At 57.1% G+C, this 57,671-nt stretch carries 46 protein-coding genes and 1 pseudogene (2 of these 47 cut by a window edge); 29 read left to right on the forward strand and 18 right to left on the reverse strand.

What is annotated here, in order from left to right; translation table 11 throughout:
• Positions 1-182, reverse strand: the 5' portion of a protein-coding gene (locus QLG07_RS02910; protein WP_048917567.1) for a quinone oxidoreductase. It extends 799 nt beyond the left edge of the window; only the first 182 of its 981 coding nucleotides appear in the window; its start codon is at positions 180-182; the stop codon falls past the left edge of the window.
• Positions 183-282: 100 nt separating this feature from the next.
• Between QLG07_RS02910 and dnaB the strand changes: the two genes are divergently transcribed.
• From dnaB to QLG07_RS02940, 6 genes are all read left to right on the forward strand, one after another.
• Positions 283-1,698: a replicative DNA helicase gene (gene dnaB, locus QLG07_RS02915; RefSeq protein WP_048917566.1), complete on the forward strand. Its 1,416-nt coding sequence runs from the start codon at positions 283-285 to the stop codon at positions 1,696-1,698.
• Between the two features lie 160 nt (positions 1,699-1,858).
• Positions 1,859-2,338 (forward strand): Lrp/AsnC family transcriptional regulator, encoded by a 480-nt coding sequence (locus QLG07_RS02920; RefSeq protein WP_282468435.1) that lies wholly within the window; start codon positions 1,859-1,861, stop codon positions 2,336-2,338.
• A gap of 276 nt (positions 2,339-2,614) precedes the next feature.
• Positions 2,615-3,229, forward strand: coding sequence for a YitT family protein (locus QLG07_RS02925; protein ID WP_048917564.1), 615 nt, complete (start codon positions 2,615-2,617; stop codon positions 3,227-3,229).
• 39 nt (positions 3,230-3,268) lie between these two features.
• Positions 3,269-4,462, forward strand: a complete 1,194-nt coding sequence (locus QLG07_RS02930) for an amino acid aminotransferase (RefSeq protein ID WP_282468436.1) — start codon at positions 3,269-3,271, stop codon at positions 4,460-4,462.
• 105 nt (positions 4,463-4,567) lie between these two features.
• Entirely contained in the window at positions 4,568-4,987 is a 420-nt protein-coding gene (locus QLG07_RS02935) for a secondary thiamine-phosphate synthase enzyme YjbQ (protein ID WP_048917562.1), read from the forward strand.
• A gap of 2 nt (positions 4,988-4,989) precedes the next feature.
• Positions 4,990-5,313: an MmcQ/YjbR family DNA-binding protein gene (locus QLG07_RS02940; protein ID WP_048917561.1), complete on the forward strand. Its 324-nt coding sequence runs from the start codon at positions 4,990-4,992 to the stop codon at positions 5,311-5,313.
• A gap of 54 nt (positions 5,314-5,367) precedes the next feature.
• On the opposite strand, the gene QLG07_RS02945 is transcribed toward QLG07_RS02940, so the two are convergent.
• On the reverse strand, positions 5,368-6,423 hold the full coding sequence (locus QLG07_RS02945; protein ID WP_282468437.1) for an NAD(P)-dependent alcohol dehydrogenase: 1,056 nt from the start codon (positions 6,421-6,423) through the stop codon (positions 5,368-5,370).
• Between the two features lie 300 nt (positions 6,424-6,723).
• On the reverse strand, positions 6,724-9,552 hold the full coding sequence (gene uvrA / locus QLG07_RS02950; RefSeq protein ID WP_048917559.1) for an excinuclease ABC subunit UvrA: 2,829 nt from the start codon (positions 9,550-9,552) through the stop codon (positions 6,724-6,726).
• Positions 9,553-9,803: 251 nt separating this feature from the next.
• Between uvrA and ssb1 the strand changes: the two genes are divergently transcribed.
• Positions 9,804-10,352, forward strand: a complete 549-nt coding sequence (gene ssb1 / locus QLG07_RS02955) for a single-stranded DNA-binding protein SSB1 (protein ID WP_048917558.1) — start codon at positions 9,804-9,806, stop codon at positions 10,350-10,352.
• Between the two features lie 109 nt (positions 10,353-10,461).
• Here ssb1 and QLG07_RS02960 read toward each other — a convergent pair.
• Both QLG07_RS02960 and QLG07_RS02965 read right to left on the reverse strand, forming a co-directional pair.
• A pseudogene (locus QLG07_RS02960) lies at positions 10,462-10,578 on the reverse strand (DUF2442 domain-containing protein); the annotation flags it as partial.
• Positions 10,579-10,622: 44 nt separating this feature from the next.
• Positions 10,623-11,537, reverse strand: coding sequence for a lipid kinase (locus QLG07_RS02965; RefSeq protein WP_282468438.1), 915 nt, complete (start codon positions 11,535-11,537; stop codon positions 10,623-10,625).
• A 396-nt stretch (positions 11,538-11,933) separates the two neighbouring features.
• Here QLG07_RS02965 and gdhA point away from each other — a divergent pair, with 396 nt between their 5' ends.
• Complete coding sequence (gene gdhA, locus QLG07_RS02970; RefSeq protein WP_048917556.1) at positions 11,934-13,277, forward strand: NADP-specific glutamate dehydrogenase; 1,344 nt, start codon at positions 11,934-11,936, stop codon at positions 13,275-13,277.
• Positions 13,278-13,332: 55 nt separating this feature from the next.
• Here the strand turns inward: gdhA and QLG07_RS02975 are convergent, their stop codons facing one another.
• On the reverse strand, positions 13,333-14,724 hold the full coding sequence (locus QLG07_RS02975) for an amino acid permease (protein ID WP_282468439.1): 1,392 nt from the start codon (positions 14,722-14,724) through the stop codon (positions 13,333-13,335).
• A 337-nt stretch (positions 14,725-15,061) separates the two neighbouring features.
• Here QLG07_RS02975 and dld point away from each other — a divergent pair, with 337 nt between their 5' ends.
• The 3 genes from dld to QLG07_RS02990 all read left to right on the forward strand — a co-directional run bounded on the left by dld (position 15,062) and on the right by QLG07_RS02990 (position 18,036).
• The gene (dld, locus tag QLG07_RS02980; RefSeq protein WP_282468440.1) at positions 15,062-16,753 is read left to right on the forward strand and encodes a D-lactate dehydrogenase; all 1,692 of its coding nucleotides are present in this window, start codon (positions 15,062-15,064) and stop codon (positions 16,751-16,753) included.
• Entirely contained in the window at positions 16,750-17,454 is a 705-nt protein-coding gene (locus QLG07_RS02985; RefSeq protein WP_282468441.1) for an alpha/beta hydrolase, read from the forward strand. The genes dld and QLG07_RS02985 overlap by 4 nt, the downstream gene beginning before the upstream one ends.
• Positions 17,455-17,589: 135 nt before the next feature.
• Positions 17,590-18,036, forward strand: a complete 447-nt coding sequence (locus QLG07_RS02990) for a DUF3828 domain-containing protein (RefSeq protein ID WP_048917552.1) — start codon at positions 17,590-17,592, stop codon at positions 18,034-18,036.
• A gap of 5 nt (positions 18,037-18,041) precedes the next feature.
• Here the strand turns inward: QLG07_RS02990 and QLG07_RS02995 are convergent, their stop codons facing one another.
• Positions 18,042-18,977 (reverse strand): VirK/YbjX family protein, encoded by a 936-nt coding sequence (locus tag QLG07_RS02995; protein WP_282468442.1) that lies wholly within the window; start codon positions 18,975-18,977, stop codon positions 18,042-18,044.
• Between the two features lie 212 nt (positions 18,978-19,189).
• Here QLG07_RS02995 and gstA point away from each other — a divergent pair, with 212 nt between their 5' ends.
• The 3 genes from gstA to QLG07_RS03010 all read left to right on the forward strand — a co-directional run bounded on the left by gstA (position 19,190) and on the right by QLG07_RS03010 (position 21,729).
• Complete coding sequence (gene gstA / locus QLG07_RS03000; RefSeq protein WP_048917550.1) at positions 19,190-19,795, forward strand: glutathione transferase GstA; 606 nt, start codon at positions 19,190-19,192, stop codon at positions 19,793-19,795.
• A gap of 67 nt (positions 19,796-19,862) precedes the next feature.
• The gene (locus QLG07_RS03005) at positions 19,863-20,696 is read left to right on the forward strand and encodes an AraC family transcriptional regulator (RefSeq protein WP_048917549.1); all 834 of its coding nucleotides are present in this window, start codon (positions 19,863-19,865) and stop codon (positions 20,694-20,696) included.
• Positions 20,697-20,766: 70 nt separating this feature from the next.
• Positions 20,767-21,729, forward strand: a complete 963-nt coding sequence (locus QLG07_RS03010) for a DMT family transporter (protein WP_048917548.1) — start codon at positions 20,767-20,769, stop codon at positions 21,727-21,729.
• 858 nt (positions 21,730-22,587) lie between these two features.
• Here QLG07_RS03010 and QLG07_RS03015 read toward each other — a convergent pair.
• Complete coding sequence (locus QLG07_RS03015) at positions 22,588-22,983, reverse strand: transposase (protein WP_048917547.1); 396 nt, start codon at positions 22,981-22,983, stop codon at positions 22,588-22,590.
• A 558-nt stretch (positions 22,984-23,541) separates the two neighbouring features.
• Between QLG07_RS03015 and QLG07_RS03020 the strand changes: the two genes are divergently transcribed.
• Entirely contained in the window at positions 23,542-24,798 is a 1,257-nt protein-coding gene (locus QLG07_RS03020) for a polysaccharide biosynthesis protein (protein WP_048917546.1), read from the forward strand.
• 8 nt (positions 24,799-24,806) lie between these two features.
• The gene (locus QLG07_RS03025) at positions 24,807-25,763 is read left to right on the forward strand and encodes an ATP-grasp fold amidoligase family protein (RefSeq protein ID WP_048917545.1); all 957 of its coding nucleotides are present in this window, start codon (positions 24,807-24,809) and stop codon (positions 25,761-25,763) included.
• A 58-nt stretch (positions 25,764-25,821) separates the two neighbouring features.
• On the opposite strand, the gene QLG07_RS03030 is transcribed toward QLG07_RS03025, so the two are convergent.
• Positions 25,822-26,103: a YjcB family protein gene (locus QLG07_RS03030; RefSeq protein WP_048917544.1), complete on the reverse strand. Its 282-nt coding sequence runs from the start codon at positions 26,101-26,103 to the stop codon at positions 25,822-25,824.
• A 441-nt stretch (positions 26,104-26,544) separates the two neighbouring features.
• Here QLG07_RS03030 and QLG07_RS03035 point away from each other — a divergent pair, with 441 nt between their 5' ends.
• Positions 26,545-27,873, forward strand: a complete 1,329-nt coding sequence (locus QLG07_RS03035; protein WP_282468443.1) for a diguanylate cyclase — start codon at positions 26,545-26,547, stop codon at positions 27,871-27,873.
• 1 nt (position 27,874) lies between these two features.
• On the opposite strand, the gene soxS is transcribed toward QLG07_RS03035, so the two are convergent.
• Positions 27,875-28,267 (reverse strand): superoxide response transcriptional regulator SoxS, encoded by a 393-nt coding sequence (gene soxS, locus QLG07_RS03040; RefSeq protein ID WP_099753706.1) that lies wholly within the window; start codon positions 28,265-28,267, stop codon positions 27,875-27,877.
• Between the two features lie 92 nt (positions 28,268-28,359).
• Here soxS and soxR point away from each other — a divergent pair, with 92 nt between their 5' ends.
• From soxR to QLG07_RS03060, 4 genes are all read left to right on the forward strand, one after another.
• Entirely contained in the window at positions 28,360-28,827 is a 468-nt protein-coding gene (gene soxR, locus QLG07_RS03045) for a redox-sensitive transcriptional activator SoxR (RefSeq protein ID WP_048917542.1), read from the forward strand.
• Positions 28,828-28,869: 42 nt separating this feature from the next.
• Positions 28,870-29,532 (forward strand): glutathione S-transferase, encoded by a 663-nt coding sequence (locus QLG07_RS03050; protein WP_048917541.1) that lies wholly within the window; start codon positions 28,870-28,872, stop codon positions 29,530-29,532.
• A gap of 352 nt (positions 29,533-29,884) precedes the next feature.
• Positions 29,885-31,234, forward strand: a complete 1,350-nt coding sequence (locus tag QLG07_RS03055) for an NCS2 family permease (protein ID WP_048917540.1) — start codon at positions 29,885-29,887, stop codon at positions 31,232-31,234.
• 178 nt (positions 31,235-31,412) lie between these two features.
• Positions 31,413-33,062 (forward strand): Na+/H+ antiporter, encoded by a 1,650-nt coding sequence (locus QLG07_RS03060; protein WP_048917539.1) that lies wholly within the window; start codon positions 31,413-31,415, stop codon positions 33,060-33,062.
• Between the two features lie 79 nt (positions 33,063-33,141).
• Here QLG07_RS03060 and QLG07_RS03065 read toward each other — a convergent pair whose 3' ends face one another.
• Positions 33,142-34,044 (reverse strand): LysR family transcriptional regulator, encoded by a 903-nt coding sequence (locus QLG07_RS03065; RefSeq protein ID WP_187497523.1) that lies wholly within the window; start codon positions 34,042-34,044, stop codon positions 33,142-33,144.
• Positions 34,045-34,152: 108 nt separating this feature from the next.
• Between QLG07_RS03065 and QLG07_RS03070 the strand changes: the two genes are divergently transcribed.
• From QLG07_RS03070 to QLG07_RS03080, 3 genes are all read left to right on the forward strand, one after another.
• Entirely contained in the window at positions 34,153-34,581 is a 429-nt protein-coding gene (locus QLG07_RS03070) for a CidA/LrgA family protein (protein ID WP_062818492.1), read from the forward strand.
• Positions 34,574-35,272: an LrgB family protein gene (locus QLG07_RS03075; protein WP_048917537.1), complete on the forward strand. Its 699-nt coding sequence runs from the start codon at positions 34,574-34,576 to the stop codon at positions 35,270-35,272. Before QLG07_RS03070 ends, QLG07_RS03075 begins: the two co-directional genes overlap by 8 nt.
• 140 nt (positions 35,273-35,412) lie before the next feature.
• Complete coding sequence (locus QLG07_RS03080; protein ID WP_048917536.1) at positions 35,413-35,958, forward strand: YfaZ family outer membrane protein; 546 nt, start codon at positions 35,413-35,415, stop codon at positions 35,956-35,958.
• A 229-nt stretch (positions 35,959-36,187) separates the two neighbouring features.
• Here QLG07_RS03080 and actP read toward each other — a convergent pair whose 3' ends face one another.
• From actP to acs, 3 genes are all read right to left on the reverse strand, one after another.
• Positions 36,188-37,846: a cation/acetate symporter ActP gene (actP, locus tag QLG07_RS03085; protein ID WP_062818491.1), complete on the reverse strand. Its 1,659-nt coding sequence runs from the start codon at positions 37,844-37,846 to the stop codon at positions 36,188-36,190.
• Positions 37,843-38,154 (reverse strand): DUF485 domain-containing protein, encoded by a 312-nt coding sequence (locus tag QLG07_RS03090; RefSeq protein ID WP_048917534.1) that lies wholly within the window; start codon positions 38,152-38,154, stop codon positions 37,843-37,845. Before QLG07_RS03090 ends, actP begins: the two co-directional genes overlap by 4 nt.
• Before the next feature lie 141 nt (positions 38,155-38,295).
• Entirely contained in the window at positions 38,296-40,251 is a 1,956-nt protein-coding gene (gene acs, locus QLG07_RS03095; protein ID WP_282468444.1) for an acetate--CoA ligase, read from the reverse strand.
• 520 nt (positions 40,252-40,771) lie between these two features.
• Between acs and gltP the strand changes: the two genes are divergently transcribed.
• The 4 genes from gltP to QLG07_RS03115 all read left to right on the forward strand — a co-directional run bounded on the left by gltP (position 40,772) and on the right by QLG07_RS03115 (position 52,781).
• A complete protein-coding gene (gene gltP / locus QLG07_RS03100; RefSeq protein WP_048917532.1) occupies positions 40,772-42,076 on the forward strand; it encodes a glutamate/aspartate:proton symporter GltP in 1,305 nt (434 codons plus the stop codon).
• A 541-nt stretch (positions 42,077-42,617) separates the two neighbouring features.
• Positions 42,618-48,692 carry an autotransporter outer membrane beta-barrel domain-containing protein gene (locus QLG07_RS03105; RefSeq protein WP_282468445.1) on the forward strand — a complete coding sequence of 2,025 codons (6,075 nt, stop codon included), beginning with the start codon at positions 42,618-42,620 and terminating at the stop codon, positions 48,690-48,692.
• 286 nt (positions 48,693-48,978) lie between these two features.
• Positions 48,979-50,523 carry a PAS domain-containing methyl-accepting chemotaxis protein gene (locus tag QLG07_RS03110; RefSeq protein ID WP_048917531.1) on the forward strand — a complete coding sequence of 515 codons (1,545 nt, stop codon included), beginning with the start codon at positions 48,979-48,981 and terminating at the stop codon, positions 50,521-50,523.
• Between the two features lie 611 nt (positions 50,524-51,134).
• Entirely contained in the window at positions 51,135-52,781 is a 1,647-nt protein-coding gene (locus tag QLG07_RS03115) for a dihydroxyacetone kinase subunit DhaK (protein ID WP_282468446.1), read from the forward strand.
• On the opposite strand, the gene QLG07_RS03120 is transcribed toward QLG07_RS03115, so the two are convergent.
• From QLG07_RS03120 to sbmA, 3 genes are all read right to left on the reverse strand, one after another.
• A complete protein-coding gene (locus tag QLG07_RS03120; RefSeq protein WP_282468447.1) occupies positions 52,778-53,317 on the reverse strand; it encodes a DNA-binding protein in 540 nt (179 codons plus the stop codon). The two genes, QLG07_RS03115 and QLG07_RS03120, sit on opposite strands and share 4 nt — an antisense overlap.
• A gap of 15 nt (positions 53,318-53,332) precedes the next feature.
• Positions 53,333-53,554, reverse strand: a complete 222-nt coding sequence (locus QLG07_RS03125) for a hypothetical protein (RefSeq protein ID WP_282468448.1) — start codon at positions 53,552-53,554, stop codon at positions 53,333-53,335.
• Positions 53,555-53,699: 145 nt separating this feature from the next.
• Positions 53,700-54,926 (reverse strand): peptide antibiotic transporter SbmA, encoded by a 1,227-nt coding sequence (sbmA, locus tag QLG07_RS03130; RefSeq protein WP_282468449.1) that lies wholly within the window; start codon positions 54,924-54,926, stop codon positions 53,700-53,702.
• A gap of 454 nt (positions 54,927-55,380) precedes the next feature.
• Between sbmA and QLG07_RS03135 the strand changes: the two genes are divergently transcribed.
• On the forward strand, positions 55,381-57,459 hold the full coding sequence (locus QLG07_RS03135) for an EAL domain-containing protein (RefSeq protein WP_282468450.1): 2,079 nt from the start codon (positions 55,381-55,383) through the stop codon (positions 57,457-57,459).
• An 87-nt stretch (positions 57,460-57,546) separates the two neighbouring features.
• On the opposite strand, the gene QLG07_RS03140 is transcribed toward QLG07_RS03135, so the two are convergent.
• Positions 57,547-57,671, reverse strand: partial view of an MFS transporter gene (locus QLG07_RS03140; RefSeq protein WP_282468501.1) — the 3' end only. Its footprint extends 1,267 nt past the window's final position; 125 of the gene's 1,392 nt are visible here — the last part of the coding sequence; its start codon lies beyond the right edge, outside the window — the gene reads right to left on this strand; it ends in the stop codon at positions 57,547-57,549.

Consider the following 57,671-nt stretch of genomic DNA (forward strand, 5'->3'; position numbering starts at 1 on the left):
CCTAAACCGGATGGCAGCGGGGCAGGATAAAGCCCGCTGCGCACGTAGGTATCGATATAGTTGATACCTATCGCTTTATTCTCAACCTGCACCTCTCCCGCAGCCGGATCGGCCGGGTCGAAGTCCACCAGTTGCATCACTTCGGGTGCGCCGTGCTGGCTGATTTGTATACGTTTTGCCATGATCACTCCTGTGGATTGCGCCGCGAATGGGGGAGGACGCAGGCTATGCAAACGAGTATACTTGCGCGTCCCCCCACAAGATTTTTGGTATTACATCACTATGGCAGGAAATAAACCCACCAACAAATCCTTCGAAAACCGTGAGCCGCGTGACCGTCAGATGGAAGGTCTGAAGCTGCCGCCGCACTCGCTGGAAGCAGAACAGTCGGTGTTGGGCGGTTTAATGCTGGATAACGAACGCTGGGATAATGTCTCCGAGCGCGTGGTGGCGAAGGACTTCTTCAGCCGACCGCACCGCATGATTTTCGCGGAAATGCAGCACCTGCTGGAACAGGGCAAGCCGATCGATCTGATCACGCTGTCCGAGTCGATGGAAACCAAGGGCGAGCTGAGCATGGTGGGTGGCTTTGCTTATCTGGCCGAGCTGTCGAAAAACACGCCAAGTGCGGCGAACATTGGCGCTTATGCCGATATCGTGCGCGAACGCGCGGTAGTACGTGAGATGATTGCGGTGGCGAATGAGATCGCCGACGCGGGTTACGATCCGCAGGGCCGTACCAGCGAGGATCTGCTCGATCTCGCTGAATCCCGCGTATTCCAGATCGCCGAAAGCCGCGCCAATAAAGATGACGGCCCGAAAAGCGTCGATCAGATCCTCGAAGCCACCATTGCGCGTATTGAATCGCTCTATCAGACGCCGCACGACGGGGTAACCGGCGTCGATACCGGCTATCACGACCTGAACAAGAAGACCGCGGGTCTGCAGCGCTCGGATCTGATTATCGTGGCGGCTCGTCCGGCAATGGGTAAAACCACCTTCGCCATGAACCTGTGTGAAAACGCCGCGATGCTGCAGGATAAACCGGTGCTGATCTTCAGCCTCGAGATGCCCGGCGAGCAGATCATGATGCGTATGCTGGCGTCGCTGTCGCGCGTGGACCAGACGCGCATTCGTACCGGCCAGCTGGATGATGAGGACTGGGCGCGTATCTCCAGCACCATGGGCATCCTGCTGGAGAAGAAGAACATGTTTATCGATGACTCTTCCGGGCTGACGCCAACCGAAGTCCGCTCGCGTGCGCGCCGTATCTTCCGCGAGCACGGCGGTCTGAGCATGATCATGATCGACTACCTGCAGCTGATGCGCGTGCCGTCACTGTCCGATAACCGTACGCTGGAGATCGCCGAGATCTCACGCTCGCTTAAGGCGCTGGCGAAAGAGCTGCAGGTGCCGGTGGTGGCGCTGTCGCAGCTTAACCGCTCCCTGGAGCAGCGTGCCGATAAGCGCCCGGTCAACTCCGACCTGCGTGAATCCGGCTCCATCGAGCAGGATGCCGACCTGATCATGTTTATCTACCGTGATGAGGTGTATCACGAAAACAGCGATCTGAAAGGGGTGGCGGAGATCATTCTGGGTAAGCAGCGTAACGGCCCCATCGGCACCGTGCGCCTGACCTTTAACGGCCAGTGGTCACGCTTCGATAACTACGCGGGCCCACAGTACGACGACGAATAATCACATCATTAACGGGCCGATCGAAAAAGAGGATCGGCCCCTACGGTTCACCCCAGCCTCGTTACCCTCTCCGGATCATTACAAAATAGTGTTGGACAACACTGCAAAAAATGCGGTTATCTGTCGGTAAGCAGTACCCAGCAACCGGCATGGACGAACGATGACCCAGATTGATGATTTCGACCTTAAGATACTGACTTTACTGGAAGCAAACGGCCGCCTGACCAATCAGGAACTGAGCGATATCGTCGGGCTTTCCGCCTCACAGTGTTCCCGCCGCCGCATTAACCTTGAGCAGGCGGGATTGATCCTCGGCTACCACGCCAGGCTGTCGCCGGATGCGGTGGGTTTAGGCATGATCGGCCTGATTGAGGTGCGTCTGATCAACCATACCGCGGAATACGTTGAGAGTTTTCACCGCATGGTGGCGGAGCAGGCGGGCATTGTTGATGCCTATAAAACCACCGGAGATGCCGATTACCTGTTAAAAGTCGCGGTTGCCGATCTCGCCGGGCTGAGTGCTTTAATCAGCCAGCTGGTCGCCGGGCATCAGAGCGTGGCGCATGTGAAAACCTCAGTGGTCCTCAACCGTCTGAAGGAGAATGGTTTGATGTCGGTAAGCGAGAATCTGCTGCGCTAGAATGGTGCGTGTTACGCACCGCAATTGTGCATAAAACTCCGGATGCATGCGGTATCCGTGCGGGAATACAGCTTTCAGTGCGTGAAATGACGTCGTATTAATCATTTCATGCACAAAATCGAGAAATAAAGCGCCTTGTATTCAATGGGTTAATTCGCTGGCACCATCCGGTGGTTTGAACCTCCACCGGATTGGTGCGATTTTTGCTAGGTTATTGCTAAAATTTGGCGGTCCCTCTGCCATATCCCTAGTCATAATCACCAGAGAATCAATCTGATGGACAACGTGGTACACCCTGTCAAAATCCCCCATACCCTGCTGGAAGATGTGCTGGCTATCGTGCTCGGCACTCTGATGGTCTCCTTTGGCGTTACCCTGTTAAAACAGGCCGGGGCGTTAACCGGCAGCACTGCAGGCATTGCCTTTCTCATCAGTTACCTGAGCAAAACCTCTTTTGGCCTCGCTTTCTTTCTGATTAACATCCCGTTCTACTGGCTGGCGGTCAGGCGCATGGGATGGGCATTCACTGTAAAAACCTTCTCAGCCGTGGCGCTGGTTTCGCTCTTCAGCCACCTGCACCCGTTATTTATCCATTTTTCCGCGCTGGATCCCTTTTATGCGACACTGTTCGGTAACGTGGTGATGGGAATTGGGTTTATAGTGTTATTTCGCCATAAGGCCAGCCTTGGCGGCATCAATATTCTGGCGCTGTGGCTGCAGGACCGTTACGGTATCCGTGCCGGAAAATTGCAGATGGTGGTCGATACCTGCGTGGTGCTGGCCTCGCTGTTTGTGGTCTCACGCGAGATGCTGGCAGCCTCAATTGCCGGAGCCGTGGTGCTCAACCTGATTATCGCCATGAACCATCGCCCTGGCCGCTATTTCGTCTGAGTCGCTGAATTTATTGATTATTTAATGGAGATTTGCACCGTGTTTCAAAACGTTGATGCCTACGCTGGCGACCCGATCCTCTCCCTGATGGAAACCTTCAAGCAGGATGCCCGCCCGCACAAGGTCAACCTGAGCATTGGTCTGTACTACAACGAGCAGGGTGTGATACCACAGATGCAGGCTGTTGCCGCCGCTGAAGAGCAGCTGCACGCCCAGCCGCAGGCCGCCTCGCTCTATCTGCCGATGGAAGGGCTGCCGCCTTACCGCAGCGCCATCGCACCTTTGCTGTTCGGCGCCGAGCACCCGGTACTGAAAGCGGGCCGCATCGCCACTATTCAGACGCTGGGCGGTTCCGGTGCGCTGAAAGTCGGTGCCGACTTCCTGAAGTTCTACTTCCCGAATTCGCAGGTGTGGGTCAGCGATCCGACGTGGGAAAACCATATCGCCATCTTCAACGGTGCCGGTTTCACCGTAAATACCTACCCGTGGTACGACACGGCAACCAACGGCGTGAAGTTTGATGCGCTGCTGGAAAAACTCAGTACGCTGCCGGCGCAAAGCATCGTGCTGCTGCATCCGTGCTGTCACAACCCAACCGGTGCTGACCTGACTAATGCACAGTGGGATGAAGTGACCAGGGTGCTGAAAGATCGCGAGCTGATCCCGTTCCTCGACATCGCCTATCAGGGCTTTGGCGGCGGCATGGAGGAAGATGCCTACGCTATTCGCAGCATCGCCGCAGCGGGCCTGCCAGCGCTGGTCAGTAACTCATTCTCAAAAATCTTCTCGCTGTACGGCGAGCGCGTTGGCGGTCTGTCAATCGTCTGCGATGACGCCGAAGAATCCGCCCGCGTACTGGGCCAGCTGAAGGCCACCGTGCGCCGCAACTACTCCAGCCCGCCAAACTTCGGGGCGCAGGTGGTTTCCTGCGTGCTGAATAACCCTGAGCTGAAGGCCAGCTGGCTGGCGGAAGTGGAAGCGATGCGCCTGCGTATTATTGAGATGCGCCAGGTGCTGGTGGACGCGCTGACTCAGGCGGTGCCGGGCAAGAACTTCGACTTCCTGCTCAAGCAGCGCGGTATGTTCAGCTACACCGGCCTGAGCGCTGCACAGGTTGATCGCCTGCGTAACGAGTTTGGTGTCTATCTGATCGCCAGCGGCCGCGTCTGCATGGCCGGTCTCAACCGCAACAACGTGCATCAGGTAGCGGAAGCCTTCGCCGCCGTGATGTAATTTCTGCTGGCCGGGGCTGCCCGGCTACAGTTTTTCCCTTTTCAGGTTTACCTTTTCGCCACTTGCTGCACACTTAACGGAACCGATAAGTTAAGGAGCCGTATCATGTGGTATCAGCAAACCCTTACCCTGAACGAAAAACCACGCGGATTTCATCTGGTTACTGACGAAATCCTCGCAGAGCTGCGCCGCTTAGCGGATGTTCAGACCGGGCTGTTGCACCTGCTATTGCAGCACACTTCCGCCTCACTGACGCTGAATGAGAACTGCGACCCAACGGTCCGTGCCGATATGGAGCAGCATTTCCTGCGCACGGTACCGGAAGATGCGCCGTATCAGCACGATTACGAAGGGGCCGACGATATGCCCGCCCACATCAAGTCCTCACTGCTGGGCACCTCGCTGATGCTGCCGGTCAGCCGCGGGCGTCTGCTGCTGGGGACCTGGCAGGGGATCTATCTTGGTGAACACCGTATTCACGGCGGGCAGCGGCGCATTGTCGCCACTTTACAGGGGGATGATTAATTATGACGGTTTCCGATTTGCTCACCTACTGCATGAACAAACCCGGCGCGCAGCAGAGCGTGCACAGCGACTGGAAAGCCACGCAGATTAAGGTCGATGATGTGATGTTTGCCATGGTGCACGAGATTGATGGCCACCCGGCGGTGGCACTGAAGTGCAGCCCGGCGCTGGCGGAGTTGATCCGCGAGCAACACAGCGATGTGCATCCCAGCGCGCACCTCAATCCGTCGCACTGGAACACCGTACTGCTCGACGGTTCGCTTAAAGATTCACAGATCTATTATCTGGTCGATGCATCGCTGCAGCAGATCCAGAAACAGTTATAACGGGTGTTGACCTTCAGGAACCCCGTTGGGGTCGGCCAGCCCCTACCCGCTTCATTATGAGGCGCGCAGTGAATCGATATCGATCACGAAACGGTACTTCACGTCGCTTTTCAGCATACGCTCGTAGGCCTCATTGATCTGATCGATCTTAATCATCTCGATATCGGAAGTGATGTTGTGCTTACCACAGAAATCCAGCATCTCCTGCGTCTCTTTGATCCCACCAATCAGCGATCCTGCCACGCTGCGGCGTTTGAAGATCATATTAACCACCTGCGTTGACGGATGGTCATGCTCCGGCACGCCAACCAGCGTCATGGTGCCATCGCGGCGCAGCAGGTTGATAAACGGGTTGAGATCGTGCTGAGCAGCAACGGTGTTAAGAATGAAGTCGAAGCTGTTGGTGTGCTGCGCCATCTGATCGGCATCTTTCGAGATCACCACTTCATCGGCGCCCAGGCGCTTACCGTCTTCTACTTTAGAAGGCGAAGTAGTGAAGAGCACCACGTGCGCACCCATCGCATGAGCAATTTTCACGCCCATATGACCCAGTCCGCCAAGGCCAACGATACCGACTTTTTTGCCCGGGCCAACGCCCCAGTGATGCAGTGGGGAGAAGGTGGTGATACCCGCGCACAGCAGCGGAGCAGCACCGGCCGGATCAAGATTTTCCGGCACGCGCAGCACGAAGTCTTCGTGTACGACCACTTGAGTCGCGTAACCGCCGTAGGTGATATCGCCGCTGGTGCGGTCTTTACCGTTGTAGGTGCCGACGAAACCCTCTTCGCAGTACTGCTCAAGATCCTCTTTACAGCTGTCGCAGGTGCGGCAGGAGTCGACCATACAGCCTACGCCGACCAGATCGCCAACTTTGTATTTATGGCCGTGCGCGCCGACTGCCGTCACGCGGCCAACAATCTCGTGGCCTGGCACTACCGGGAAGATCGTGTTGCGCCATTCATTGCGCGCCTGGTGCAGGTCAGAGTGGCACACGCCGCAGTACTGCACTTCAATCTGCACATCATGTTCACGCAGTTCGCGCGGTTTAAATTCAAACGGAGCCAGCGGAGATTTTGCGTCCTGAGCGGCATAAGCATGCGTAATATTCATTGGTCTCTCCAGTTGTGGATGATGTGGCGCAGTGGCCGTAATGGCGGGAGCAGGCAGCAGGAAAAGCGGGCCTTCTCCGCAAAAAGATGAAGGTTAAGCATAGTCACTCAACGGCGTAACGGGTATATCCAAAACTCGCTAAGTCTTGCCTGATCCTGCAAGATTTTGTGGTAATTGTAAGAAAAGTGCAGCAAATAGCGGGGAAAACCAGGGCTGACAGTAGCGGGGCAGGCATGCCCGACCCGTACGGGATTGCGGCGGGTATAAGCCAGGGGCGAGGCATGCCTCGCCCGTCGGTTATTAACCCTGTAACAGCGGTTTCAGGAAGCGCGCGGTGTGCGAACGCTCGCACTGCGCCACGGTTTCCGGCGTGCCGGAGACGAGGATTTCACCGCCGCCGCTGCCGCCTTCCGGGCCGAGATCGACAATCCAGTCGGCGGTTTTGATCACATCAAGGTTGTGCTCAATCACCACGATGGTATTGCCCTGGTCGCGCAGCTGGTGCAGGACTTCCAGCAACTGCTGGATATCGGCGAAGTGCAGACCGGTGGTCGGCTCATCAAGGATATACAGCGTCTGCCCGGTGCCGCGCTTCGACAGCTCACGCGCCAGCTTCACGCGCTGCGCTTCACCGCCGGACAGCGTGGTAGCCGACTGACCGAGGCGGATATACGACAGGCCAACGTCCATCAGCGTTTGCAGCTTACGCGCCAGCGCCGGTACCGCATCGAAGAACTCACGCGCTTCTTCAATGGTCATCTCCAGCACTTCATGAATGCTCTTGCCCTTGTACTTTACTTCCAGCGTCTCGCGGTTATAGCGTTTGCCTTTACACTGGTCGCACGGCACGTAGATATCCGGCAGGAAGTGCATCTCAACCTTGATCACGCCGTCGCCCTGGCAGGCTTCGCAGCGCCCGCCGCGCACGTTAAAGCTGAAACGCCCCGGCGTGTAGCCACGGGTACGTGATTCCGGCACCCCGGCAAACAGCTCGCGCACCGGGGTAAAGATACCGGTATAGGTTGCCGGGTTGGAGCGCGGCGTGCGGCCAATCGGGCTTTGATCGATATCGATAACTTTGTCGAAGTGCTCCATGCCGCTGATGCTGCGGTAAGGCGCGGCTTCGGCAATGGTGGCGCCGTTCAGCTGGCGCTGGGCCAGCGGGAACAGGGTATCGTTGATCAGCGTCGATTTACCGGAGCCGGACACGCCGGTAACGCAGGTAAACAGGCCAACCGGCAGCGTCAGGGTGACATCCTTCAGGTTGTTGCCGCTGGCTCCGGTCAGCTTCAGCACTTTCGCCGGGTCGCCCTTCACCCGCTCCTCAGGAATGGCGATGCCGCGCTTGCCGCTGAGGAACTGCCCGGTCAGCGACGCTTCTACAGCCATAATGTCGTCAACGGTGCCTTCGGCGACAATCTGCCCGCCGTGCACGCCCGCGCCGGGCCCGATATCGATCACATGGTCAGCAGCGCGAATCGCATCTTCATCATGCTCCACCACAATCACCGTATTGCCGAGATTGCGCAGGTGGACCAGCGTTTCCAGCAGGCGTTCATTGTCGCGCTGATGCAGACCGATAGACGGCTCATCCAGTACGTACATCACGCCGACCAGTCCGGCACCAATCTGGCTGGCCAGACGAATACGCTGCGCCTCACCGCCGGAGAGCGTTTCCGCCGAGCGCGACATCGACAGGTAGTTCAGCCCGACGTTCACCAGGAACTTCAGGCGGTCGCCGATCTCTTTCAGCACTTTCTCAGCAATCTGCGCGCGCTGGCCGCTGAGCTTCATATTCTGGAAAAACGCCATCGCATGGCCGATGCTCATATCTGAGATGGTCGGCAGCGTGGTGTTCTCAACAAAAACGTGGCGTGCTTCACGGCGCAGACGGGTGCCGTGGCAGCTGGTGCAGGAGCGGTTACTGATAAATTTCGCCAGCTCTTCGCGTACCGCAGACGATTCTGTCTCTTTATAACGGCGCTCGATATTGTGCAGCACGCCCTCGAACGGATGGCGGCGCACTGAAGTGTCTCCGCGATCGTTGACGTATTTAAACTCGATATTGTCTTTGCCGGAACCGTACAGGATCACCTTGCGGCTCTCTTCCGGCAGGGAGTTGAACGGCGCTTCGATATCAAACTTCAGATGCTCCGCCAGCGAGCGCAGCATCTGGAAATAGTAGAAGTTGCGGCGGTCCCAGCCGCGGATCGCGCCGCCGGCCAGCGACAGCTCCGGGTTCTGCACCACGCGCTCCGGGTCGAAATACTGCTGAACGCCCAACCCGTCACAGGTCGGGCAGGCACCGGCCGGGTTATTGAAGGAGAACAGGCGGGGTTCCAGCTCGTTCATGCTGTAGCCGCAAATCGGGCAGGCGAAGTTGGCCGAGAACAGCAGCTCTTCAGCGGCGGCGTCATCCATATCGGCCACCACGGCGGTGCCGCCGGAGAGCTCCAGCGCGGTTTCAAACGACTCTGCCAGGCGCTGCGCGAGATCGTCACGTACCTTAAAGCGGTCCACCACCACTTCGATGGTGTGTTTCTTCTGCAGTTCCAGCTTTGGCGGATCGGAGAGATCGCACACTTCACCGTCGATGCGGGCGCGGATATAGCCCTGGCTGGCGAGGTTTTCCAGCGTTTTGCTGTGCTCACCTTTGCGATCTTTGACGATCGGGGCCAGCAGCATCAGGCGGCGGCCTTCCGGCTGCGCCAGCACGTTGTCCACCATCTGGCTAACGGTCTGTGCCGCCAGCGTGACGTCGTGATCCGGACAGCGCGGTTCGCCAACGCGGGCAAACAGCAGGCGCAGGTAGTCATGGATTTCGGTAATGGTGCCGACGGTGGAACGCGGGTTATGCGAGGTAGATTTCTGCTCGATCGAAATCGCCGGAGAAAGACCCTCAATGTGGTCAACGTCCGGTTTTTCCATCAGTGACAGGAACTGGCGCGCATAGGCGGAGAGCGATTCAACGTAGCGGCGCTGACCCTCGGCGTACAGCGTATCAAACGCCAGCGAGGACTTGCCGGAACCTGACAGGCCGGTCACCACGATCAGTTTATCGCGCGGAATGGTCAGGTTGATGTTTTTCAAATTGTGGGTGCGGGCACCCCGTACTTCGATCTTATCCATTCACAATTCCCGGATTAGCACAAACCTCACCATGCCTGCCCGGCACGGCCAGAAAGAAACGTGTCATTATGGCACAAAAAAACCTGAATGGATAACCAGTGTTTTGCCCTGAAGTGCCATGCAAACTGATGCAACGCTGCAACGAAAGTAAGCCTTTTTCGAGGCGTCTCCTAAATGTAGGATCTCAGGGTAGCCCATGATAGAATTTTGCGCCTAGACTTAGAGAACGAACATTAACCGGAGAGAGCAACATGGCCAGCAGAGGCGTAAACAAAGTAATTTTAGTCGGAAATCTGGGGCAGGACCCGGAAGTTCGCTACATGCCGAATGGCGGTGCCGTTGCCAACATCACTCTGGCTACCTCCGAATCCTGGCGCGACAAGCAGACCGGCGAAACCAAAGAGAAAACTGAATGGCACCGTGTTGTGCTGTTCGGCAAGCTGGCTGAAGTGGCCGGTGAATACCTGCGTAAAGGCTCTCAGGTTTATATCGAAGGCGCACTGCAGACCCGTAAATGGACTGACCAGGCTGGCGTTGAGAAGTACACCACTGAAGTTGTGGTTAACGTTGGCGGCACCATGCAGATGCTGGGCGGTCGTGCTCAGGGCGGCGGTGCTCCAGCAGGCGGCGGTCAGGGCGCAGGCAACAACAACGGTTGGGGCCAGCCTCAGCAGCCACAGGGCGGCAACCAGTTCAGCGGCGGCGCACAGCAGTCCCGTCCGCAGCAGGCTCCACAGCAGAACAGCGCACCTGCTAACAATGAGCCACCAATGGACTTCGACGACGACATCCCTTTCTGATTTGACAGCGTCGTCAGCGAGTCAAAAAAAGCCCCGCATGCCAATGCGGGGCTTTTTGTTTTCAGCTGATGACGGGGGCCAATCAGCCCGCCCTAGCGCGGAGGCGCTTTCAGGCTACATGATGAGGGCGGTGTGTAACATCACCTCGGCCTTTAAGGAGTCCTGCGACGGAAATATCTTCATCCAGCTCATCCCAGTGAATCCCACCAGGACTCAGCTCGTAACTCGTCAAAACGAGGATGTTTTCAATCTCCGGATTGAAATTTAAGGTCAATCAACAGGTTTTATCGCAGGCGCAAACACCTGAATAGCTCTAGTTTTGATTGTGAAGCGAGCAGGGGTCTGCCCGATCAGCTCACCGTCGGCGTTGATATCATGCGGGCGACGGGTGGTCAGCGTCAGCGCAGTGGTGGAAAGCGTGCGCACCTTGCGCCAGCGGCCATGCGTGCCGCGCCGCAGCGCAGGCAGCAGGGCGATCATCTGCCACCAGTGCGCCACTTCCAGGCTGTACACGTCCAGCAATCCGTCATCGGGGGCAGCACTCTGTTCCACGGTCATCCCGCCGCCGTAAAAACGCCCGTTGCCGACTGAAACCTGTACGGTTTTCACCTTCTCGGTCACGCCGTCATGCTCAATGCTGGCGCTAAACGGGCGGCTCTGTTTCAGCAGCTTAAACGCGGCCAGCGCATAGCCGAAGGTGCCCCAGCGCTTTTTCGATTCGGCGGTCAGATGGCGGGCAAGCGTGGCGGAAAAGCCGATGCTGGAGACGTTGAAAAACAGGTGGCCATTAACTTCGCCAAGATCGACCTCCCGGCGATGTCCGGCGGCAATAATTTTTACCGCCTGCTGCAGATCGTTGCTGATGCCGAGCGTGCGGGCAAAATCATTGGCGGTACCCAGCGGCAATACGCCGAGCGGCAAGCCGCTGCTCATTAACCCCGGCGCTGCGGCATTCAGGCTGCCGTCACCGCCGCCAACAATCACCAGATCAATGCCGTCGGCCCAGGCGCGGATCAGGTCACTGCTGCTGCGGCGATCCTCTTTTGGCGGTTCAATCACGTCGATGCGGTGCGCTGACAGGCTCTGTTTCGCCTGCTGGCGTAGCGCTTTGCCATTGCGCGAATGCTCATTGATCAATAACAGCGCGGTCAGATTAAGTGGCTCAGAATCGGTGTTATCTCTCATTAGGCTTAATTCAACTCATTGAACGGAACGGGGGGAGAGTGCATCGAATCACGGTAATGAGCAGGTGAGCAATCGCCATTTCTCATGTTTACATTTATCGATAAATCATGACGTCCCCTTTTTCTGCCTCTGCGCCAATTACCCCTGTTTATCTCACGATTTCGGTCATAACTTTTTCTTATCGGTCCTCTCTGCCTTGAGGGGGCGCCAGGGCAGAGCTGGCGGTGCTTTGCGCGATTTTTGCTGCTTTTCCCTGCGCTTTTCAACTCATCACTTTTTCATTGCACCCTTAAAGTGCGATGATATAGTCGCGCAAGGAACCTCATCATCCCTCTGATTATCCTGAAAAATAATGAATGTCATCAGGGCTAGCTCATCTCGCATAAGGAATTTGTTATGACAGCTTTTACCTCTCTGGAAGCGTTTCTCACCTCTTTACAGCAGCGCGATCCGCATCAGCCGGAGTATCTGCAGGCGGTGCGCGAAGTTTTCACCTCCCTGTGGCCATTCCTCGAACAAAACCCTCACTATCAGCAGCAGGCGCTGCTGGAGCGGCTGGTTGAGCCGGAGCGCGCTATTCAGTTCCGCGTGGCCTGGGTTGATGATAAAGGCCAGGTGCAGGTTAATCGTGCGTGGCGCGTGCAGTTCAGCTCGGCGATTGGTCCGTATAAAGGAGGGATGCGCTTTCATCCATCGGTAAATCTGTCGATCCTCAAGTTCCTCGGCTTCGAGCAGACCTTTAAAAATGCGCTGACGACGTTACCCATGGGCGGTGGCAAGGGCGGTTCTGATTTCAACCCGAAAGGGAAAAGTCACGGTGAAGTGATGCGCTTCTGTCAGGCGCTGATGACCGAACTGTATCGCCACCTTGGCCCGGATACCGACGTTCCGGCCGGGGATATCGGCGTGGGCGGGCGCGAAGTGGCATTTATGGCTGGGATGATGAAGAAGCTGTCGAATAACACCGCCTGCGTGTTCACCGGCAAAGGACTGTCGTTCGGCGGCAGCCTGATCCGCCCGGAAGCGACCGGCTATGGCCTGGTGTACTTTACCGACGCGATGCTGAAACGCCACGGTCTGGGCTTTGAGGGCAGCACGGTTGCCGTGTCCGGCGCGGGCAACGTGGCGCAGTATGCGATTGAAAAGGCGATGGCGCTGGGCGCGCGCGTGCTGACCGCGTCGGATTCACGCGGCACGGTAGTGGATGAAGCGGGCTTTACGCCTGCGAGCCTGGCGCATCTGGCCGAGATCAAAAACGAACGATACGGCAGCGTGGAAGAGTATGCGCGCGAACGCAACCTGGTGTATCTCGCCGGGCAGCAGCCGTGGAGCGTGCCGGTGGATATCGCGCTGCCGTGCGCCACGCAGAATGAGCTGGATCTACCTGCCGCCCGTCTGCTGATTGCCAATGGCGTGAAGGCGGTGGCGGAAGGTGCCAACATGCCAACCACCATCCAGGCGACCGATGCGTTTCTTGATGCGGGCGTGCTGTTTGCGCCCGGCAAGGCAGCGAATGCGGGCGGGGTGGCGACTTCCGGGCTGGAGATGGCGCAGAACGCCGCGCGTCTGAGCTGGAAGGCGGAGAAGGTCGATATCCGCCTGCAACATATCATGCTGGATATCCACCACGCCTGCGTGGAGCACGGCGGGGAAGGCAAGCAGACGCACTACGTGCGCGGCGCCAACATTGCCGGATTCGTCAAAGTCGCCGACGCGATGCTGGCGCAGGGCGTGCTGTAACCGCGATGACCACACCGCCGGGGCCGATCCTCTTTTTCGATCGGCCGCCGGGCCATTACAAAACCGTGGCGGTCTGCTCCCGGCGCTGCTTCACCCGCCAGAACCACGCCAGCAGGATAAACCACAGCGGCATTGCACAGAGCGCGCTCAGCGTATCCGGGTCAAACACCATCACCACCAGCGAGAACAGGAAAAACAGCAGGGTTAGCCAGCTTATCACAATCCCCGCCGGCATCTTAAACGTCGAGCGCTGGTGCAGTTGCGGGCAGCGCTTGCGGTACACCAGATAGGCCACCAGAATCATCCCCCAGCTGTAAATCACCAGGATTGCCGCCAGCGTCGACACCACGGTAAACAGCGTCATCACGTTCGGCACCAGGAACAGCAGCAGCGTCCCGCTTAGCATGCAAAAGCAGGAGAACATCAGGCTGCGCACCGGAATGCGCGTGGTGCGCGACAGAATGCGGAACTGCCAGTGGGCGTGCTGCTCAACCGACAGGCCATAAAGCATGCGCGTGCTGGAGTAGACGCCGCTGTTGGCCGAGGACATCGCCGAGGTCAGAGCCACAAAGTTGATCACCGCGGCGGCGGCAGGCAGGCCCGCCTTGGCAAACAGCGTGACGAACGGGCTGGTCTCCGGCGAAATATGCTGCCACGAGGTCACCGCAATAATCACCACCATCGAAAGCACATAGAAGATGATGATGCGCAGCGGAATCGCCTTGATCGCCTTCGGCAGCACCGTCTGCGGCGATTTGGTTTCGGCGCTCATGGTGCCGAGCAGCTCAATACCGGTGTAGGAGAAAATCGCGATCTGGAAACCGGCAAAAAAGCCGACAATGCCGTGCGGCATAAACACCGCCGGGTCGCTGAGGTTATGCAGCGAGGCGGTCACGCCGTCCGGGGAGGTCCAGCCGGTTGCCACCATCCAGATGCCGGTGACGATCAGCGCCACAATGGCGATCACCTTAATAATCGCAAACCAGAATTCCGCCTCGCCAAACATTTTCACCGACAGCAGGTTAAACAGGCACAGCAACCCAAGGGTGAACAGCGCCGGTATCCACGGTGACAGCTCCGGTAGCCAGTACTGTACATAACCTCCGCACACCACCACATCGGCAATACAGGTCACCACCCAGCTCAGCCAGTAGGACCAGCCGAGGAAGAAGCTGGCCTTAGGGCCGAGATAGTCGGAAACGAAATCGGCGAAGGAGCGGTAATCGAGCTTTGTCAGCAGCACTTCACCCATCGCGCGCATCACCATATACATAAAGAAGCCGACCACGATATAGGTGATAAGGATCGAGGTGCCGGAAACGGCGATGGTTTTGCCCGCGCCCATAAACAGCCCGGTGCCGATCGCACCGCCGAGGGAGATAAGCTGAATATGGCGTGAACTCAGGCCGCGATGCAGGTGTTGCTGCGCATCCGTTTGGTCAGACATAGCATCCTCTCAACATTGTATTATTAGCGGGCAAAGCCACCCCTTCCCCATAGAAATATCAGGGCGTTACGAGCGCAGGAAGTCGGTAAGTGGGCATCATGCTGGCGCTGTGCTGTAACAAAGTCAACACAGTGTCATCCGTAATTATTCACTTTATGATCACATTCAACTTTTTGAAAAACAGAGGAAAATTTTTTTATATGCATTTTTACTGCATATAAGTTGCATAAAATTGCGTTATCTATACCAGAGTAAAAAGCTAACTAATTATTCATTCGTAAGCGGGTCAGGTACACTCGATGCGGCAAAAAAATAAACGCTAAGGAGAGGCAAGAAGATGCAACACGCTCTTACCCTGCAACAGCTGACCGACCTGGTCAGCGCCGATAATCTGATTACCGATAGCTACCAGAAAGCCTGGTACTGCAAAGGCTTTCGCGTCGGGCACGGTGATGCGCTGGCGGTGGTGCTGCCGGAAACGCTGCTGCAGCTGTGGCAGGTGCTGCAGGTGTGCCAGCAGAATGACTGCATAATTTTGATGCAGGCGTCTAATACCGGGGTGACCGGCGGTTCAACGCCGCACGGTGATGACTACGATCGCCCGGTGATTATCGTCAGCACGCGCAAGATCAAAGGCGTGCAGGTGATTGATAATGCAGAGCAGATTATTGCCTTTCCCGGCAGCACCCTGACCGAGCTGGAAGCGGCGCTTGCCCCTTACAATAAGGAGCCGCATTCGGTGATCGGCTCCTCGTGCATTGGCGCATCGGTGGTGGGCGGTATCTGTAATAATTCCGGCGGCTCGCTACTGCAGCGCGGCCCGGCGTTTACCGAGAAGTCGCTGTTTGCACAAATTACCGAGGACGGCCAGCTGCTGCTGGTCAATCACCTCGGTATCGATCTCGGCACTGCGCCGGAGGAGATCATCGCCAACCTGGAGGCCGGGCAGTATACCACCGGTACCGCGCCGGATTGGGCGGGTAAGATCTGGGCGGATGACTATGCAGCGGTGATCAAAGACGTGGCGGCGGAAACCCCAACGCGCTTCAACGGCAATCCGCAGTATCTGCACGACAGCGCGGGCTGCGCCGGCAAAGTGATCGTTTTCGCCGTGCGCCTGGCAACCTTTGACGCTACCCCGCAGGAGGACACCTTCTATATCGGCAGCAACGATGAGCAGGTGCTGCTCGACCTGCGCCGCTATCTGATTGAGAATCTGGAAACCCTGCCGATTCAGGCGGAGTATATCCATCGCAACGCCTTCCGTCTGACGCTGCGCTATGCCCGCCATATGTTCCTGTCGATCAAGCGCCTTGGCCCGGCGGCGCTGCCCGGCCTGATGCGTAAAAAGGCGTTGTGGGATGCACGGGTGAAAAAGCTGAAGCTGTTCCCTGCCAACACCATCGATAAGCTGATCCAGTGGGGCAACCGCGTGACGCCATCAACCGTGGCGCCGCGCCTGCTCTCCTGGCATCGCCGCTATGAACACCATCTGATGATTAAACTGGCCCACGATGAGGTTGCGTCGATGAGCCGTCTGCTGACGGCCTTTTTCGCCGCGCGCAACGGCGAGTGGTTTCACTGCAGCGAAGCCGAACAGCAGGATGCGTTTCTGGTGCGTTTCGGCGTGGGTGCCTGCACGGTGTTCTACTGCGACTATTACGGTATTAATACCGACGACAGGCTGATCGCCTTTGACGTCGCCCTGCGCCGCAACGATACGCAGTGGCTGATCCACCTGCCGCCGGAGCTACAGTCACAGGTGCTGGAAGACTCCTGCTGCGGCCACTTCTTCTGCCTGGTCAACCATCAGGACTACATCCTCAAGCCGGGCGTTGATGGCGCCCGGTTCAAGGCGGCGGTGCTGGAGTATCTCGACCAGCGCGGGGCGAAATATCCGGCCGAGCACAATATTGGCCACCTGTATCACGCCTCACAAGCGCATCAGCAGCACTTCCATCAGCTCGATCCCACCAATAGCTGCAATCCGGGCATTGGCAAAACCAGCAAGAAGAAGCACTGGGCATGAATCCGACACCGTTAGTTTTACTGCCCGGCGTGATGTGTGATGCCGGGCTGTGGCAGCGTATGCTGCCGGAGCTGGAGCAGCTTGGCCCGCTAATTTACGGCGATCTGTCGCAGGGGCGCTCCATTACGGAGATGGCCGATGCGGTACTGGCAGCCTGCCCGCCACGGTTCACGCTGGTGGGGTTCTCAATGGGCGGATATGTCGCGCGCGAGATCCTGCGCCGGGTGCCGCAGCGCGTGCAGAGTCTGGTGCTGATCGCCACCTCCAGCGCGGCGGACAGTGAGGCGATGGCGGAGTTTAAGCAGGCGGTGGCGGAGAATCTGCAGCGCGCCAGCGGCACCTTCCACGGCATCGGCCAGCGGGCGATCGCGCAATCGCTGAGCCGTGACCATCAGTCCGACCCGCAGCTGCAGCAGGCGATCCTCGATATGAGCGTGCGCCTCGGGCGCGAGACCTTTATCCGCCAGCTGCGGATGCCGCGCAGCAGCGACACCGATCTCCTGTCGGCCATCTGCTGCCCCACGCTGGTGATTGCCGCCGCCGACGATCGCATGCGCACGCTGGAAGAGTCGCGGCAGCTGGCGGCTGCCATTCCCGCATCGCGGCTGGAAGTGGTCGAAAACAGTGGGCATATGCTGCCGCTGGAGCAGCCCGGTGCGCTGCTTATGCTGCTGCGCGACTGGCTGGGCAACGCGGCATAAACAGTTACTAAAAAAACAGGCGGGCAGAGGGGCGCAGGGCTGGATTAGCCGGATAATTTCAATACAATCACTGTCGGCCAGGATGGCACTAAAATGCTCAGGAGTGTAAGTGGTGATTTATCCGGGATGGTTTGCATGAAAAAGTGGTTGCTGATGCTGGTTGTCACGCTGTTTGCCTGTGGGGCGGTGGCGGCGGAGCATAACGTCGATCCACAGGGGACCAGCCTGGCCTTTTACAGCTGGTATCTGACGGCATTGAGTAAAGAAGAGAGCCCGATCGATGAACACGATCCGCTGTTAAATGAATATGTCACCCAGCGCCTGCTGCAAAAAATTAACCTGCTGATCAAAAGCCCTGATGGCATGGACGATGACTATTTTCTGCAGGATCAGGACTACAGCGATGGCTGGGTCAATAACGTCAGCGTCAGCCGTTTTACCTACAACGGCAACCGCGCCGCCGGGGATGTGATCCTCGGCCGCGATCCCAGCGACCAGCAGCATCTGCTGGTAACCCTGGTGCATGAACGCGACGGCTGGAAGATCGACGAAGTGCAGCAGGAATCCACCCCCGCGCAGTAATCCCCTCAGGCGAAGCGGCTAAACTGCTGGTGCAGATCGTCCAGCAGCTGATAGCGGCGGCGATACTCCGCGCGTTTCTTACTGGGGATCTCTTCCATGGCTTTGTGTGCCAGTTCCGCTGGCAGTTGCCATAGCTGGCGCGACAGGCGGCTGGAATCAAGCGACTGCCAGAACTCATCATAGCTGGCGACAAACGCCTCTTTCTTTTTAAAGCGATAGCGCAGGCTGCGCCAGGTGTGGCTGCAGTCGCTGACCCCCTGCAGGGTGCTGATACCGAGCTCACGCGCCAGCAAAAATGCCACTTCCAGCAGTAATCGTTTCGGAAACAGACCGTAGCAGGCCTTGGTCGCGAGGCGGATTGCCTCGTGGGGCGTATCGCGATGGGCACCCTGCACGCAACCAATTACCAGCACCGGCTGGCCGCGCTGTTCGGTAATGGCGAACGTCAGCACTGCCAGCGTAACCTCCCCACTACTGAGCAGCATCACCACTTCACCCTCGCGCTCGCAGCGGCCATTACAGGCAACTGTGACGCGAAAAGGTTGGTCATCCTTGCCATAAAAACTCACCAGCTCGGTGGAGTGCGGCGACAGCAGGGCCTGGCGCAGAACGCCAGCGGTTAACTGTTGCATAAAACGGTAATGCTGGCCGATGGTCCGGGCACGCTGGGTGGCGCTCAGCCCCAGATGCAGGTACGGGCGGTGAACTTTTCCCGGCAGCGTCGGCTGAAGCACAAGTGCTTCGCGCATTGCCGGGATATCCGCCAGCTGCCTCATATGCAGGGCGGTGCTGTGCGGAAAGGCCAGCGAGCGCAGCAGGAACTTTGCCCGATAAGCGGAGGATTGCCATGTGGCGTTCGGCGTGATGCGTCCGCTGACCAGGGCAGTAAACAGTGAGAGCGCGCTCTCGGGACTGCTGAAAAACAGTGCTTCTGATGACATGACAATAAGCCGTTGTAGGAAAGTGTCCCGATTAAAGCAGGACAAAGCTTAATGGTGCCTCAATGCCCGGTGACTGTTTCGTGACGTTATCATTCGGTTGAATCGGCGTTTACTCTTCTCTGGTAACACCTGTGCGGTGGCATAAACGGCTAACGGCGGCGTAGACTGAATCGCGTATGGTGATGCCCATCTATTAACAAGGAGTTAGCTTGATGAAACTGTTCTATACCCCGGGTGCCTGTTCGTTATCTCCCCACATTGCTCTGGAAGAAGTGGGTGCGACCTTCACGCTGGAACGCGTTGATCTGAAAACTAAAAAAACCGAAAGCGGCGCAGATTTCACCACCATCAACAGCAAAGGCTATATTCCTGCCTTACTGCTGGATGATGGCAGCCTGCTGACCGAAGGTACCGTGATTGCGCAGTACGTGGCTGACCTCAAGCCGGAGTCGGGTCTTGCGCCCTTAGCCGGCACCGCCGAACGCTACAGGCTGATGGAGTGGCTGAGCTTTATCAGCACCGAGCTGCACAAGCCGATGGGGTCGCTATTCAACCCCGCGCAGTCGGCGGACTGGAAACAGGCGGCGACCGGCAATCTGAACAAACGTCTCGACTGGCTCTCCGGCGCGCTGGCGGGTAAAAACTGGCTGATGGGCGATAAATTTACCGTGGCCGATGCCTATCTGTTTACCGTTCTCGGCTGGAGCAAAGTGGTGGGCTTTAGTCTGGATAACTGGCCGGATCTGCAGGCGTTTGCGGGCCGCGTTGCGGCCCGTCCGGCGGTTCAGCGCGCGATGAAGGCGGAAGGTCTGATCTAGACCGGCTGGAAAGCGTGAGGCAAACACCGTAAGCTGACGCCCTGTTCATTTTTTGATGGGGTCGGCAGTGGAAGGGGTACCAGAGCAGTTTTGCTACGAGCAGGATCGCGCCAGCTTCCGGCATCTTTCCGGGCAGCCAGGCGTCGAGCTGTATCGTGCGCATATCACGCGTTACGCCTTCGAGCCTCATACGCATGAAGCGTTCGGCATCGGCACCATCGATCGCGGTGCCGAACGCTTTCGCTATCGCGGGGCGCAGCATGTCGCCCCGGTCGATTCACTGGTGCTGATGAACCCGGACGAGCTGCACACCGGCGAATCCGCCACTGAAGGCGGCTGGCAGTACCGTATGATCTACCTTGAGCCACAACGTCTGGCTGCCCTGACCGGGGAAGCAGAATGGTGGTTTGAACAGGCGGTGTGCCACGATCCACAGCGCGCCCGTCTGCTGTCGCAGCTGCTGGAAAATCTGTGGCATCACGATGATCCGCTGGCCGTGGATGGCCTGTTGCTCAACCTCTGCGAGCTACTGCGCCCGCACGCCCGCATCGCCCGCCCCTTAGCGGCAGGACCACGCCATCGCTTTGACGTGGTGCGTGATTATCTGCGCGCGAACCTCTGCGAACGCATCTCCCTGAATGAGCTGGCCGCGCTGGTCTCGCTCAGCCCGTATCACTTTCAGCGGCAGTTTAAGGCACAGTACCACGTCACCCCGCATCAGATGCTGATGGCATTTCGCCTTTACCGCGCCAGCCAGCTGTTGGCCGCCGGCCTGCCTGCGGCGGACGTGGCAGCATCGGTTGGGCTGACCGACCAGGCGCACCTGACGCGCTCCTTCGCCATCCGCTACGGCATTACCCCTTCGCGCTATCAGAAGCAGGTGCGTGCTCAGCTGCGCTGATCGCAATTTGCTACAATCTCTGCCCGCTCTCTTTCCCCATACTGGCGTTTTCTTTTGGCCGGAGCGGACTATGCTTGCTGGAATTTTCTTTGCCCTGATTGCAGGGCTGATGTGGGGGCTGATCTTCGTTGGCCCGCTGATGGTGCCGGATTATCCTGGCACGCTGCAGTCGATGGGGCGTTACCTGGCGTTTGGACTGATTGCGCTGCTGCTGGCCTGGCAGGATCGCCATCGTCTGAAGAAACTGTCGCGCCGCGACTGGCAGGAGGCTTTTCGTCTGACGCTGGTCGGCAACCTTCTCTATTACGCCTGCCTGGCGACGGCGATCCAGCGCACCGGCGCGCCAATCTCTACCATGATTATCGGCACGCTGCCGGTGGTTATCTCGGTGAGTGCCAATCTGTTTTACGGCGCTGAAGAAGGGCGCTTGCGCTGGGCGAAACTCTGCCCCGCGCTGCTGCTGATTGCTGCCGGGCTGGTGTGCGTCAACGTGGCCGAGTTGCGTACAGTGGGGCAGCAGTTTGATCTTTGGCGCTACCTGAGCGGCATGGCGCTGGCGTTTGCCGCCGTCGTTTGCTGGACATGGTATCCACTGCGCAATGCCCGCTGGCTGCGCCGGCATCCCATCCGCCCGGCGACCTGGGCAACTGCGCAGGGGGTGGTCACGCTGCCGCTGGCCGCCGTGGGTTATCTGCTGGTGATGGCGCTGCTTCATGTGACCAGGCCGGAGTTCGCCTTGCCCTTTGGCCCGCGTCCCGGCGTATTTATTGCGCTGATGCTGGCGATTGCGCTGCTCTGCTCGTGGCTGGGCACGCTGTGCTGGAATGAAGCCAGCCAGCGCTTGCCGACTGTGCTGGTGGGGCCACTTATCGTGTTCGAAATCCTCGCCGGGCTCACTTATACCTTTTTATTACGTCAGTCGTGGCCGCCGTTACTCACCCTGTGCGGCGTGGCTTGCCTGATGGTCGGCGTGATTAGCGCAATGCGTATCAAGCCAGAGCCGGTAGTAAAGTCGTTGAAGATAACTCAGTAATGCAGGCTGCTGGCGAGGAAATCCTAACGATTTCTGTCGCGCAGCGGCCCGCTCTGGCTCGCGCTCACCGCGGGCCATATATTCGCATTTGTGTGATTTAGATCACACATTTTTGGCCATGTCGGCCGCGCTTTTTTTCATCTCTTGCCACCGCTGCTTGGCACAATCCAGGATTGTTCCGCTATAAGAATAATCGCTATTCTTATTGCACCTTTTTTTTGGACAGTGAATCCCTCCTACTGAATGTTAAATTCTCCATTTTTGAGACGCATTTATCTTGCGGATACCACTATTTAATCGAAAAAATGAGTCAAAAATTGATAAGTCGCCCGAGGTTTTCCCCATGGGAAGAGGAAGGATTGATAAGATAAAACATCATTTAACAGTAGTGAAGGCGTGGGTTAAGCCTGTAATGTTTAACTCTGATAATGTAAAAGCGCACTTGTAGCATGATGCTACTCACATTCTGATGCCCTTAAAGGCGCGTGGCAGCACATTTCGTTAAACATAAGCTCAGCGACGGAGCGCCCACAATAAATCAGTTTGATGAACCAGTGATTAAGCGAGAATGATTATCGTGGCAGGGGCATTAGCGGCGGGTATTGGCGGAATTATTAGAATTTGTTAAGTCACTTTCGGCGCGTTTATCTTTGCTTGCAAAGATAAACGCGCATTGAAAGCCTTGATGCTACTGAGTTTTTAGCTGGTGACTGAGTAAGTTACGGCCAAACTACTGGGCGGGATTACGAATAATTCATCAGTAAAAATCCGCGCCAAAAAAACGTCCGGTACTTTTCAATAAGTATTGAGAATATTTTAATTTGGACCTGTTAATACATAACAAACAGCTTAAAACGATTACTGATTTTCGAGATTATACGGGTAATGATAGACGCTACGGCTGATATCCAGCAGGCGACAGCTGCGGCGCGTGCCGATGTCGTAAGTATCTTGCAAAAAATTAACGGCCTGGCGCTTGTCATTGGTGGTAAAGAAATTCTTCAATACGCTTTGCAGCATCTCTTTGTCCGATGACAGGGTTTGCAGTTCCCGCTCCATAGTGTGTACTTTTTCCTCCAACTCTTTGATTTTTCGCCCTTCTTCTGAAGAGAGGCCAGCATATTTCTTTTTCCAACTGTAGAAAGTTGCTTCAGAAATCCCCAGTTCATCACAAATCTCTTTCACCTTAATGCCGCTCTCAGAAGCTTTAATGGCACTGGTGATTTGCTCTTCGGTATATCGTGACTTTCTCATAATGCTATTACCTTTCTTAACAATATTGGGATGAGAATAACTGCATTAATCAATGGATCTGTTTTGTACAGATATTGGCGCAGTGTTTAAAAGTACGCGATTGGAATGGCAGGCTTTAAGTTAAGGGATTATGAAGAAATAACATCATGGGATTTCTCCTATTTTATTTCAAAAGGGTTTTGTTAGCTTTCGATATTGGTTTTTTTGATATAAATTCGTCTCATGCCAGTACAAGACCAGGCAGTAATTAGGAAAACTCCAGCGGGCAGGGAAAAAAAACTGTGCTAACTTTGCTCCCGACTTAAGCATTTTTGTGAAAACGGTCACAGTATGAATAAGACCAGAGTTAACTACACTCGCAGCAGTTGAGAATGTGGCACGGTTAAAAAAACCGTCTCAAAAATAAATGGCATGATTTAATAAAAGGCACGCCGATGCCTGATTAGCAGATTAATTTTCGCTTTGTCGCCAGGTATCACTGTGCGTTATTGAATCAGTTGTGGACAAGGATGTGTTGGTTAGTGGCTTTAGGGTGTTGGAAACACAAAGGATGCTTCGATGAAATACAGTGTGATGTCTAATGCTGCCTGGATGATGTCTGAAAAGATTGTCTCGGTTTTTGGTGTAATTTTTGTCACCTCCTATGTGGCCAAATCTTTCGGTCCAGCCATATTTGGCCAAATAGCATTTTCTGCATCACTTTTTTCAATTGTTCAGACTATTGCCATTTTTGGTACTGAAACCATTCTTTTCAAAAGCATCAGCAAAAGTGCATCGAAAGGAATGCGGTTGATGGCCGTGGCGAAATCACTGCGCCTGACATTATTACTGGTGCTGTCGTTACCGGTATTGCTGTATGTCTGGTTGACCATGCGTGAAAATTTTATTGTTTTTGCCGTGGCTTCATTTATTTCGGCCATGTTCGTTACTCAGGATATCTTTAGCGTATACAACAATGCGCGCCTTGAATCGCGAATGAACACGGTGGCCAATGCCACGGGGATGATACTCAGTTTCGCCATCAGCTTTGGCGTTGCCTGGTTCAAACTCAGCCCGTTGCTGCTGTCACTGTCGATTGTTGCGGTTACGCTGGTACCGTATCTGATCAAGCGCAGCCGCTTTTATCAGACCAACAGCATCAGCCCACCGCCGCGGCGCAAGCGCAGGAATTATTTACGTTATTTACTGCATGCGGGTTTGCCACTGGCGATTTCCAGCGTGTTTATCTCTATCCAGGTAAAGACGGCACAGTTCTTTCTGGTTGGGGTTGGCTCAGCGCATGAGCTGGGGTTGTTCACCGCAGCAAACACCATTTCTGCTTCATGGATTTTTATTCCGGTCGCAATCATTACATCGTGCTTTTCTGAGATTTTCCGGGAACGCGGTGATGTGGCAGTAAAACTGGCTTCACGACTGTACGGATATGTAATGGCAGTTTCATTTTTGATGCTCTCCCTTGTCACGCTGTTTGGTGACAGGATCATCAACAGCCTTTATGGGCAAGACTACACACAATCGGGAAACCTCATTACGTTGTTGTCGCTAGCAACCTGCTTTTCGGCAATGGGAACAGTAGCGTATCGCTACATGGTTAAAGAGGGCGGTTTCAACTACTTACTGGTGAAAGTCATTTTACTGGTGGTGATTGGTCTGGCAACGTCTTACTTCTTTATCCACTCCTGGGGATTAACAGGCGCAGCCTGGAGCGTGTTTGTTACTGAGCTTTTATCCCTGACGATAATGAATTATTTCTTTAAGAATGGCGTCATTCTTAAAATACAGCTTTCCTCACTCAACTACAAAACCTACAGATGAGGTAAATCATGTTGAAGCTCAAAGCAGAATTGAGAAAAGGTTTTGTTTACCTGCTCAAAAAGATGCCTTGGTCTTACCAGGATAAAGTTTATTACTTTCAGAAATTCAGAAGTATACCTAACATCCGGGAACCTAAGTTATTCAATGAGAAAGTTCTGTATCGTAAATATGTGACCGGCGATCATGTACGCTATGCCAATCTTTCAGATAAATTGCTGGTAAGAGATTATATTGCCCGCGTTATTGGCGAAGAGTATCTGATTCCGTTGATTCATGAGACTGACGATCCGATTTCACTGCTCAGCCTGGGCAGCCTGAAAAATACCGTGATCAAGCCGAACCATGGCTCAGGGATGGTCGAAATCGTGCTGGAAGAGCCCGACTGCATTCAGAAGCAGCTGCTGATTAAACGTTGTGATGAGTGGCTGCATCAGGACTTCTCGCACCATGCGCGTGAGATCCACTATCGCTATATCAAGCCGCGCATTCTGGTTGAGCAATACGTCGGGGATGGCAAGTTTGCCGCCGTTGACTACAAGTTCCATATGTTCAACAAGAAAGACGGCAACTTTGAGTATGTGCTGCAGGTGATCTACAACCGCGCAGGCTGTTCGGCGCTGTCGATGAACTTCTACGTTAACAACCTGAAGAACTGCTTCTACAAAATCCGCGATACCGGTTTTGATATCAGCGGCGATATGGAGACGCTGGAACGTGCGCTAACCCTCAGCAAACAGCTGGCGGCAGATTTTGACTATGTGCGCGTGGACTGGTACATCCATGAAGGGCATATCTACTTTGGCGAACTGACGTTTACCCCAGGCGCGGGGTTGGTGACCGGTCTGGATAACGGACTGAATCAGCTGATGGGAGATATGTGGCTGCAGGACCGTAAATCAGAAGCGTTGCCGGGAAGCAAAGAGCCCGAAGATGTGCCGTTACCGGCGGTGCTAAAAAAGATTTAAAGAGTGGCAAATAATACCCTGTACGGCGAGCCGGGTCAGCTCGCCATGCAGGTGTCGCTTACGGCATTGGCCAGTCAGCGGGTGTACGGCTCATCACTTCGACAAACACATCTTTGGTGATATGCCAGAAGTTGTGCAGATTTTCCATACTCAGCGTAATACCCAGCAGCCCGGTGACAAACCAGCATGACATACCGATACCGATACCAGTAAACATGAAAGCCATCGCATTGCGACTGGCTTTTCGGCACTGCACGTTAAAGGTGCTGGCAATAAACATCATCACTGCACTCAGCAGTTCCCATCTCATGAGTAGTACGCTGGTGGTAATCGTAGCCATCTTATCTAAACTCCACGGTGATCGGTCCTGACAAACGGATGCATCATCACCATGAGCGGACGGGAGCTGCCAGGTAGGCTCCGTTTCGCCTTGACGCGCAGGTCATTAAAGTGTGACGGCGGTCACATTATATCACTCGATTTTAAAAGTTGAACAATATTTATACCTGGTATGGTAGTTTTTTTAGTATCAAAAGTGACCGTAACCTCTGGCGAAAAACGTTAGTTAGCTCTCAGTGATTTGACTTACCGCTAAGTCAAACTTGATGGTTTAAGATGAATCTCACGCTGTTTAAAGTTGTGCAGCCTGGCGATGACCTGTAGGATTTTTATCAATGCTGCTCCTAATCTTAATTTCCAGAAATCTATTCTGGAGGGTTTCCGCTTGCCGAAATCCAAGCAAAAATAATTAATCAGGGGCAGAAGATAATAAGGAGCCTGCGTGTCATTTAATGGTAACTCCTGGCTATCCAGCCTTTTACACCAGCGAAATAAAACCGTGGCCGCGCGCGAACTGCCGACCATGCGCGAGTCTTTTCAGCGCATTCACCTGATCATTATCGTGGTATCGCTGCTGTTCAGCGGTGCATCGCTGTCGGCGCTGTCGATGTTCGCACTGCGCAGCTACGCCGAGAATAATATTCAGCTGGTCGCAACCAGCGTCAGCTACAGCGCGCAAATGGCGGTAGCGCAGAATGATGCAGCAGCGGCAAAGGAGATCCTGCGCGAGATCGGTAACCAGGCAGAATTTGCCTCCGGGCGCATTTATAACGCGAACCTGCAGCTGCTCGCCAGCTGGCAGCAGCCGGGCAAGGCAGAGCACAGCGGGCTGAGCGCTGCCGTGTCGCGCTGGCTGTTTCCGCAACCGGTTAGCGCGCCGGTGATGCTGCATCGGCAGGAAATTGGCCGGGTGTGGATCAGCGGCGATGCGACTCGCGTGCTGCACTATCTGTGGCAGGCACTGCTGTGGCTAAGCGGCAGCCTGTTTGTCACCGCGCTGGTGGCGTGTGCGCTGTCGAACCGCATGCATGCGGGGATCCTCCTGGGCCTGCAAAATATCGCCTCCGTTGCCCACGATGTGCGCCGCCGACGGGCATTTTCCCTGCGCGTGCCGTCATCGTCGATTGCAGAGCTGAACAAGCTAAGCGGCGACTTTAACAGCCTGCTCGACGAGCTGGATAACTGGCAGCGCCATCTGAAGCGTGAAAATGACACGCTGGCCCACCAGGCGCTGCACGATTCCCTGACCGGCCTGCCCAACCGCAAGGCGTTTGAGCAGCAGCTGGCGACGCTGATGCAGGATGCGCTGGCGCGCAAGCAGGTTGGCGTGCTGTTTATTGACGGCGACCGCTTCAAGCAGGTCAACGACCGTTTCGGCCACGCGGCGGGGGACTACGTGCTGACCGTCACCGCGCAGCGGCTGCGCGCCAGTTTACCCGCGTATAATTTGGTGGCGCGTCTCGGCGGCGATGAGTTTGCCGTGCTGCTGCCAACGGTGGAGCGTGAGGAGCAGGTGGCTCAGGTGGCGCGCAACATCCTTGATGCGATGGCGCTGCCGATCCCTCTGCCGGAAGGTACGCGGGTAAGGCAGGCGCTAAGCATCGGCGTGGCGCTGGCTAAAAATCACCGTTCGGCCGAGTCGCTGCTGGCGCAGGCCGATGCGGCGATGTATCACATCAAGGAGATGGGCGGTGGCTGGTACCTGTCGCCCTCGTACTGGGGGCAGGAGGCGCAGGGGCTGCCACCGTCAATCGCAGTGGCGTCGCGCTGATTCAGTTGCGCAGCCCGCTGCTTGAGTAGTCGCTGCAGTCGAAGTTCCAGCTGCTGCGCTGTAAAGACTGGCGGCGCATAGCGTGGCGATAAGCGGTCGGCGTCTGTGAGAACTGGCGGCGGAACACGCGTGAGAAGGTCTGCTGCGAGTCATAGCCATACTGCATAGCGATATCAAACACCGGGCGCTGGGTCTGACGCAGGGCTTCTGCGGCCAGCGTCAGGCGGCGTTCGCGAATATAGTTGCCCAGCGTCTGCCTGGTGACGGTGCGGAACATACGCTGCAGGTGCCATTTCGAATATCCCGATTTTGCCGCCACTTCATCTATCGACAACGTCTTATCCAGGTTGTTATCAATCCAGTGGGTCAGGGTGTTGATGATGTCGTCATGCATTCCTTTTTCTCCCAGGTCTTGTGCGTCAAACGGTCGCGGTCTCAATGGTTGCTGAGTATAATTCCTCAAGTTAACTTGAGGTAAAGGGCCAAATGAAAAAAAGTCTCAACAATCCCAACAAGCGAGAACTGACCCCCGGCGACGTGGCGCAGCGCTGCGGCGTGGCGGTCTCCACGCTGCACTTCTATGAAAGCAAAGGATTAATTAGCAGCTATCGCAACCCCGGCAACCAGCGGCGTTACACGCGCGACGTGCTGCGGCGCGTGGCGGTGATCAAGATTGCCCAGCGCATCGGTATTCCGCTGGCGACCATCAGCGACAGTCTGATGCAGTACCCGCCGGGCAAACGCATGTCGCCAAAAGAGTGGGCGGTGCTGTCGCAGCAGTGGCGTGTAGAGCTGGATCGCCGCATCGAGACGCTGACCCATCTCAGAGACGACCTCGACGGCTGCATCGGCTGTGGCTGCCTGTCGATGGAGGACTGCCCGCTGCGCAACCCGGGCGACAGGCTGAGCGAGCAGGGCACCGGCGCGATCCTGCTGGATGTGAAAGGGCCATAAACTCCTATACTTAGAGTTTGTTCACCGCTTGAAGGAGTGGCTATGATCACCGTGCATCATCTGAATAATTCGCGCTCGCAGCGTGTGCTGTGGCTGCTGGAAGAGCTGGAAGTGCCCTACCAGATCAAGCGTTACCAGCGCGAAGCCAGCATGCTGGCCCCCGCCGAGCTGAAAAAAGTGCATCCGCTGGGGAAATCCCCGGTTATCACCGACGGAAATCGCGTGGTGGCCGAGTCCGGCGCGATCCTCGAATACCTGGAAGCCCACTATGACGCAGAAAATCGGCTGAAACTTTTCGATGAGGAGGAGGTGATCCAGTCGCGCTACTGGCTGCACTACGCGGAAGGCTCACTGATGCCGCTGCTGGTGATGAAGCTGATCTTCAGCCGCATGGGGCAGGCTCCGGTGCCGTGGCTGCTGCGCCCGATCGGCAGCGCCTTTGGCAAAGGGGTACAGAAAGGCTATCTCAATCCACAGATCGCGACTCACCGCCAGTTTATTGAGCAGCACCTGACCAGCCATCAGTGGTTTGCCGGCAGCCGCTTCAGCATTGCCGATGTGCAAATGAGCTTTCCGCTACAGGCGCTGACCGCACGCGGAGGCGCCGCCGACAGCCCGGCGATTCAGGCATGGCTGCAAAAAGTGCAGGCGCGTGCCGCCTGGCAGCGCGCTCTGCAGCAGGGTGGCGAAATCAACCTCTCCTGAATTTTTTTCTCCCCCTGACGCATAAAGGTTTCACCCAGCCTGCATCGTGCCATAGCCATAAGAAAGCGCTATGACGATGCAGGCACGCTCCCCCGCTACTATTTTGCTGAGATCCGCTTAACAGGTGTTGAAAATGCACCAATAAACACCGGATAATCGTTTGCTCACAAATAAGCACTGCAATTACGCGGTTTTTTGCGTGGAATAGAAAACGTTTGCCTTTATCCGGTCAGTGCCTCGCCCTGAGGTTTTTTGTACCGCGTATATTGTGCCAGGGATGCAAATGTTGGACGCCGCTGGATAACAGCGGTACTGCGCAGCGATAACTCATAAGAAAGCTCAGGGGATTACTATGTCGACTCCTTCTCAACCGGCCAGCGGCTCTTTAGACGCCTGGTTCAAAATCTCTGCGCGCGGCAGTAGCGTGCGCCAGGAAGTCTTAGCCGGACTCACCACCTTCCTTGCGATGGTTTACTCGGTGATCGTGGTGCCTTCAATGCTGGGCAAAGCCGGTTTCCCACCGACCGCCGTGTTCGTCGCGACCTGCCTGGTGGCCGGTTTCGGCTCGCTGCTGATGGGCCTGTGGGCCAACCTGCCGATGGCGATTGGCTGTGCTATCTCACTGACGGCATTTACCGCCTTCAGCCTGGTGCTGGGCCAGCATATCAGCGTTCCGGTGGCACTCGGTGCGGTATTCCTGATGGGGGTGCTGTTTACGCTGATTTCCGCCACCGGTATCCGCGCGTGGATTTTGCGTAACCTGCCGATGGGCGTCGCGCACGGCACCGGCGTGGGTATTGGCCTGTTCCTGCTGCTGATTGCGGCGGATGGCGTTGGCCTGGTGGTGAAAAACCCGGGCCCAGGCCTGCCGGTTACGCTGGGTCACTTCCCCTCCTTCCCGGTGGTGATGACGCTGCTTGGTCTGGCGGTGATTTTCGGCCTGGAAAAACTGCGCGTGCCGGGCGGCATCCTGCTGACGATTATTGCTATCTCGGTGATTGGTCTGATCTTCGACCCGGCGGTGAGCTATCAGGGGCTGTTCGCGATGCCAAGCCTGAGCGATGCGCAGGGTAACTCGCTGCTGTTCAGCCTTGATATTCTTGGCGCGCTGAAACCGGCGGTGCTGCCAAGCGTGCTGGCGCTGGTGATGACGGCGGTGTTTGACGCCACCGGTACCATCCGCGCGGTGGCTGGCCAGGCAAATCTGCTGGACAAAGATAACCAGATTATTAACGGCGGCAAGGCACTGACCACCGACTCACTGAGCAGCATCTTCTCCGGTCTGGTCGGCGCCGCACCTGCGGCCGTGTATATCGAATCGGCAGCGGGCACGGCGGCGGGCGGTAAAACCGGTCTGACGGCGATTGTGGTTGGCGTGCTGTTCCTGATGATCCTGTTCCTGTCGCCGCTGGCCTATCTGGTCCCTGGCTATGCCACGGCGCCTGCGCTGATGTACGTTGGCCTGCTGATGCTGAGCAACGTGTCGAAAATTGATTTCAGCGACTTCGTGGATGCGATGTCCGGCCTGCTGGCTGCGGTATTTATCGTGCTGACCTGTAACATCGTCACCGGCATCATGCTCGGTTTCGGCGCTCTGGTCATCGGCCGTATCTTTGCCGGTGAGTGGCGCAAGCTGAATGCGGGCACGGTGATCATTGCCGTGGCCCTGGTCGCTTTCTATGCCGGCGGTTGGGCGATTTAATCCTGTTTCGGGGCCGAATTCGTCGGCCCCACCTTCAGATGTCACTGAATTTCTCCTCTATACGCACATCCTGTTTCTAAACATTTTCTTAATTTGTTTTACTATCATTCAGGGCATGATCATCATCATGTTCGTGGTTGTTTTTTACCCACCGGAAGACGTATAAAGAAAGGAAAGCATGGAAATCTTCTTCACCATCCTCATTTTGACGCTGGTTGTTTCGCTGTCCGGCGTTGCTGCACGCATCATTCCGTTTCAAATTCCCCTGCCGCTGGTGCAGATCGCCATGGGCGCGCTGCTGGCGTGGCCGACCTTTGGTCTGCATGTCGACTTTGACCCGGAGCTGTTTTTAGTCCTGTTTATCCCGCCGCTGCTGTTTGCCGATGGCTGGAAAACCCCAACCAGTGAGTTTCTGCACCACGGGCGCGAGATCCTCGGCCTGGCGCTGGTGCTGGTACTGATTACCGTGGTCGGTATCGGCTATCTGATTTACTGGCTGGTGCCGGGCATTCCGCTGCTGGCCGCCTTTGCGCTGGCGGCGGTACTGTCACCCACCGATGCCGTGGCGCTCTCCGGTATCGTCGGCGAGGGGCGCATCCCGAAAAAGATCATGGCGATTTTGCAGGGCGAGGCGCTGATGAACGATGCGTCTGGCCTGGTGTCGCTGAAATTTGCCGTTGCGGTGGCGATGGGCACCATGGTGTTTACCGTTTCCGGCGCCTCGATAGAGTTCCTGAAAGTGGCGATCGGCGGTCTGCTGGCGGGTATTGCCATCTGCTGGCTGTACGGTAAATCGCTGCGCCTGTTCAGCCGCTGGAGCGGGGATGATCCGGCCACCCAGACCGTGCTGCTGTTGCTGCTGCCGTTTGCTTCTTATCTGATTGCCGAACATATCGGCGTCTCCGGTATCCTTGCGGCGGTAGCAGCCGGGATGACCATTTCGCGCTCCGGCATTATCCGCCAGGCACCGCTGGCGATGCGCCTGCGCGCCAACAGCGTCTGGCAGATGCTGGAGTTTGTCTTTAACGGCATGGTGTTCCTGATGCTGGGCCTGCAGCTGCCGGGCATACTTGAAATCTCGGTGCACCAGGCGGATGCGGATCCCAACGTTGAGCTGTGGGCGCTGTTTGCTTCCGTGGTGATGATCTATGTCGCGCTGATGATTGTACGTTTTGGCTGGCTGTGGACCATGCGCCTCATCAGCCGCACCGCGCTGAAAAAGCGTCCGATGGAGTTCTCCAGCTACTCGACGCGTGAACTGCTGATTGCCTCCTTTGCCGGGGTGCGCGGGGCGATTACTCTGGCCGGTGTGCTCTCTATTCCACTGCTGCTGACCAACGGCGATGATTTCCCGGCGCGCTATGAGCTGGTGTTCCTCGCCACCGGGGTGATCCTGTTCTCACTGCTGGTCGGCGTCGTGGTGCTGCCGCTGCTGCTGCGCGGGGTGGAAGGGATTGATAAAACCGTTCACCGCCGCGAAGTACAGATGGCGCGCGCGGTGATGGCCGGCACGGCGATCGAGAGCCTGTACAAGATGGAAGAGCGCCTGGCGGCGGATACGGAAGAGAATATCGACCCGGAGCTGCTGAAAGAGATCAGTTCGCGCGTGGTGGGTAACCTGCGCCGCCGCGTGGACGGCAAGGAAGATCTGGAGCGCGCACTGTATGCCGAGAACCTCGAACGCCGCTTCCGCCTTAGCGGCCTGCGTGCCGAGCGCGGCGAGCTGTATCATCTGCGCGCCACGCAGCAGATCAGCAACGAAACCATGCAGAAACTGCTGCACGACCTCGACCTGCTGGAAACGCTGCTGATTGAGAAAGAGGAATAAAGGGATTGCGGGTCGGGCATGCCCGACCCCTACGCGATTTCGCAGGGGCGAGGCATGCCTCGCCCTGGTTTTGCCGGGGTTACAACGATAACCGCGGCGCTTCTCCCGGCCAGAACTCGCGGCAGCAGGTGATCCACGCCTGGGCGCTGCGCGACAGATAGCTGCCTTCCCGCCAGATCAAGCCCAGTTTCCACACCAGCTCCGACTCCAGCGGCAGCCACAGCAGCTGGCTTTTATCCAGCCGCTGACAGATTGGCTCCGGCAGGATCGCCACCCCCATTCCCGCCTGCACCATTGCCGCCAGAAAATCCCACTGCCCGCTGCGCACCGCAATCTGTGGGGTAAAGCCGCTGGCCTGGAAGGCGCGCATCAGCTGGCGATTGAGCGAGAACTCTTCGTTATAAATCAGGATCGGCAGCCCGGCCAGCTCGCTGATCGGCAGATGACTGCGGCGCAGCCACTGCTCGGTGCGCGGCACCAGTACGCACAGCGGGTGGCTCATCAGCGCCAGCGAGTTTAGCGGCAAATCGTCGGCTACCGGCAGCGCGGTCATGGCGATATCAAGGCTGCCAGACAGCACCGCCTGCTGCACCGTCAGGCCGCCAAATTCGGAAATTTTCAGCTTCACCCCAGGATAGCGCTGGCGAAAGGCCGAAATGGAACCGGCAATCTGCATCCCGACCATGGGCGGAATGCCGAGGCGCAGCTCGCCGGTTTTCAGCTCGTTAATATCGCTGATCTCCGCTTCCAGCTGCTTAAACTCCTGCAGGATGGTCAGCCCGCGCTGATACACCGCCTGGCCGGTATCGGTCAGATGCAGTTTGCGGCCCTCGCGGATCAGCAGCGTACAGCCCAGCTCGTCTTCCAGCTGGCGCAGCATCTTACTGATCGTCGGCTGAGTGACGTACAGCTGCTCGGCTGCGCGGGTAAAGCTCTGCTGGCGAACCACTTCCACAAAGTAGCGCAGGGCGCGAACGTCCATAATCATTCCTGTCTGGCATAGTTTGAATAATATTAAGTCATTTTTTTCACCCTTTGTTACCGCTTTATAATGTTTGCAGTAAAAACAATTGGCGATGGGGTAAACATCATGGCGCTGGCAATAAGCCCGCAGAGAACGGGCTGGCTGCACAGGTTACAGGTTCCGCTACAGGTGATGCTGTACATTGGGCTATTTGTTTTTTCAGAACAGCTAGTTATCTGGTTCCATTTGCCGCTTCCGGCCAATATCGTCGGCATGTTACTGCTGCTGACGCTGATTATCTGCCGCGTGATGCCGCTCGGCTGGGTGAAGGCCGGGGCCAGCTGGCTGCTGGCGGAAATGCTGCTGTTTTTTGTTCCTGCGGTGGTGGCGGTGGTTAATTACGCCGAGCTGCTGCGTCTTGAGGGCTGGCGCATTCTGCTGGTGATTGGCCTCAGCACGCTGCTGGTGCTGGCGGCGACCTCGCTGGTGGTCGAGCGGGTTTATCGTTTTGAAATCTGGCTGGCGCAGCGCAAACAGGAGAAACGCGATGCGTGATTTGCTGCTGAGTATCGCCTGCCTGCTGGCCACGCTGCTGGTTTACTTCCTCAACAAACGCCTGTACCGCCGCTGGCACCGACTGCTGATGATGCCGCTGGTGATGACGCCAATGGTGCTGGTGGCGCTGCTGCTGGTGACGCATATCTCCTGGCAGGATTACATTGGCGAGAGCCGCTGGCTGCTGTGGCTGCTCGGCCCGGCCACCCTGGCGTTTGCCGTGCCGGTGTATGAGAACCTGGCGATTATCCGCCGCCACTGGCTGTCGCTCAGCGCCGGGGTGATCACCGCCACTACCGTCGCGGTGTGCAGCTCGGTGTGGCTGGCGCGCCTGCTGACGCTGCCGGAGGAGATCCAGCGCAGCCTGGCAGTGCGCTCCATCACCACACCGTTTGCGCTGGCGGCGGCGAAACAGCTCGGCGGGCAGCCGGATCTGGTGGCGCTGTTCGTGGTGATCACCGGGGTATTTGGTATGGCGGTCGGTGACCTGCTGTTTCTGCGCCTGGCGATCAAGCAGGGGCTGGCAAAAGGTGCCGGGTTTGGCGCGGCATCGCACGGGGCGGGAACGGCACGCGCCTATGAGATCGGCCAGCAGGAGGGGGTGGTTTCCAGCCTGGTGATGATGCTGTCAGGCGTGGTGACCGTGGTTATTGCCCCGGCGATTGGCCATGTTATGTGGGCGGTTGCCTGAAACATTCACTTGCGCGATGTTTTGTAATGTTACTCAAATTCATCTCAATTGGTTTCTTTCTCATATAAATCCGTATTGGGTTGGTTTACTCTGCACAGCCGCCGCATTTCGGCGTGAGTAAAATTAATCAGGAGAAAAAAATGAAAAGAGTGGCAATGACAACGGGCGCACTGGCGCTGCTGGCGCTGGCAGGCTCTGCTCAGGCTATCGAAGGTGGCGTGAATGTGGGCAAAAATTACACTGACGTACACGTAGGCCTGGGGACTAACTCACCTGGTTTTGCCCTTTCCGGTGACTGGTTGCGCAGCGATCACGACGGTAACGTTGAAAGCCTGGGTCTGGGCTACAACGTCGCGGTCGGTGATGTGTTCCTGTCACCTACCGTGAAAGCCATGTCCACCAACCCGAAAGACACCAAAGATGGCTACGGTATTGCTATCGGTGGCGGCGTGAAGGTTCCGGTTACCAATATGTTCAACGTATACGGTGAATATTTCTGGTCGCCGGATTCGTTCTCCAGCCATATCGACAACTACCAGGAAGCGTCAGCGGGCGTGAGCTTCCAGCCGATTTCGCTGGTTGATGTCAGCGTGGGTTACAAATACATGACGATGAACGGTAAAGATGGCCGTAAAGACAACGTGGTGGCCGATGGCCCATACGTTGGCGCCGCAGTGCATTTCTAATCTTTAACGGCGCGGGCGGACCGAAAAAAAGGGTCCGCCCCTACGGGTCCGTTGTCGGGGCCGACCGAAAAAAGGGTCCGCCCCTACGGGTTCGTTGTCGGGCGGACCGAAAAAAAGGGTCCGCCCCTACGGGTCCGTTATGGGGGCCGACCGAAAAAAAGGGTCCGCCCCTATGGATCCGTTGTAGGGGCCGACCGCTTTTTCTGGTCGGCCCTTTTCAATGCCGCAGTTAATGTCCTTTCCCACCCTCAATGCCAATACCGGTCTGCGAACGCACAAACTGTGCGCGGAAGCGCAGGCGCTCCTGCGCGCCGGATGCCGAGTGATCGGTGATGGAGAACAGCCACGTCCCGATAAACGCCACCAGCATTGAGAACAGCGCCGGATACTCATACGGGAAGATCGCTTTGGCGTGCCCCAGCACCTGCACCCACACTGTCGGGCCGAGGATCATCAGCAGCACCGCCGTCAGCAGCCCCAGCCAGCCGCCAATCATCGCGCCGCGCGTGGTCAGCTTCGACCAGTACATCGACAGCAGGATAATCGGGAAGTTACAGCTGGCCGCGATGGAGAACGCCAGGCCGACCATAAAGGCGATGTTCTGCTTCTCAAACATTATCCCCAGCAGAATCGCCACCACGCCCAGGATCACCACGGTAATCTTCGAGACGCGCAGCTCCTCTTTCTCACTCGCCTGGCCCTGACGGAACACGCTGGCGTAGAGATCGTGCGAAACGGCAGAAGCGCCTGCCAGCGTCAGCCCGGCGACCACCGCCAGGATAGTGGCAAACGCCACGGCGGAGATAAAGCCAAGGAACAGGCTGCCGCCCACCGCATCGGCCAGATGCACCGCCGCCATGTTATTACCGCCAATCAGCGCCCCGGTGGCATCTTTAAACGCCGGGTTAGCCCCGACCAGCAGGATGGCGCCGAAGCCGATAATAAAGGTCAGGAAGTAGAAGTAGCCCATAAAGCCGGTGGCGTAGAACACGCTTTTACGCGCCTCGCGCGCGTCGCTGACGGTGAAGAAGCGCATCAGGATATGCGGCAGGCCGGCGGTACCAAACATCAACCCGAGGCCGAGCGACAGCGCGGATATCGGGTCATGTACCAGCCCGCCGGGGCTCATAATCGCAATGCCTTTCGGGTGCACCTTCATTGCTTCGGTAAACAGCGTGTTAAAGCTGAAGCCAACGGTCTTCATCACCATAATTGCCATAAAGCTGGCGCCGAACAGCAGCAGCACGGCTTTAATAATCTGCACCCAGGTGGTGGCGAGCATGCCGCCAAACAGCACATACATCACCATCAGAATACCGACCAGCACCACGGCAACGTGATAGTCGAGGCCGAAAAGCAGCTGGATAAGTTTGCCCGCGCCGACCATCTGCGCAATCAGGTACAGCGCCACCACCACCAGCGAGCCGCAGGCCGACAGTACGCGGATCGGCTTCTGCTTCAGGCGGTAAGAGGCGACGTCGGCAAAGGTATAGCGCCCGAGGTTGCGCAGGCGTTCGGCAATCAGGAACAGGATAATTGGCCAGCCGACGAGGAAGCCGAGCGAGTAGATCAGCCCGTCATAGCCGGAGGTGTAAACCAGCGCGGAGATCCCGAGGAAAGAGGCCGCCGACATAAAGTCCCCGGCCATCGCCAGCCCGTTCTGGAAGCCGGTGATATTGCCGCCTGCGGTATAATAATCGCTGCGTGAACGGGTGCGTTTGGACGCCCAGTAAGTGATGCCAAGCGTAAAGGCGACGAATATCAGAAACATGATAATCGCTTCGACGTTGGTCGGCTGGCGCTCAACCGCCCCGCTGATAGCATCGGCCGCCAGCACGCCGCCCGGCAGTAACACCGCCAGAGCCGGTAACAGATATCGTGATTTCATCCCTTCACCTCTTTCAGCAGTTCACGGGTCAGGCGATCGAATTCACCATTCGCGCGCCAGACATACACACCGGTCAACAGGAAGGAGATGACAATTAAGCCAACGCCTATGGGAATGCCGCGCGTCACATTGGTGCCTTGGTGCAGCGGCGTACCCAGCCACGCGGGCGCGAAGGCAATCAGTAAAATAAAGCCGACGTAAAGCACCAGCATAATTATCGACAGCAGGGTGGCAAAGCTCTGGCGTTTTCTCACCAGCTCTTTAAAGCGTGCGCTTTTTTCTATTCTTTCATATAAGACATCGTTCATTGCAGCATCTCCAGAGGTAGAGAGGGTGAGTATTTTTTTTATAACTTCACGGTGCTGAAAATTAAGACGTAATACGGCAGGGCTGCTCTGTGGCAGTTAGGATTGAGAGAATAATGGGGGCGCTGAGAGGCCCCCACGGAGTTATGGCATTTTAATGGACTGCTTCTCTTCGAGTAATTTCTCCACCACGCCTGGATCGGCGAGAGTTGAGGTATCGCCGAGGTTGCTGGTATCACCGGCGGCAATTTTGCGCAAAATGCGGCGCATAATTTTCCCCGAGCGGGTTTTAGGCAGTGAGTCGGTCCAGTGCAGCACGTCCGGCGTGGCAATCGGGCCGATCTCTTTACGTACCCAGTTACGTACTTCGCTATACAGCTCCGGCGACGGCTCTTCGCCGCTGTTCAGCGTGATATAGGCATAAATCGCCTGGCCCTTCAGCCCGTGTGGAATACCGACCACGGCGGCCTCGGCGATTTTCGGATGGGAGACCAGCGCAGATTCAATCTCCGCGGTGCCCAGGCGGTGGCCGGAGACATTCAGTACGTCATCCACGCGCCCGGTGATCCAGTAATAGCCATCTTCATCACGGCGCGCGCCGTCGCCGCTGAAGTACATATTTTTAAAGGTGGAGAAGTAGGTCTGCTCAAAGCGCTCGTGATCGCCAAACAGCGTGCGCGCCTGACCCGGCCAGGAGTCGACAATCGCCAGGTTGCCTTCGGTCGCGCCCTCCAGCACGTTGCCTTCGTTATCCACCAGCGCGGGCTGGACGCCGAAGAACGGATGGGTCGCCGAGCCGGGTTTCAGCGCGGTGGCACCCGGCAGCGGGGTGATCATAAAGCCGCCGGTTTCGGTTTGCCACCAGGTGTCAGAGATAGGGCAGTTGCCGTTACCTATTTTCTTGTGGAACCACTCCCAGGCTTCCGGGTTGATTGGCTCACCGACGGAGCCGAGAATGCGCAGGCTGGAGCGGTCGGTGCCCTCAATGGCTCTGTCGCCCTCTGCCATGAGTGCACGCACGGCGGTCGGCGCAGTGTAGAGAATGGTGACCTTATGTTTGTCCACCACTTCGGCCATCCGGCTCGGTTTCGGCCAGTTTGGCACCCCTTCAAACATCAGGGTGGTGGCACCACACGCCAGCGGGCCGTACAGCAGGTAGCTGTGACCGGTGACCCAGCCAACATCGGCGGTACACCAGTAGACATCTTCCGGATGGTAATCAAACACGTATTTAAAGGTGGTGGCTGCGTACACCAGGTAGCCGCCGGTGGTGTGCAGCACGCCTTTCGGCTTGCCGGTGGAACCCGAGGTGTAGAGGATAAACAGCGGGTCCTCGGCGTTCATCTCTTCCGGCTGGTGGTGGGCGCTGGCTTTGTTCATCAGCTCGTGCCACCAGAGATCGCGATCGCCGTTCCAGCCGACATCTTTGCTGGTGCGTTTAAACACCACCACTTTACCTACGCTGGTGACAGCGGGGTTAGCCAGCGCGTCGTCGACGTTCTTCTTCAGCGGGATGCTGCGCCCGGCGCGCACGCCCTCATCGGCGGTGATCACCAGGCGGGCGTTACTGTCGATAATCCGGCCAGAGACGGCTTCCGGCGAGAAGCCACCGAAGATCACCGAGTGCACCGCGCCAATGCGCGCGCAGGCCAGCATCGCCACGGCCGCTTCCGGCACCATGGGCATGTAAATCGCCACGACATCGCCTTTGTTGATGCCGAGCTCTTTCAGGGTGTTGGCAAAGCGGCACACGTCGCGGTGCAGCTCACGGTAGCTAATGGTTTTGCTTTCGCTGGCGTCATCACCTTCCCAGATGATGGCCGGATGGTCGCCGCGCGTTTGCAGATGGCGATCAAGGCAGTTAGCGGCAAGGTTTAGCGTGCCGTCCTCATACCAGCGAATGGAAATATTGCCGGGGGCGAAAGAGGTGTTCTTCACCGTGCGGTAGGGTTTGATCCAGTCAAGTATCTTGCCTTGCTCACCCCAGAATGCGTCTGGGTCCTGTACCGACTGCTGATACATCGACTGGTACTGCTGGGCATTAATCAGGGTGTTTTCCGCGATGTTCGCGGGCACCGGGTATACGTGTGATTGGCTCATGGCTGGTCTCCTTGAAGATGTTAATAATATGTCAATCAATGGTTAAGTGAAGATGCGCGTTTGGCTTTGTTTTCTTTTTGCGCGGCAGATCACGTCATAACGGAATGTAATGAAATGGCAATATCACTTTGCTCAAAAGAGAAGAGGCGATGCTAACAATCTTAGAAAAACGCCCGCTAAGGTGCGCAAAAAAAGCGCAACCAGACCATTTCGTTGTTACGGGTAATTGTTCACTTTTTGCATGTCTATGCTATTTGCCCTAAGAATATTACCTTTTATAACAAAGGTTTATTTTAAGTGGCTACAGCCAGTGCTTTATCCTGTCTACTGAGCATTAAATAGACACATCTCGCGTAGGGTTGCATTCTTACCGCTGAAAATGGTACTGATTACGCGCCTGCAAAACAGGAATCAACCATCCATTACCTGCGAATTGCCCGATCCCGGTCATCCTCCTTCGAGTGTTATTCACTCCGCATGCAGTACGCGGAAAGCAGGTTTTGTTAAGGAAAAATACAATATGAAAGCTGTAAAATTCAGCCTCGCCTGGCAAATTCTGGTGGCGTTGGTACTGGGGATCACCGTCGGGGCGATACTGCATAACCAGCCGGAAAACCGTGAATGGTTAGTCACTAACGTACTCACGCCGGCTGGGGATATCTTTATCCACCTGATTAAAATGATCGTGGTGCCTATCGTCATTTCCACGCTGATTGTCGGCATTGCCGGCGTCGGGGATGCGAAAAAACTGGGGCGTATTGGCGTTAAAACCATCGTCTACTTCGAAGTGATTACCACCATTGCCATTGTGACAGGTATTACTCTGGCGAACGTGTTCCAACCCGGCTCCGGCATTGATATGTCGACGCTGGCAACGGTGGACATCTCTAAATATGAAGCGACCACGCAGCAGGTGCAGAGCGGCCCGCATAGCCTGGTGACCACTATCCTGTCGCTGATCCCGCAGAATATCTTCGCGGCGATTGCCAGGGGTGACATGCTGCCGATTATCTTCTTCTCGGTGCTGTTTGGCCTTGGACTCTCTTCACTGCCGTCTGAACACCGCGATCCGCTGGTGAAAGTGTTCCGCTCAACGTCAGAAGCGATGTTCAAAGTGACCCATATGATTATGCGTTATGCGCCTGTTGGGGTGTTTGCGCTGATCTCGGTGACGGTAGCAAACTTCGGTTTTGCCTCGCTGTGGCCGCTGGCAAAGCTGGTGATACTGGTGTATGCCGCTATCTTCTTCTTCGCGCTGGTGGTGCTGGGTGGGGTGGCGCGCTTCTGCGGTCTGCGCATCACCACGCTGATACGTATCCTCAAGGATGAGCTCATCCTCTCTTACTCCACGGCCAGCTCTGAAACCGTGCTGCCGCGTATCATGGAGAAGATGGAAGCCTACGGCGCGCCGAAGTCGATCACCAGCTTTGTGGTGCCGACCGGCTACTCGTTTAACCTGGACGGTTCGACGCTGTACCAAAGTATCGCCGCCATCTTTATCGCGCAGCTATACGGCATTGACTTGTCGCTGGGCGATGAGATCGTACTGGTGCTGACGCTGATGGTGACGTCAAAAGGGATTGCTGGCGTGCCGGGCGTCTCCTTCGTGGTGCTGCTGGCCACTCTTGGCAGCGTCGGAATTCCGCTGGAAGGCCTGGCGTTTATCGCTGGCGTTGACCGTATTCTCGATATGGCACGTACCGCGCTGAACGTGGTGGGCAACGCGCTGGCGGTGCTGGTGATTGCCAAGTGGGAAGATCAGTTTGATGCGAAGCAGGCGCTCGCCTATGAAGCACAGCTGAAAGCCCAGCCTACGGGCCAGTAAAAATCGCGGGCGGGTGATGCGTCACCTGCCCATTTTGCCTCCACTCTCCAGTTTAGCCCTGGATCCTACCTCACAAATCTCGCAAAAATTTCCGTAAGTTTGATTTAAGTGCCCTGGCGTTCAGTTCCGATCTGTGAAGCGGGCATCTCATACCGCAAGGTTACTATTACGATTTATCATCAGTAAGTTAGCTGAGAATTTTTCGCTGCTATTAGTGTCGCTGTTGGTAACACTATTTTATCTTTGCCGTGAATTTCATAAAAAAATTCAGAATAATGAGTTGCCAGAAAATAAATCAAAAACTATAGATGAATAGACATTATTATCAGCAAAAGTATTAATGAGACTAATTATTGATATTAGCGCCATTTATTTATAGAGATTCTATTTATCATTTATTTTATTTGAATATTTATCCTTGTTATTAACAGGTGCCTTTCTGGGGATGTCACTCCGCACGGATGGATGAGTCTGCTGCTTCCCAAGGCCCGGCAATAAACCCTGTATGGACTTAGGGGGACTGCATTCGCCCGGAGGAAATATGCGTTACAGATTAAATCCAGTATTGTCAGGCCTGCTCGCCACTTTTAGTATTCCTTTCGCTACTGCCGATGTGCTATCAATTTATTCCCCGCTAACGAACGATAATCTTGCTAACCGACAGGCGGTAATTAATGATGGTTCCGTCGGCGCTATTACCGGTAATCAACGCTTCCAGCCCGGAACCAATGGTGCAGTCAATACCACGCTGGGCTCATTACAAAGCGCCGGGCGTATTGTTAACGACAACGGGGCGATTGGTGCCGAGCGCCTCGATCCCGGCCCGCAGAATTTCGCGATAACCATCCCCGATGCGACCACCGGCGGCAACACCACTTTCCAGGTATATAACCCCGCCAGTCTGGTGGCGCAAACCCCGGTTGGCGCCAGCACTGCGGTACCGGATATCGTCAACGTGGGTGACGATCAGTACATCAATACCCGTATTGCCGATGTCACAAACGGCACGCTAAACGTCGATATTGGGCAGCGCGGGGCACGTTCGACCGCCGCGACCAATGGCTGGACCATGGCGGCCAAGCAGAGCACGCTGTTCAACGTTGACGGTACCACCAACAGCTCAACGGTAAACTGGAATTCGAACAACCGCATCACCTTTACCGGCGCAGCCGCAGACCCCACGGTGCCGCGCCAGTTCCAGGTCACCAACGTCGCTACCTACAAGGGCGCATTTAGCGTCACCACCCTTGATGGCAAAAGTAACGCGTTTAACGTCACCAGCGCTGCCGGGCTAAAAAGCTATAACGACTGGCTGATTACCCAGCTGAAAAGCGGAAATCTCAATACTGCCTCCTACCTGACCGAATTTAACAAAGCCTTCAGTAAAACCAACCAGAATATCGACTACACCATCAGCGCGGATGACCCGAACGATGACGTGGCGCAGGCGATTGGCGACCGGGTGGTGATCGGCGCCAGCGGGGCCAGTGCGCAGGTGAATATTGCGGCGGGCAGCACGCTGGAAGTGGTCGGCGCCAACGGCGGTGCCATTCGCGCCACCGACGGGGCGACCGTGACAAATAACGGTAAAGTCTCCAGCTCCGGCGGGCTGGGCTCCGACAGCGCGGCGCTGAGCCTGAATACCGGCAGCCGCGGCACCAACTCCGCTACCGGGGTGATCAACGGCGGCTTTTACAATCGCGTCGACGGTACCGGAGTCGGGGCAACCGGCTATAACTCGAATGGCGTTAACGTGGCGGGGGGCAGCACCTTCGACAATGCCGGGATTGTCAACTTCGCCAGCGGCGGCAACCCGGCGGGCGGCTCGACGGCGGCGATTAATCTGACCTCTGCCACGGCGACCAACAGCGGCAACATCAACGTCGGCGTTAATGGCTCCAGCGCCAGCGGCACCACCAGCGGCGTGGCGGTGGATACCGGCTCTGATTTTACCAACGCCCGCGGCGGGACGATCTACCTGGGTCGCGGCCCGCAGAACAGCCTGGGTGAAGAGACAGCAGAAACCGCGCTGAATCAAAGTGGGACCACCAGCGGCATTTCGGTCAGCGGCAACGGCAGCGCCATCAACCACGGTGAGATCATTATGGGTAGCAGGGTACAGAACGGCGCCGGCATGCTGGCCAGCGGCGGAGCTAACAGTACCCTGATTAACGATACCGACGGCGTGATTACCGTCAACGGCGCAGCGGCGGCTGTACCGCGGGAAAATATCGCCATGTCGGTGCTCAATGCGGGCAGCGGCGGCAATATTGAAAACCGCGGTACCATTAACCTCAACGGCGTCAACGCCACCGGGCTGAAGGTGCTGGCCACCAACGGCAATACGGCGGCAGCGCAGTCCAGCGGCACTATCAACGTTGCGGGCGGCGCGGATCCCGACAGCGGCACGCGCAACTTCGGCGTCTGGGCGGAAGGCCAGGGCAGCGGTACGGCCACGGCCAATGTCGATGGCCCGATCAATCTGACCGGTAACGGGGCCATTGGTGTCCATGCGCGCGGCAATGCGACGGTGCTGGTCAACAGCGACGCCGTACCGCGCTTCAGCCAGGGCAGCAATCAGATCGCCTTCTTCGCTTACGGCCCGAATGCCAGGATCGACGTGACCAATAATAACGCCTTTGACGTGACCACCAGCGGCTCGACCCTGTTCCGTCTGGAGCAGGGCGCGGACTTTGCCGGTAACAACCTGTCGCTAACCGCTTCCGGCGCTAACTCCGTCGGGGTGATGGGGACCGGAACGGGGGGCACCGAGATCAACACGCAGAACGCCAGCTTTGAGGTTTCCGGCAGTGGTGCCACCGCGGTCATTATTGAAGGGGGAGCGGTGGGAAATATTGATGCCGGAACCACCATCAACCTCAGCGGCGTTAATGCTGTCGGGGCGATTGCCGACGGGCAGAAACACACCCTGGCCGGGCGCACCAGCGGCAGCCCGGTGGCCAGCACCACGCTGACCTCGCAGGCTGCCCTCAGCTCCGGCCAGACCGGGCTAACCGGACTGATTGCCCGCAACCGGGCGCAGCTCACCAACGCCGGGAATATCACTTTCACCGGCGCCGGCTCCACCGGCATCCTGGTGGAGAGCGGGGCAACGGGTACCAACAGCGGCGATATCTCGGTGACCGATGGCGGCTTCGGCATGCGCGTCAACGGCAGCGGTAGCCAGGCGACCACGGCGAACAATAGCGGCACGATTAATGTGGAAGGCGGCTCGACCAGCCAGCGTACGCGCGGCGTCAGCGCGGCCGGCACCAGGGCGGTGGCAAACCTGACGGGGGCCATCAATATGAACGGACGCGGAGCGATAGGCGCCGAGGCGCTGAACGGCGCAACGGTTAACGTGGGTAGCGCTGCAACGCCCGCGTTTAATAATAGCGATCAGATCGCCTATCACGCCGCGGGCATCGGCTCAACCATCAACAGCAGTAGCGCAACCAGCAACGTCACCACCGATCTTTCCTCGCTGTACCGCATTGACGATGCCGCCGCGCTGAACTTTGGCGCGCCGGCCAATATTACCCTCAGCGGGGCAGGCAGCAGTGGCGTGATCGCCTCCGGCCCCGACAGCCTGTTTAATAGCGGCAGCAGCCAGTTCAACGTTAACGGCAACGGAGCGAATGCGCTGCGCGTCGAAGGCGGTGCCAGCGCCACGCTCGGCAGCGGCACCCGCGTGGCGCTCAACGGCGCCAGCAGCATTGGCGTGTTGGTGAATAATCTGCGTACCGACCTCAGCAATGCGCTGGATGGCAGTGCAGCGCCCACCCTGGTCACCAGCAGCGCCAGCGTGAGCGCAACAGGTGCCAACAGCATCGGCTATGACGTGGCCAACGGCGCCACGCTGGTTAACGACGGTGCGGTGAATATGAACGGCGCCAACAATATCGGTATCCGCACGCGCAGCGGCAGCAACATCACCAATAACGGCGTGGTGAATGTTGCCAACGGCACCGGGCTGGATATCAGCGGCAGCGGCACCACGCTGGCGAAAGGCGGTGAGATTAACGTGGCGGACGGCGTGGCCGGGGTGCGTATCAGCGCCGGCTCCAGCCTTGCGCTAAGCGGCAGCGACACGGTGATCGCTACCAACGGCAGCGCGCATGGCATTCTGCTCGACAGCGGGGCGGCGGCGCTGAATGCCAGCGATGCCACTATCAACGTTAACGGCGGCGGCAACGGTATTGAAAACCGCGTCGAGACGCGCAGCGTGACGCTAAATAACCTGACGGTCAACGTCGCCGACGGCAGCGGCCTGCGTACCGCCGTACCGTTCGATCCCGCCTCGACGGTGACCACTAACGTCAGCGGCAGCGGCACCGGGCTGAATTTCACCCAGGCCAACGGCAGCGCAACCACCAACGATTTGATCCTCGGCAGCGGCTATCAGTTTAACGTCAGCGGCGCGGTCGGCACCGGGATCCGCGCCAATACCACCGGAGCGGTGCAGTCGGCGGCCAACGTCAATATCACCAGCGCCAGCGGCGGTTCGGCCCTGGTAGCGGGCACCGCCAGCTCGGTGCTGAACACCGGGACGCTGGTCTCCGCCAGCACCCGTGCGCCGGTAGTGGATTTACGCGGCGGCACGGCGGTGTTTGAAAACCGTGGCACCATCACGCCAGGCTCGCCTGAGGGCGTGGCGGTGGCGGGCAGCAACGCCAACGATGTGGTGCTGCTGACTAACGGTGACGTGCTGGGGGATATCAATACCGGCGGCGGCACCGATGCACTTGAGTGGACCGGCGGTACGCTGAACGGCAGCCTGACGCTGGGCAATGGTGTGAATAACCGCGCCCTGATCCAGGGCGTTGACCTGGCGCAAACGCGTCACATCACTAACGGCGGAGCAACGGGCGGTGCGTTGACCTTTGACAATATCAGCGCGCGCGGTGGCTCGTTTAGCGCGGATGATATCAGTAAAGGCACCAACCTCGGCTCGGGCTGGAGCACCATTAACTTCAGTAACAGCCAGTGGACGCTGACCGATAATCTGCAGCTGGCGCACAGCACCGTCAATATCGACAGCGGCTCCACGCTGTATGCCGGGAACGGCGTTAATCCGGTGCTGGCAGGCGGCAGCAGCAACTCGCTGACGGTGAATAACGGCGGGCTGATTGACCTGACCAACGGCAGCGGATCGCCGGGCAACTCGCTGACGATTAACGGCAATCTCGCCTCTGCAGGCGGTTCGGTGAAAATAAATACCGAGCTCAACGCAGGCGGCGCGCTGAGCAATCAGTTCAGCGATAACCTGCGGGTGACCGGCAATGCCAGCGGCACCACGCTGCTGGATGTCACCCCCACCGCGCTCAGCACGGGGGCGCTGACCGACCTCGACCTCAGCAACTCAATTGAGAGTAATGAAGGGATTTCACTGGCGCAGGTGGCGGGTAATGCCAGCAGAGATAGCTTTGCGCTGAAGGATGGCTACCTGGCCGCCGGCCCCTGGAGCTACGGGCTGTACAGCTTCGCACCGGGCACCAGTGATGCCAGCCAGCGGCGCGTTGCCGGGGGCAGCGATAATCAGTTCTGGGACTATCGCCTGGCAAATAACTACGTCTGCGCAGGCGGTGCTGCCTGTCTGACCACCTTTAACAACTACCTCGCGCCGAATCAGGAGAGCCGCCCGGCGGTGGTGCCGCAGGTGCCTTCCTATATCTCTGCACCGGTCGGCCTGGCCTACTACACCGCGGCGATTATCGACGACCTGCATAAACGCCTTGGCGAGCTGCGCCACCAGCAGAGCCAGCAGGCGGGCGACAGCGGCGAGATGTTCGCGCGCTATATTGGCTCCAACCTGACCTGGAGCAGTAATAAGAGCTTTAAAGACTTCGGCTATGACTTCGACCTCGACTATAGCGCGCTGCAAATCGGCGGTAACCTGCTGCGGCTCGACGGCGAGAAAGACAGCCTGCGCGGGGGCCTGGCCTATACCCGCGGCAACACCCGCCTGCGCCCGGATGCGGCGGACGGTTACAGCTCCACCACCTTTGACAGCGACAGCCTGGCGCTCTATATGACCTGGCAGCGTGAAAGCGGCTTCTACCTGGATGGCGCACTGTCGTATGACTGGCACCGTGGCGAAACCGATATCCCGCGCCAGAAGGATGTGGCGAAGCTGAGAGGCAAAGGCTGGACGGCATCACTGGAGAGCGGCTACCCGTTTGAGTTTGATAACGGCGTGCGGCTGGAACCGCAGGCGCAGCTAATGTACATGCACCTGGGGATGGATGACTTCACCGATAAAGACCAGCTGACCGTGAAGTATGACAGCTACAACCAGACCATTGGCCGCCTCGGTGCGCGACTCGATCGCACCTGGACCGATGAGAGCAACCGTCAGTACACGCCTTACGTGCGCGCTAACTACTATCGCGGCTGGGGCGGTGAGTCAAAAACCCGCATTGGTGCGGAAAACCTCGACGTCAGTAACACCTTCAGCGGCGGCAACTTTGGCCAGATGTGGGAACTGGGCGTCGGTGGCACCACCACCTTTAAAAACGACGTCTCGCTGTATGCGGAAACTGACTACCGCAAGCAGATCGACGACAACGGGGCCAAGGGCTGGCGCTATAACGTCGGCGTGCGCTGGAACTTCTGATCGTCAGGCGGGCTGTATCACGCAGCCCGCCGTACTAAACATGCATCAGCAGTATTATAAACGTTGCCTTTAGAGTCAGCGCTGACTCAAAAGGCGTCTTAGCTGGCTCTTTTCCGCCTCTCCCCGCCAAAATGTCGTTATGCCGCAATATTGCGCGCTTTGCTGGCGCGATCGCAAAATCAGGCGAACGCCGGCTAAAGATCCACGAACTCACGCCGAAAATATAAAAAAACGTAATTAATATTCTCCTCGCCAACCTTTGTTGATCCCTTTAAGGATTTAACCCATGCGTAATAATTTGCCCGTTACACAGCAAGAGTACCTGTTTGACGATCGCGCCACCCTGATGTCAACCACCGACACCCACAGCCATATCACCTATGCCAATGATGCGTTTATTGAGGCCAGCGGTTTCTCGCCGGAGGAGATTAACGGTCAGCCGCACAATATGGTGCGCCACCCGGATATGCCGCCGGAAGCGTTCGCCGATATGTGGGCGACCCTGAAGCAGGGCGAACCCTGGACCGCGCTGGTAAAAAACCGCCGCAAAAACGGCGATCACTACTGGGTGCGCGCCAACGCCATTCCGGTGGTGCGCGACGGCGTGGTACAGGGCTATATGTCGGTGCGCACCAGGCCAACCCCCCAGGAGGTGCGCGACACCGAACGCCTGTATCAGAACTTCCGCGAGGGCAAAGCCAAAGGGCTGCGTTTTCATAAAGGGCTGATTGTCCGCACCGGCATGATGCGCTGGCGCTCGATTTTCAAAACCCTGTCGCTGCGCTGGCGTATTCGCTCGGCGCTGCTGGCCCTGCTGCCGCTGTCAACGCTTGGCGTTTGGGGGCTGGGGCTGAGCCCGGCCGCGCTGGCGATGTTTGCTGGCGGCATGGCGCTGCTGCTGCTGCTGGCTTCGGCCTGGCTGGAGATGCAGGTCTCCCGGCCGATTGAGCGCGTCTGCCGCCAGGCGCTGCGCGTGGCGACCGGGGCCGATCATAAAGTGGAGCAGATGGACCGCGTAGATGAAGTTGGCACGACGCTACGCGCCATTGGTCAGCTGGGGCTGATGTTCCGCTGGCTGGTGGATGACGTCAGCGGCCAGGCGATCAACGTGCTGAGCGCCAGCGATTCTATTGCCCAGAGCAACAGCGAGCTGAGCCGCCGCACGGAACAGGCTGCGGCCAACGTGCAGCAGACGGCGGCGACCATGAACGAGATGACTGCGACGGTGAAGAGCAACACCGAAACTGCCGCCGAAGTGAAAACCCTGTCAGCCAGCACCAGCAGTGCGGCGGTGCAGGGTGGAGAAGCGATGGCGGATATGGTGACGATGATGGCGGAAATTACCGACAGCTCGAAGAAAATCGCCAATATTACCAGCGTGATCGACGGCATCGCCTTCCAGACCAATATCCTGGCGCTGAATGCGGCGGTGGAAGCGGCGCGCGCCGGTGAGCAGGGTAAAGGTTTTGCCGTGGTCGCCGGGGAAGTGCGCAGTCTCGCCCAGCGCAGCGCCAAGGCCGCCAGCGAGATCAAACAGCTGGTGGAAACCAGCGCCGAGAAGGTGAAGTCCGGTACGCTGCACGTTAACGAGGCCGGTAAAACCATTGAAAGTATTGTCTCGCAGGTGCAAAACGTCACCGCGCTGATTGCCCAGATCAGCTCCGCCACCGCCGAGCAGGCCACTGCCATCGGTGAGATTAGCCTGGCAGTGGAAGATCTCGACAACATCACCCATCAGAACGCCGCGAAGGTGGAAGAGGGCGCGCAGGCCTCCGGCCGCATGACCCGCCAGGCCACTCGCCTGGTCGAAGCGATCAGCGTGTTCCGTTAATTGCGTAGGGGCCGGGCATGTTCCGGCAATTCCGTAGGGGTCGGGCATGCCCGACCCGCTAAACATCTGCTGTGCTGACTCCCCACCCATCCTTGATGATCCACGTCGACTGCAACCCATAAAAAAAAGAGCAAACGATGAAGTTTGCCCCTTGTAACGCCCTGGTGGTGGCGTGATAGGTCTGTTATCTGCGGATAAATGATCACTGCCAGCAAGGCTGATAGAAATATCTCATTATATCCTTGCTGCTTTAATGGAGATATAGGCGTGCTTTATTATGTCAGTGGATCTGACACTGAAGGTTATAAGCGTCTTTTCTCATCAGTGCAGAAAGATTAATAGCAAAATGTGATTGATACTGCAATTTCATTTGGTACGCCATGCAGCCACTAATATGTGTTTAAATATTACCACTAAGAAAAAATGTATATCATTCAATTGGTTGGTGTTATTGATTGTGGGGTTTTTCTGAGTTCAGTAGCGCGAAGGTTATTTTTCGCTTTCATCACGCGTGCAAACGACGAATAAAAGGCTATAACTGGACGTTAGCAGGCTATTAATTATTAGATGTACAGGTAACAGATATTACTCATGCACAAGAGGGAGAGACAATGAGTCAGTTCTTTATGAATCAGAAGCAGGATCTGGTCAATGAGGCGATTGAAGGGGTGCTGCAAAGCGCGGCCAGCCACAATCTGGCGCGGCTGGCGCTGGGGCCGCAGATGCGGGTGGTGGTACGCAGCGACTGGGATAAGTCGCGGGTTGCCCTGATCTCCGGCGGTGGCTCTGGCCATGAACCGGCCCATATCGGTTTTGTTGGCAAAGGCATGCTAACCGCGGCGGTCTGCGGCGATGTATTTGCTTCACCCAGCGTGGATGCGGTGCTGCACGCCATTATTAACGTCACGGGCGAAGCGGGCTGCCTGCTGATCGTCAAAAACTACACCGGCGACCGTCTCAACTTCGGCCTTGCGGCGGAAAAAGCCAAACAGCTGGGCTATCGCGTTGAGATGGTGATGGTGCGTGATGATATCGCCCTGCCGGATAATCCGCAGCCGCGCGGGATTGCCGGAACGGCGCTGGTGCATAAGGTCGCTGGCTTTGCCGCTGAACAGGGGCAGGGGTTGGATGCCGTCAGCGCGCTGGCGCAGCGGGCAATTGATGCGACTGCCTCTATCGGGCTGGCCTTTACCACCTGCCACGTGCCGGGGGAGGATCGTGACGATCATCGCGTCGAGCCGGGATGCAGCGAGCTGGGCATGGGGATCCACGGCGAGCCGGGCGCCTCGACGCTGAAAACGCAGAACAGCGCGGAGATCGTAGCGGAGCTGACGCAGCGCTTAGCCAGCAAAAGTGGCAGCGGTAAGCTGGCGCTGCTGGTGAATAATCTGGGCGGTTTCTCCGCGCTGGAGATGGCTATCCTGACGCGCGAAACGCTGAAATCTGCTCTGGGTAAACAGGTGAAGCTGCTGATTGGCCCGGCAACGCTGGTCAGCGCGCTGGATATGAAAGGCTTCTCACTCTCCACCCTGCAGCTTGATGATGAGCTGGAAGCCGCGCTGTTAGCCCCGGTAGAGACCAGCGGCTGGGTGCGTGCGTTTGAACCCCAGCCGGCAAAAGAGCGGGAAGCGAAACGCGTCGCGCAGCAGCAGAGCTTTACGCCTTCAAATAATGCGGCCGTGGCCGCAACGCTTCACACGCTGTGCCAGACGCTGATTGAACTGGAGAGCGAACTAAACCAGCTGGATGCCAAAGTAGGCGATGGCGATACCGGATCCACCTTCTCTGCCGGAGCGCGCAGCGTGCTGGAAGCCAGCCAGAACGGGGAGCTGCCGCTCGACCAGATGGATGCGCTGCTTACGGTGGTGGGCGAAAAGCTGGCGAACGTGATGGGGGGCTCCAGCGGCGTGCTGATGTCGATTATGTTTACCGCTGCCGGGCAGCAGTTGAAGCAGGGTAAATCGCTGGCCGGGGCGCTGAACTTTGGCCTTGAACGCATGCAGCATTACGGTGGAGCGGGCGTGGGCGACCGCACGATGATCGACGCACTCGATCCGGCGTTTGCCGCGTTAGCGGCAGGCAAAAATCTGGCCGCTGTCGCTGCCGCAGCGAAGCAGGGCGCAGACAGTACTCGCCAGATGCTCAGCGCCGCCGCCGGGCGCTCCTCCTATCTCAATCAGGAGAGCCTGAAGGACGTTAAAGATCCGGGGGCTTTCGCGGTGGAGAGCGTCTTCGCTGCGCTGGCCGCTCGGAATTAATCGAGCGGAGAGGCCGCCAGCGCACGGCTGAAATGCTCCAGCTGGCTGGGATTGACGTTGCGAAGCTGTAACGCGAGGTTGATCTCTTCCAGCGTACGGGCATTTTCAGCCAGCGGCGCGGCAATTTTGCCATGTTTCTGAAGCCAGTCTGCCACGCTGGCCCAGCGCCATAGCGGCGAGTTACCGCTGATGCGCTGCACAGGCGCGGGGAAATCACCCGCGCCACGCGAGCCATCTTTCAACAATGCTATCGACTGGCGCGTTAACTGGCTCAGTTCCGCGATATCACTCAGCCCGACCAGACTGGCATCAACAGCAGAGACGATGGCGCCCAGCGGTGCGGCTTCAATAGCGTGGATGGCACTGAGGATCGCCTGCTCGAAGGAGTCGCTGTAGCGGTCAAATTCCAGATAAACCGCCCTGCCGTAAAAGCAGACCAGAGCATCATCGCACCCGCGTTTAAACAACTGCTCTTCCAGTTCTGGCGTGTCTGATGTGACGCCGCTCAGCAGCAGCGTGAAGTGGTAAAGTGGCATCGCTTTCTCCCTGTCTTAGTGTGTTGCAAGGCAACTATCGACTTTTCGCCTAATCTGGCTGGCATGATGTTCAGGCACCGCTGGCGTTGACCAGACGCTCATCTGATGTTGCTGATGCTCCGGGATGCTGCATTTCAGCCGTCCAAAAGCATGCCCGCTGGCAGGATGAAAAATCCAGCCTCTGTTGAGAGCATACTCAATAGCGGCACGGATATGTTTATTGGGATGTTCCTTCATCGCGCCCTCAATGACGTCCACAGGATAAGAGGAGTGTTGACCATTGTCAACGGTCCGTGATTTCCTTTATCCTGCGTAATGGGTTGGGCGATGAACAGAGATGAAGAGAGATTCCTCGCGTTCCCTCGCAAGAAATAACGCTCGGTTACACCGTGATATGCTCTTCCTGCGGCGCGTCATCCAGCGTGCGCTCAAAGCCACGCAGACGTTTGTAGATCGACATCAGCTCCACCAGCGTGGTCCATGAGTTAATCAGGTACTGGAATGATCCACGTACCTGATCGAACACGTTAGTGATCTGTCTCATCAGCCCAAGCGTGATCGCACCGGTAACAATCGACGGGAACAGCATCAACATGCCAAATACCGCGTCCACCTGCAGATAGAAAATACGCACGATATTGAAGTAGAGATAGTGGAAGTAGAGGCGGAAATAGTTCCTGCGCACGCCAAGGAACAGTTCACGCACCTTCGGCGGCTGCGCCCGCGATGCATCATCCTCGCCGTAGACCAGCTCTTTACGATAGGCCGCCTCCACCCGCTGATTGCGGAACGACAGCCCCGGCAGTTTGATGCCGACGATGGCCAGCAGCCCGGTGCCGAACAGCGACCACAGCACGGCGGCAATCACCAATGCATAAGGGATGCTGCCCAGAACTGGCACGGTTTTCACATGCACCGACAGCGTTACCAGCACCGGCAGGAAGGCAATCAGCGTCATAATGGCGTTAATAAAGCTGACGCCCATATCCTCCAGCGTGGAGGCAAAACGCATCGTGTCCTCCTGCACACGCTGGGCGGCACCCTCAATGTGGCGCAGGCGCGGCCAGTACTGCATGTAGTAATTGTTCATCGCCGTGCGCCAGCGGAACACGTAATGGCTGATAAAGAACAGATTTATCGTGTTAATCGTTACGTAAATCAGGGCGATGTAGAGAAACGTCCTGGTTAACGCGTAGAGGGTGGTCACCTTAACGGTATTGGGATGCGCCATCGCCTGCTGAATGAGATCGAAAAAAGGCTCATACCAGCTGTTGATTGCCACGCCCAGTTCTACCGAAAACCAGGTAATGAAGATAATCAGCGCGCTGCCAAGTATTGACCAGTATTGCCACGGGTGCGGGCTGGCAATAAACCAGAAACCGGCAAACAGCAGCGTGACCAGCAGGTAGTAGCTGTAGATTGCGAGCATCGATGGGGCAATAAAGCGTGAAACGTCATTCGGTAAAGGCCCGTCGGCAACCGGGGAGAAATGCATCAGGTGAGCGAACAGGCTGTCGGCATAGCCGAACCACAGCAGTATCGCCAGCAGGCTCCAGATTGCCGCACTGCTGAAGAACAGCGCTGGCCTGGGGAAAAAGGATTTAAACATAGGCACTCCGCTGTCAATGTTTGATGGTTATACCCTGATTGACTGTGAGTAATCTCACTGCGGTTGTATCTATTAATTTCAGTGGTGAAGCCTGAACGTTTGAATAAGTTATTTATACCTTTTTTAACTCAATTTCATTTATTTTATAAAAGCCAACAGACAAATTTCCCACATAAATATAAGCGCAGCGGCAAGTTTATTTTTTTTCAGCGCTGAATGTTTTTTAAACAAAGCCGATAACGATCAATGAACCGCAGTGCTGAAGCGGAAATTGCTTGAATTGGCTGATGTTTTCGGTTTATACCCGTGTGGTTTTAACACACATAAAACAGGGTACCTGCGGTGAAAGAGCGCGCGGGACGGTAATTTTTACGTCAGTTAATGGCGTATTGCAGCGTTGCGCATATTTTCTACTGTGGGGAAAATGACGGCCAGCGCCCAGGCGAAAATAATAATGAATGAAGACTCTGATGTCATGTACCGTCTACTGGTACAGAGCGTGGTTGACTACGCCATATATATGCTGACGCCAGAAGGTAACGTCGCTAACTGGAATCCGGGCGCGCAACGCGCCAAAGGATACCGCCCTGATGAGATCGTCGGGAAAAACTTTAGCTGTTTCTACAGCACTCAGGATCGGCTGGACAAAGTACCGGAGAAGAATCTGGCCACCGCTTACCGAACCGGGCGCTTTGAAGAGCAGGGCTGGCGCTACCGTAAAGACGGCAGCGCGTTTTGGGCAAACGTCGTCATTGATGCGGTACGCGATGATGACGGCAAGCTGATTGGTTACGCCAAGATCACCCGCGACTGCACCGAGGTGCGCGAGTACGAACAGCAGATCCTGCGTGGGAAAAATCTGGCCGAGCAGAACAGTGAAAAAATGGCCTCGCTGTCAAAATTCCTCGACATTATCGTCGCCAATATTCCGTCCAGCGTGATTGTTGAGGATGTGGTCTCGCGCGAGATCCTGCTGATCAACAGCAAGGCGCAGCAGCTGCTTGGCGGCACGCAGCGCCAGTTTATTGGCAAGCGCGCGCCCGACTGCATGACGGCAGAAATGGGCGAATATTTTATGCAGCTCTCCGATGCGGCGCAGCGCAAGGAGGGGATGCAGCGCAACGAACGTCTGCTGAACACGCCGGGCGGCGAGCGTATTCTGAATACCACCGCCACCATTATTCGCGGCAACGACGAACGCCATAACTACGTGCTGCTGATCGCCGACGACGTCACCGATCAGCGTGCGGCGGATGCGCGCATCCACCATATGGCGCACCACGATAACCTCACCAGCCTGCCGAACCGCGTGCTGTTTAGCCAGCGCCTGACCGCCGCGCTGCGCGAGGATCGCGATGCCCGCCGGCTGACCGCCACGCTGGGGCTGGATCTCGATAACTTCAAAAACGTTAACGACGCGCTCGGCCATCAGGTCGGCGACGAGCTGCTGCGTTCGGTGGCGGTGCGTCTGCACTCGGTGCTGCGCGACCAGGATACGCTGGCGCGCAGCGGCGGCGATGAGTTCTCTGTCGTGCTGCCGGGGCTGTCGCATCAGCAGGAGGCGGAAGTGGTCGCCAGCCGCCTGATCGAAACCATTCGTCCGCCGTTTAACGTGGACGGGCACAACCTCTCCGTCGGGCCGAGCATCGGTATTGCCATCGCCGACAGCGGCATGACCACCCCGGACCAGCTGCTGCGCTGCGCGGATATGGCGCTGTATGAAGCCAAGCGCAACGGGCGCAACCGCTTTGAACACTTCACCGCTGCAATGGGCGATATGGCGCAGAAGCGTCGGGTCATCGAGAGCGACCTGCGCGAGGCGCTCACCAGCCGCCAGCTCAAGCTTTACTATCAGCCGATCACTAACAATCTGCATCAGGAGATCATCGGCTATGAAGCGCTGATGCGCTGGCATCACCCGCAAAAGGGCACCATCATGCCGATGGACTTTATTCCGATAGCCGAAGAGACCGGCCTGATCCACAGCCTGGGGGCTTACGCGCTGTATGAAGCCTGCCGCGAGGCCGCTACCTGGCCTGGCGATCAGAGCGTGGCGGTCAATCTGTCGCCGCTGCAGTTTAAAAATAGCGCCCTGGTGTCGGTGGTGGAAGCGGCGCTGAAAGATTCCGGGCTGGCCCCGCATCGTCTGGAGGTGGAGATCACCGAATCGGTGCTGCTGGATAACACGCTGGTCAATATCCATATTCTGCAAAAGCTTAAGGCGCTGGGCGTGCATATTGCGCTGGATGATTTCGGCACCGGCTATTCATCGCTCAGCTACCTGCGCTCATTCCCGTTCGATAAGATCAAGATAGACAAGTCGTTTATCAATGATATGCATGACAGTCGGGAAGCGCTGGCGATTATCCGGGCGATTACCGGCATGAGCCGCAGCCTGGATATTCAAATCACCGCCGAAGGGGTGGAGAGCAACGAGCAGTTCGAACGGCTGAAAGCGGAAGGGTGCACCCTGTTCCAGGGCTACTATTTTGGCCGCCCGCAGCCGTCGGAGAGCCGTTTGCAGCAGTTTTAACTGTTGCGGGTCGGGCATGCCCGACCCCTACAGTCGGGCACTGTGCCACGCCCCCTCCAGTCGGGCACTGTGCCACGCCAGTGAAATTTAGATATTCTCCAGGTTAATTCCGCGCGTTTTCGGCCCGAAAATGCCGATGGTTAGCATCACGATCAGCATGCTGACCACGATAAATGCGATCACCCCCTGGGTGCCCGCCGCCTGCAAAATCA

Source organism: Erwinia sp. V90_4 (genome assembly GCF_029967685.1).
Classification (GTDB): Bacteria; Pseudomonadota; Gammaproteobacteria; order Enterobacterales; family Enterobacteriaceae; genus Erwinia; species Erwinia aphidicola.

Bases quoted from the DNA above. Each gene is read 5' to 3' on its own strand.
- sbmA (WP_282468449.1), bottom strand. From the start codon at position 54,926: ATGTTTAAATCCTTTTTCCCCAGGCCAGCGCTGTTCTTCAGCAGTGCG.
- dnaB (WP_048917566.1), top strand. From the start codon at position 283: ATGGCAGGAAATAAACCCACCAACAAATCCTTCGAAAACCGTGAGCCG.
- soxS (WP_099753706.1), bottom strand. From the start codon at position 28,267: ATGCATGACGACATCATCAACACCCTGACCCACTGGATTGATAACAAC.
- QLG07_RS02920 (WP_282468435.1), top strand. From the start codon at position 1,859: ATGACCCAGATTGATGATTTCGACCTTAAGATACTGACTTTACTGGAA.
- QLG07_RS03105 (WP_282468445.1), top strand. From the start codon at position 42,618: ATGCGTTACAGATTAAATCCAGTATTGTCAGGCCTGCTCGCCACTTTT.
- QLG07_RS02945 (WP_282468437.1), bottom strand. From the start codon at position 6,423: ATGAATATTACGCATGCTTATGCCGCTCAGGACGCAAAATCTCCGCTG.
- QLG07_RS03120 (WP_282468447.1), bottom strand. From the start codon at position 53,317: ATGCCACTTTACCACTTCACGCTGCTGCTGAGCGGCGTCACATCAGAC.
- QLG07_RS03110 (WP_048917531.1), top strand. From the start codon at position 48,979: ATGCGTAATAATTTGCCCGTTACACAGCAAGAGTACCTGTTTGACGAT.
- QLG07_RS03125 (WP_282468448.1), bottom strand. From the start codon at position 53,554: ATGAAGGAACATCCCAATAAACATATCCGTGCCGCTATTGAGTATGCT.
- QLG07_RS03025 (WP_048917545.1), top strand. From the start codon at position 24,807: ATGTTGAAGCTCAAAGCAGAATTGAGAAAAGGTTTTGTTTACCTGCTC.
- QLG07_RS03020 (WP_048917546.1), top strand. From the start codon at position 23,542: ATGAAATACAGTGTGATGTCTAATGCTGCCTGGATGATGTCTGAAAAG.
- gdhA (WP_048917556.1), top strand. From the start codon at position 11,934: ATGACAGCTTTTACCTCTCTGGAAGCGTTTCTCACCTCTTTACAGCAG.
- QLG07_RS03070 (WP_062818492.1), top strand. From the start codon at position 34,153: ATGGCGCTGGCAATAAGCCCGCAGAGAACGGGCTGGCTGCACAGGTTA.
- QLG07_RS02935 (WP_048917562.1), top strand. From the start codon at position 4,568: ATGTGGTATCAGCAAACCCTTACCCTGAACGAAAAACCACGCGGATTT.
- uvrA (WP_048917559.1), bottom strand. From the start codon at position 9,552: ATGGATAAGATCGAAGTACGGGGTGCCCGCACCCACAATTTGAAAAAC.
- QLG07_RS02965 (WP_282468438.1), bottom strand. From the start codon at position 11,537: ATGAGAGATAACACCGATTCTGAGCCACTTAATCTGACCGCGCTGTTA.
- QLG07_RS03080 (WP_048917536.1), top strand. From the start codon at position 35,413: ATGAAAAGAGTGGCAATGACAACGGGCGCACTGGCGCTGCTGGCGCTG.
- QLG07_RS03075 (WP_048917537.1), top strand. From the start codon at position 34,574: ATGCGTGATTTGCTGCTGAGTATCGCCTGCCTGCTGGCCACGCTGCTG.
- QLG07_RS03135 (WP_282468450.1), top strand. From the start codon at position 55,381: ATGAATGAAGACTCTGATGTCATGTACCGTCTACTGGTACAGAGCGTG.
- QLG07_RS03065 (WP_187497523.1), bottom strand. From the start codon at position 34,044: ATGGACGTTCGCGCCCTGCGCTACTTTGTGGAAGTGGTTCGCCAGCAG.
- actP (WP_062818491.1), bottom strand. From the start codon at position 37,846: ATGAAATCACGATATCTGTTACCGGCTCTGGCGGTGTTACTGCCGGGC.
- dld (WP_282468440.1), top strand. From the start codon at position 15,062: ATGCAACACGCTCTTACCCTGCAACAGCTGACCGACCTGGTCAGCGCC.
- QLG07_RS03030 (WP_048917544.1), bottom strand. From the start codon at position 26,103: ATGGCTACGATTACCACCAGCGTACTACTCATGAGATGGGAACTGCTG.
- ssb1 (WP_048917558.1), top strand. From the start codon at position 9,804: ATGGCCAGCAGAGGCGTAAACAAAGTAATTTTAGTCGGAAATCTGGGG.
- QLG07_RS03055 (WP_048917540.1), top strand. From the start codon at position 29,885: ATGTCGACTCCTTCTCAACCGGCCAGCGGCTCTTTAGACGCCTGGTTC.
- QLG07_RS02925 (WP_048917564.1), top strand. From the start codon at position 2,615: ATGGACAACGTGGTACACCCTGTCAAAATCCCCCATACCCTGCTGGAA.
- QLG07_RS02975 (WP_282468439.1), bottom strand. From the start codon at position 14,724: ATGTCTGACCAAACGGATGCGCAGCAACACCTGCATCGCGGCCTGAGT.
- QLG07_RS02990 (WP_048917552.1), top strand. From the start codon at position 17,590: ATGAAAAAGTGGTTGCTGATGCTGGTTGTCACGCTGTTTGCCTGTGGG.
- QLG07_RS02995 (WP_282468442.1), bottom strand. From the start codon at position 18,977: ATGTCATCAGAAGCACTGTTTTTCAGCAGTCCCGAGAGCGCGCTCTCA.
- QLG07_RS03060 (WP_048917539.1), top strand. From the start codon at position 31,413: ATGGAAATCTTCTTCACCATCCTCATTTTGACGCTGGTTGTTTCGCTG.
- acs (WP_282468444.1), bottom strand. From the start codon at position 40,251: ATGAGCCAATCACACGTATACCCGGTGCCCGCGAACATCGCGGAAAAC.
- QLG07_RS03015 (WP_048917547.1), bottom strand. From the start codon at position 22,983: ATGAGAAAGTCACGATATACCGAAGAGCAAATCACCAGTGCCATTAAA.
- gltP (WP_048917532.1), top strand. From the start codon at position 40,772: ATGAAAGCTGTAAAATTCAGCCTCGCCTGGCAAATTCTGGTGGCGTTG.
- QLG07_RS02985 (WP_282468441.1), top strand. From the start codon at position 16,750: ATGAATCCGACACCGTTAGTTTTACTGCCCGGCGTGATGTGTGATGCC.
- gstA (WP_048917550.1), top strand. From the start codon at position 19,190: ATGAAACTGTTCTATACCCCGGGTGCCTGTTCGTTATCTCCCCACATT.
- QLG07_RS03050 (WP_048917541.1), top strand. From the start codon at position 28,870: ATGATCACCGTGCATCATCTGAATAATTCGCGCTCGCAGCGTGTGCTG.
- QLG07_RS03115 (WP_282468446.1), top strand. From the start codon at position 51,135: ATGAGTCAGTTCTTTATGAATCAGAAGCAGGATCTGGTCAATGAGGCG.
- QLG07_RS03010 (WP_048917548.1), top strand. From the start codon at position 20,767: ATGCTTGCTGGAATTTTCTTTGCCCTGATTGCAGGGCTGATGTGGGGG.
- QLG07_RS03090 (WP_048917534.1), bottom strand. From the start codon at position 38,154: ATGAACGATGTCTTATATGAAAGAATAGAAAAAAGCGCACGCTTTAAA.
- QLG07_RS02940 (WP_048917561.1), top strand. From the start codon at position 4,990: ATGACGGTTTCCGATTTGCTCACCTACTGCATGAACAAACCCGGCGCG.
- soxR (WP_048917542.1), top strand. From the start codon at position 28,360: ATGAAAAAAAGTCTCAACAATCCCAACAAGCGAGAACTGACCCCCGGC.